General features: G+C 68.9%; 54 protein-coding genes and 2 tRNA genes (1 of these 56 only partly in view). 45 read left to right on the forward strand and 11 right to left on the reverse strand.

Annotated features, from left to right (window positions below):
• Window positions 1–694 precede the first annotated feature (694 nt).
• From ACQCX5_RS00005 to recN, 6 genes are read left to right on the forward strand one after another with little or no spacing between them, the layout of a single operon-like run.
• Window positions 695–2,368 (forward strand): hypothetical protein, encoded by a 1,674-nt coding sequence (locus ACQCX5_RS00005; RefSeq protein ID WP_434539983.1) that lies wholly within the window; start codon window positions 695–697, stop codon window positions 2,366–2,368.
• Window positions 2,365–3,351 carry an HAD-IIA family hydrolase gene (locus ACQCX5_RS00010; protein WP_434539984.1) on the forward strand — a complete coding sequence of 329 codons (987 nt, stop codon included), beginning with the start codon at window positions 2,365–2,367 and terminating at the stop codon, window positions 3,349–3,351. The genes ACQCX5_RS00005 and ACQCX5_RS00010 overlap by 4 nt, the downstream gene beginning before the upstream one ends.
• Window positions 3,348–3,584, forward strand: a complete 237-nt coding sequence (locus ACQCX5_RS00015; RefSeq protein WP_434539985.1) for a hypothetical protein — start codon at window positions 3,348–3,350, stop codon at window positions 3,582–3,584. The genes ACQCX5_RS00010 and ACQCX5_RS00015 overlap by 4 nt, the downstream gene beginning before the upstream one ends.
• 5 nt (window positions 3,585–3,589) lie before the next feature.
• Window positions 3,590–4,321, forward strand: a complete 732-nt coding sequence (locus ACQCX5_RS00020) for a TlyA family RNA methyltransferase (protein ID WP_434540684.1) — start codon at window positions 3,590–3,592, stop codon at window positions 4,319–4,321.
• Between the two features lie 46 nt (window positions 4,322–4,367).
• Window positions 4,368–5,312 (forward strand): NAD kinase, encoded by a 945-nt coding sequence (locus ACQCX5_RS00025; RefSeq protein ID WP_434539986.1) that lies wholly within the window; start codon window positions 4,368–4,370, stop codon window positions 5,310–5,312.
• A 3-nt stretch (window positions 5,313–5,315) separates the two neighbouring features.
• Window positions 5,316–7,013 (forward strand): DNA repair protein RecN, encoded by a 1,698-nt coding sequence (gene recN / locus ACQCX5_RS00030; RefSeq protein ID WP_434539987.1) that lies wholly within the window; start codon window positions 5,316–5,318, stop codon window positions 7,011–7,013.
• Here recN and ACQCX5_RS00035 read toward each other — a convergent pair.
• Window positions 6,986–8,032: an ATP-dependent DNA ligase gene (locus tag ACQCX5_RS00035; RefSeq protein WP_434539988.1), complete on the reverse strand. Its 1,047-nt coding sequence runs from the start codon at window positions 8,030–8,032 to the stop codon at window positions 6,986–6,988. The two genes, recN and ACQCX5_RS00035, sit on opposite strands and share 28 nt — an antisense overlap.
• 108 nt (window positions 8,033–8,140) lie before the next feature.
• Between ACQCX5_RS00035 and ACQCX5_RS00040 the strand changes: the two genes are divergently transcribed.
• The 10 genes from ACQCX5_RS00040 (at window position 8,141) to ACQCX5_RS00085 (ending at window position 17,880) form a co-directional block, all read left to right on the forward strand.
• Complete coding sequence (locus ACQCX5_RS00040) at window positions 8,141–9,865, forward strand: CTP synthase (RefSeq protein WP_434539989.1); 1,725 nt, start codon at window positions 8,141–8,143, stop codon at window positions 9,863–9,865.
• Window positions 9,862–10,524: an NUDIX domain-containing protein gene (locus tag ACQCX5_RS00045; protein ID WP_434539990.1), complete on the forward strand. Its 663-nt coding sequence runs from the start codon at window positions 9,862–9,864 to the stop codon at window positions 10,522–10,524. Before ACQCX5_RS00040 ends, ACQCX5_RS00045 begins: the two co-directional genes overlap by 4 nt.
• Window positions 10,490–11,461, forward strand: coding sequence for a site-specific tyrosine recombinase XerD (locus tag ACQCX5_RS00050; protein ID WP_434539991.1), 972 nt, complete (start codon window positions 10,490–10,492; stop codon window positions 11,459–11,461). Before ACQCX5_RS00045 ends, ACQCX5_RS00050 begins: the two co-directional genes overlap by 35 nt.
• Window positions 11,462–11,665: 204 nt before the next feature.
• Window positions 11,666–12,505, forward strand: a complete 840-nt coding sequence (locus tag ACQCX5_RS00055; RefSeq protein ID WP_434540685.1) for a ParA family protein — start codon at window positions 11,666–11,668, stop codon at window positions 12,503–12,505.
• Window positions 12,490–12,867, forward strand: a complete 378-nt coding sequence (locus ACQCX5_RS00060) for a hypothetical protein (RefSeq protein ID WP_434539992.1) — start codon at window positions 12,490–12,492, stop codon at window positions 12,865–12,867. The genes ACQCX5_RS00055 and ACQCX5_RS00060 overlap by 16 nt, the downstream gene beginning before the upstream one ends.
• Window positions 12,864–13,760, forward strand: a complete 897-nt coding sequence (locus tag ACQCX5_RS00065) for a segregation and condensation protein A (RefSeq protein WP_434539993.1) — start codon at window positions 12,864–12,866, stop codon at window positions 13,758–13,760. The genes ACQCX5_RS00060 and ACQCX5_RS00065 overlap by 4 nt, the downstream gene beginning before the upstream one ends.
• Window positions 13,760–14,407: an SMC-Scp complex subunit ScpB gene (scpB, locus tag ACQCX5_RS00070; RefSeq protein ID WP_434539994.1), complete on the forward strand. Its 648-nt coding sequence runs from the start codon at window positions 13,760–13,762 to the stop codon at window positions 14,405–14,407. The genes ACQCX5_RS00065 and scpB overlap by 1 nt, the downstream gene beginning before the upstream one ends.
• A complete protein-coding gene (locus tag ACQCX5_RS00075) occupies window positions 14,397–15,278 on the forward strand; it encodes a pseudouridine synthase (protein WP_434539995.1) in 882 nt (293 codons plus the stop codon). Before scpB ends, ACQCX5_RS00075 begins: the two co-directional genes overlap by 11 nt.
• A gap of 7 nt (window positions 15,279–15,285) precedes the next feature.
• Window positions 15,286–16,761, forward strand: a complete 1,476-nt coding sequence (locus ACQCX5_RS00080) for a proteasome accessory factor PafA2 family protein (RefSeq protein ID WP_434539996.1) — start codon at window positions 15,286–15,288, stop codon at window positions 16,759–16,761.
• A 54-nt stretch (window positions 16,762–16,815) separates the two neighbouring features.
• Window positions 16,816–17,880, forward strand: a complete 1,065-nt coding sequence (locus ACQCX5_RS00085; protein WP_434540686.1) for an FKBP-type peptidyl-prolyl cis-trans isomerase — start codon at window positions 16,816–16,818, stop codon at window positions 17,878–17,880.
• Between the two features lie 99 nt (window positions 17,881–17,979).
• Here the strand turns inward: ACQCX5_RS00085 and gluQRS are convergent, their stop codons facing one another.
• Window positions 17,980–18,900 (reverse strand): tRNA glutamyl-Q(34) synthetase GluQRS, encoded by a 921-nt coding sequence (gene gluQRS, locus ACQCX5_RS00090; RefSeq protein WP_434539997.1) that lies wholly within the window; start codon window positions 18,898–18,900, stop codon window positions 17,980–17,982.
• Window positions 18,901–19,015: 115 nt separating this feature from the next.
• On the opposite strand from gluQRS, the gene ACQCX5_RS00095 reads away from it, so the two are divergent.
• The 7 genes from ACQCX5_RS00095 (at window position 19,016) to ACQCX5_RS00125 (ending at window position 26,438) form a co-directional block, all read left to right on the forward strand.
• Window positions 19,016–20,029 (forward strand): helix-turn-helix transcriptional regulator, encoded by a 1,014-nt coding sequence (locus tag ACQCX5_RS00095; protein ID WP_434539998.1) that lies wholly within the window; start codon window positions 19,016–19,018, stop codon window positions 20,027–20,029.
• Window positions 20,026–20,994, forward strand: a complete 969-nt coding sequence (locus tag ACQCX5_RS00100) for a helix-turn-helix transcriptional regulator (RefSeq protein ID WP_434539999.1) — start codon at window positions 20,026–20,028, stop codon at window positions 20,992–20,994. Before ACQCX5_RS00095 ends, ACQCX5_RS00100 begins: the two co-directional genes overlap by 4 nt.
• 10 nt (window positions 20,995–21,004) lie before the next feature.
• A complete protein-coding gene (locus ACQCX5_RS00105) occupies window positions 21,005–21,253 on the forward strand; it encodes a hypothetical protein (protein WP_434540000.1) in 249 nt (82 codons plus the stop codon).
• 84 nt (window positions 21,254–21,337) lie between these two features.
• Complete coding sequence (gene tatA / locus ACQCX5_RS00110) at window positions 21,338–21,613, forward strand: twin-arginine translocase TatA/TatE family subunit (RefSeq protein ID WP_434540687.1); 276 nt, start codon at window positions 21,338–21,340, stop codon at window positions 21,611–21,613.
• A 29-nt stretch (window positions 21,614–21,642) separates the two neighbouring features.
• Complete coding sequence (gene tatC, locus ACQCX5_RS00115; protein WP_434540001.1) at window positions 21,643–22,527, forward strand: twin-arginine translocase subunit TatC; 885 nt, start codon at window positions 21,643–21,645, stop codon at window positions 22,525–22,527.
• Window positions 22,528–22,540: 13 nt separating this feature from the next.
• The gene (locus tag ACQCX5_RS00120) at window positions 22,541–23,521 is read left to right on the forward strand and encodes a diacylglycerol/lipid kinase family protein (protein WP_434540002.1); all 981 of its coding nucleotides are present in this window, start codon (window positions 22,541–22,543) and stop codon (window positions 23,519–23,521) included.
• A gap of 31 nt (window positions 23,522–23,552) precedes the next feature.
• Window positions 23,553–26,438 carry a DEAD/DEAH box helicase gene (locus ACQCX5_RS00125; RefSeq protein ID WP_434540688.1) on the forward strand — a complete coding sequence of 962 codons (2,886 nt, stop codon included), beginning with the start codon at window positions 23,553–23,555 and terminating at the stop codon, window positions 26,436–26,438.
• A gap of 7 nt (window positions 26,439–26,445) precedes the next feature.
• On the opposite strand, the gene ACQCX5_RS00130 is transcribed toward ACQCX5_RS00125, so the two are convergent.
• Window positions 26,446–26,994: a DUF4112 domain-containing protein gene (locus ACQCX5_RS00130; RefSeq protein WP_434540003.1), complete on the reverse strand. Its 549-nt coding sequence runs from the start codon at window positions 26,992–26,994 to the stop codon at window positions 26,446–26,448.
• A gap of 92 nt (window positions 26,995–27,086) precedes the next feature.
• On the opposite strand from ACQCX5_RS00130, the gene hisF reads away from it, so the two are divergent.
• The 8 genes from hisF to ilvC all read left to right on the forward strand — a co-directional run bounded on the left by hisF (window position 27,087) and on the right by ilvC (window position 34,807).
• Window positions 27,087–27,884, forward strand: coding sequence for an imidazole glycerol phosphate synthase subunit HisF (gene hisF, locus ACQCX5_RS00135; protein WP_434540004.1), 798 nt, complete (start codon window positions 27,087–27,089; stop codon window positions 27,882–27,884).
• Window positions 27,885–27,936: 52 nt separating this feature from the next.
• Window positions 27,937–28,896 (forward strand): NAD(P)-dependent oxidoreductase, encoded by a 960-nt coding sequence (locus ACQCX5_RS00140; RefSeq protein WP_434540005.1) that lies wholly within the window; start codon window positions 27,937–27,939, stop codon window positions 28,894–28,896.
• A gap of 5 nt (window positions 28,897–28,901) precedes the next feature.
• Window positions 28,902–29,273, forward strand: coding sequence for an HIT family protein (locus tag ACQCX5_RS00145; protein ID WP_434540006.1), 372 nt, complete (start codon window positions 28,902–28,904; stop codon window positions 29,271–29,273).
• Between the two features lie 89 nt (window positions 29,274–29,362).
• A complete protein-coding gene (locus tag ACQCX5_RS00150; RefSeq protein ID WP_434540007.1) occupies window positions 29,363–30,490 on the forward strand; it encodes a glycosyltransferase family 87 protein in 1,128 nt (375 codons plus the stop codon).
• A 128-nt stretch (window positions 30,491–30,618) separates the two neighbouring features.
• Window positions 30,619–31,134, forward strand: a complete 516-nt coding sequence (locus tag ACQCX5_RS00155; protein WP_434540008.1) for an aromatic ring-opening dioxygenase LigA — start codon at window positions 30,619–30,621, stop codon at window positions 31,132–31,134.
• Between the two features lie 295 nt (window positions 31,135–31,429).
• On the forward strand, window positions 31,430–33,178 hold the full coding sequence (locus tag ACQCX5_RS00160) for an acetolactate synthase large subunit (RefSeq protein WP_434540009.1): 1,749 nt from the start codon (window positions 31,430–31,432) through the stop codon (window positions 33,176–33,178).
• Window positions 33,175–33,705, forward strand: coding sequence for an acetolactate synthase small subunit (gene ilvN / locus ACQCX5_RS00165; RefSeq protein ID WP_434540010.1), 531 nt, complete (start codon window positions 33,175–33,177; stop codon window positions 33,703–33,705). The genes ACQCX5_RS00160 and ilvN overlap by 4 nt, the downstream gene beginning before the upstream one ends.
• 73 nt (window positions 33,706–33,778) lie before the next feature.
• Window positions 33,779–34,807, forward strand: coding sequence for a ketol-acid reductoisomerase (gene ilvC / locus ACQCX5_RS00170; protein WP_434540011.1), 1,029 nt, complete (start codon window positions 33,779–33,781; stop codon window positions 34,805–34,807).
• A gap of 111 nt (window positions 34,808–34,918) precedes the next feature.
• Here the strand turns inward: ilvC and ACQCX5_RS00175 are convergent, their stop codons facing one another.
• Window positions 34,919–35,122: a cold-shock protein gene (locus ACQCX5_RS00175; RefSeq protein ID WP_434540012.1), complete on the reverse strand. Its 204-nt coding sequence runs from the start codon at window positions 35,120–35,122 to the stop codon at window positions 34,919–34,921.
• Between the two features lie 264 nt (window positions 35,123–35,386).
• Here ACQCX5_RS00175 and ACQCX5_RS00180 point away from each other — a divergent pair, with 264 nt between their 5' ends.
• On the forward strand, window positions 35,387–35,932 hold the full coding sequence (locus ACQCX5_RS00180) for an NfeD family protein (protein ID WP_434540013.1): 546 nt from the start codon (window positions 35,387–35,389) through the stop codon (window positions 35,930–35,932).
• Window positions 35,933–35,992: 60 nt separating this feature from the next.
• Window positions 35,993–37,507 carry a flotillin family protein gene (locus ACQCX5_RS00185; protein WP_434540014.1) on the forward strand — a complete coding sequence of 505 codons (1,515 nt, stop codon included), beginning with the start codon at window positions 35,993–35,995 and terminating at the stop codon, window positions 37,505–37,507.
• A gap of 81 nt (window positions 37,508–37,588) precedes the next feature.
• On the opposite strand, the gene ACQCX5_RS00190 is transcribed toward ACQCX5_RS00185, so the two are convergent.
• The 3 genes from ACQCX5_RS00190 to ACQCX5_RS00200 all read right to left on the reverse strand — a co-directional run bounded on the left by ACQCX5_RS00190 (window position 37,589) and on the right by ACQCX5_RS00200 (window position 41,236).
• Window positions 37,589–38,290, reverse strand: a complete 702-nt coding sequence (locus tag ACQCX5_RS00190; protein ID WP_434540015.1) for an L-ribulose-5-phosphate 4-epimerase — start codon at window positions 38,288–38,290, stop codon at window positions 37,589–37,591.
• Window positions 38,290–39,939, reverse strand: coding sequence for a ribulokinase (locus ACQCX5_RS00195; protein ID WP_434540016.1), 1,650 nt, complete (start codon window positions 39,937–39,939; stop codon window positions 38,290–38,292). Before ACQCX5_RS00195 ends, ACQCX5_RS00190 begins: the two co-directional genes overlap by 1 nt.
• Before the next feature lie 244 nt (window positions 39,940–40,183).
• A complete protein-coding gene (locus ACQCX5_RS00200; protein WP_434540017.1) occupies window positions 40,184–41,236 on the reverse strand; it encodes a 3-isopropylmalate dehydrogenase in 1,053 nt (350 codons plus the stop codon).
• 234 nt (window positions 41,237–41,470) lie between these two features.
• Between ACQCX5_RS00200 and cimA the strand changes: the two genes are divergently transcribed.
• Window positions 41,471–43,042, forward strand: a complete 1,572-nt coding sequence (gene cimA, locus ACQCX5_RS00205) for a citramalate synthase (RefSeq protein ID WP_434540018.1) — start codon at window positions 41,471–41,473, stop codon at window positions 43,040–43,042.
• Between the two features lie 5 nt (window positions 43,043–43,047).
• On the opposite strand, the gene ACQCX5_RS00210 is transcribed toward cimA, so the two are convergent.
• The gene (locus ACQCX5_RS00210) at window positions 43,048–44,325 is read right to left on the reverse strand and encodes a thymidine phosphorylase (RefSeq protein WP_434540019.1); all 1,278 of its coding nucleotides are present in this window, start codon (window positions 44,323–44,325) and stop codon (window positions 43,048–43,050) included.
• Window positions 44,326–44,356: 31 nt separating this feature from the next.
• Here ACQCX5_RS00210 and ACQCX5_RS00215 point away from each other — a divergent pair, with 31 nt between their 5' ends.
• From ACQCX5_RS00215 to ACQCX5_RS00230, 4 genes are all read left to right on the forward strand, one after another.
• Window positions 44,357–45,163, forward strand: coding sequence for a fumarylacetoacetate hydrolase family protein (locus ACQCX5_RS00215; RefSeq protein ID WP_434540020.1), 807 nt, complete (start codon window positions 44,357–44,359; stop codon window positions 45,161–45,163).
• Window positions 45,160–46,128 (forward strand): lysostaphin resistance A-like protein, encoded by a 969-nt coding sequence (locus tag ACQCX5_RS00220; protein WP_434540021.1) that lies wholly within the window; start codon window positions 45,160–45,162, stop codon window positions 46,126–46,128. Before ACQCX5_RS00215 ends, ACQCX5_RS00220 begins: the two co-directional genes overlap by 4 nt.
• A 106-nt stretch (window positions 46,129–46,234) precedes the next feature.
• Window positions 46,235–46,306 (forward strand) — tRNA-Gln (locus ACQCX5_RS00225).
• Window positions 46,307–46,360: 54 nt separating this feature from the next.
• A tRNA-Glu gene (locus ACQCX5_RS00230) sits at window positions 46,361–46,436 on the forward strand.
• A gap of 63 nt (window positions 46,437–46,499) precedes the next feature.
• Here the strand turns inward: ACQCX5_RS00230 and ACQCX5_RS00235 are convergent.
• Window positions 46,500–47,225 carry an IclR family transcriptional regulator gene (locus tag ACQCX5_RS00235; protein WP_434540022.1) on the reverse strand — a complete coding sequence of 242 codons (726 nt, stop codon included), beginning with the start codon at window positions 47,223–47,225 and terminating at the stop codon, window positions 46,500–46,502.
• A 110-nt stretch (window positions 47,226–47,335) separates the two neighbouring features.
• Here ACQCX5_RS00235 and leuC point away from each other — a divergent pair, with 110 nt between their 5' ends.
• Both leuC and leuD read left to right on the forward strand, forming a co-directional pair.
• Window positions 47,336–48,739, forward strand: a complete 1,404-nt coding sequence (gene leuC, locus ACQCX5_RS00240) for a 3-isopropylmalate dehydratase large subunit (RefSeq protein ID WP_434540023.1) — start codon at window positions 47,336–47,338, stop codon at window positions 48,737–48,739.
• Between the two features lie 11 nt (window positions 48,740–48,750).
• Window positions 48,751–49,359: a 3-isopropylmalate dehydratase small subunit gene (leuD, locus tag ACQCX5_RS00245; protein WP_434540024.1), complete on the forward strand. Its 609-nt coding sequence runs from the start codon at window positions 48,751–48,753 to the stop codon at window positions 49,357–49,359.
• A 59-nt stretch (window positions 49,360–49,418) separates the two neighbouring features.
• Here leuD and ACQCX5_RS00250 read toward each other — a convergent pair whose 3' ends face one another.
• Window positions 49,419–49,643 carry a hypothetical protein gene (locus tag ACQCX5_RS00250; RefSeq protein WP_434540025.1) on the reverse strand — a complete coding sequence of 75 codons (225 nt, stop codon included), beginning with the start codon at window positions 49,641–49,643 and terminating at the stop codon, window positions 49,419–49,421.
• Window positions 49,644–49,737: 94 nt separating this feature from the next.
• On the opposite strand from ACQCX5_RS00250, the gene ACQCX5_RS00255 reads away from it, so the two are divergent.
• Entirely contained in the window at window positions 49,738–50,565 is an 828-nt protein-coding gene (locus tag ACQCX5_RS00255; protein ID WP_434540026.1) for a lysophospholipid acyltransferase family protein, read from the forward strand.
• A gap of 40 nt (window positions 50,566–50,605) precedes the next feature.
• Window positions 50,606–51,715, forward strand: coding sequence for a D-alanine--D-alanine ligase family protein (locus ACQCX5_RS00260; RefSeq protein ID WP_434540027.1), 1,110 nt, complete (start codon window positions 50,606–50,608; stop codon window positions 51,713–51,715).
• 4 nt (window positions 51,716–51,719) lie between these two features.
• Here ACQCX5_RS00260 and ACQCX5_RS00265 read toward each other — a convergent pair whose 3' ends face one another.
• Window positions 51,720–52,211, reverse strand: a complete 492-nt coding sequence (locus ACQCX5_RS00265) for a DUF3515 domain-containing protein (protein ID WP_434540028.1) — start codon at window positions 52,209–52,211, stop codon at window positions 51,720–51,722.
• A gap of 81 nt (window positions 52,212–52,292) precedes the next feature.
• On the opposite strand from ACQCX5_RS00265, the gene ACQCX5_RS00270 reads away from it, so the two are divergent.
• From ACQCX5_RS00270 to ACQCX5_RS00280, 3 genes are all read left to right on the forward strand, one after another.
• Window positions 52,293–53,276, forward strand: a complete 984-nt coding sequence (locus ACQCX5_RS00270) for a thiamine-phosphate kinase (RefSeq protein ID WP_434540029.1) — start codon at window positions 52,293–52,295, stop codon at window positions 53,274–53,276.
• An 88-nt stretch (window positions 53,277–53,364) separates the two neighbouring features.
• A complete protein-coding gene (locus ACQCX5_RS00275; RefSeq protein WP_434540030.1) occupies window positions 53,365–55,935 on the forward strand; it encodes a DNA translocase FtsK 4TM domain-containing protein in 2,571 nt (856 codons plus the stop codon).
• A 73-nt stretch (window positions 55,936–56,008) separates the two neighbouring features.
• Window positions 56,009–56,736 carry the 5' portion of a hypothetical protein gene (locus tag ACQCX5_RS00280; protein WP_434540031.1) on the forward strand. The gene runs 571 nt beyond the window's last position, so only the first 728 of its 1,299 coding nucleotides appear in the window; its start codon is at window positions 56,009–56,011; its stop codon lies beyond the right edge, outside the window.

Here is a 56,736-nt window from a genome sequence, read left to right on the forward strand (position 1 = left end):
AACAGCTCCCGCCGCAGCTTCCGAGCCTCCGGCTCAACCCCGGAATCCTTCTTCGGATTGGTCATGGTCACAGTCAATCTCCTTCAAGTAGGGAGACCCTCACTTACACAGACCATCTGACACGTCCCGGCCCCACACCCCGGCACCCCCAGTGGACCAGCACGGGCTCGTCCACCCGGTCTGCCTGAGGTGGCGGAACCTGCACTCGTGACACCAGCGTCACCACCGCAACCCGAACCCGCGCCGCCGGCTGCAGAACTGGCACCAGTGCCAGTTCCGCAACATCACCCCCCACCCGTTGTTCGGCCCAGCGCTGGACGAGGCATCCGCGCGGCCCCACACCCCGGCACCCCCAGTGCACCAGCACGGGCTCGTCCACCCGGTCTGCCTGAGGTGGCGGAACCTGCACTCGTGACACCAGCGTCACCACCGCAACCCCAACCGGCGCCGCCGGCTGCACAACTGGCACCAGCACCAGTTGTACAACATCACCCCCCACCCGTTGTCCGGCCCAGCACTGGACGAGGCGGGGGCATCGAGAGGTCACCATCTGCAGAACCCCGGCCCGGGTAGTGCAGACACCAGCGCCAGTTCTGCAGCACCGGCGGCGTCCATGCCGGCCGATCGCTGACCTCGGCGCACCGGCACGGCGGCGAGTCGCCACGACATCATCAACTACGGCAGGATAGGAAGCATGATCAATTCGACTGACGGCTCCTCAGACGCGCGCGGCAATCGCCCCCCATCAGGCGGCGGTGGCGGTGCGCGTCGGCCGGGTCGTCCCTCCGGTGGGGGTTCTTCCGGGCGGGGTGGTGGCTTCGGGGGCCGATCGGGAGGACGTTCCGGCGGCGGCTTTGACGAGCGTCGCGGTGGGCGCGACGACGATCGCCGCGGCGGCCGTGACGACCGTCGCGACGGCCGTGACTCGGGGGAGCGTCGCTGGTCGAGCGATCGGCGTGACGACCGCCCGAGTGGTCGCGCGGGTTCGGGCGGTGCCGGTGATCGGCGCTGGTCAAACGATCGCCGCGATGACCGCGGCGCAAGTCGTGATGACCGCGGGGGCAGCCGCTCCGGTGGATGGTCACGTGACCGTGATGGCGCCGGTGGCCAGGGGGAGCGTCGCGAGTGGCGTCCCCGCGGCGAGCGCGCCGAGGGTGGCGACCGTCCGCAGGGCCGCGGTCGCTTCGTCGGTCGCCGCGACGACCGGCGCGACGACCGCAGCGGTGAGCGCCGCTACAACGACCGCCCGGGTGACCGCGGGGACGATCGGCGCGATGACCGCCCCCGCCGTGAGGGTGACGACTTCCGCTCGAGGGATGGTTACCGCAGCCGTGGCGGCAGCGGCAATGCCTCCACCGGCGGGTTCAACCGGAACCGCACCGCAGGACCTCGGGGTGAACGCACCGGCGACCGTCCCTATGGCGACCGTCCCCGCAGCGACCGTCCCTATGGCGATCGTCCCCGTGGTGGCCGTCCCGACCGGGGCCGCACTGGCACCTACCGCGACGAGCCCCGCCTGAGCCGCGAGCAGGAACGTGAGCTCGAGCGCGCCAAGCGCCCCGGTCTGGAACGGAAGGCTGACGAACCTGCGACACCGACCGATTTCGACGAGAAGACGTTGCCGCGGTCGGTACGCGCCGAACTTCGCGCACTGCCCAAGGACCTGGCTGCGATCGTCGGGGCGCACCTGGCCATGGCAGGCGAACTCGTCGACGATGATCCCCAGCTGGCGCTGGCACATGCCCAGGCCGCGCGTCGTCGGGCCGCCCGTCTGCCCGTCGTGCGCGAAGCCACCGCCGAGGCCGCCTACGCCGCCGGTGACTGGCAAACCGCCCTGACCGAGTACCGCGCGCTGCACCGCATGTCGGGCAGCGGCGACTACCTGCCGGTGATGGCCGACTGCGAACGTGCACTGGGCAAGCCGCGCGAGGCCCTGCGGATCGCCCGCGAGGCCGAGGACGTTGCCCTCGACCCCGCGATGCGCATCGAGATGCTGATCGTCGAGGCCGGGGCACGTGCCGACCTTGGCCAGGTGGACGAGGCGCTGCGCGTGCTGCAGGCGGCCTCACAGGCCCGTCGCGCACCGAAGCAGGCGCTCGCGCGCATCCACTACGCTGCCGCCGACCTGCTCGAGCAGGCCGGTCGGGTACCGGCCGCCATCGACCAGTTCACCCGCGCCGCCGCACTCGATACCGAGGACGACCTGGACGCCAACATTCGGCTGGCCCGACTGGGCGCCGCAGCGCCGGGCGACGAGGACGCCGACCTCGATATCATCGCAATGGTCGATGACGAGGAAGACGACGAGGACCTCGCCGACGACGAACCCATCGACGACGAACCCACCAATGACAAGGACGCAGAATGAGTCTGATCGACACCTATGACGCGGCGCTGTTCGACCTGGACGGCGTGGTCTACCTCGGACCAGAGGTCATTCCCGGCGCCGCGGAGTCGATCGCCGAACTGCGTCGTCGCCAGGTGCGGGTCGGCTTCGTCACCAACAACGCGGCCCGGGCCCCCATCACCGTTGCAGAACACCTGACCGAGCTCGGTGTCGAGGCCTCCGCTGATGACGTCGTGGCCAGTTCGCAGGCGGTCGCCCGCCTGATGGCCTCGCAGCTGCCCGTCGGCTCCCCAGTGCTGGTCGTCGGCACCCGTGCACTCGCCGAGCAGGTGACGGCAGTGGGCCTGGCGGTCGTGAATTCCAGCGCGGACAACCCCGTCGCAGTGGTGCAGGGTTACGACCCGCAGATGACCTGGCCCCGTCTCGACGACGCCTGCTACGCCATCCAGGCCGGGGCCACCTGGTACGTCACCAACACCGACGCCACCCGCCCCACCAACAAGGGACTGGTGCCCGGTGCCGGGTCGATGATGGACGTCGTGGCCAGCGCTGTCGATGTCACCCCCACCATCGCCGGCAAGCCCTATGCCCCCCTGATGGAAGAGACGGTGCTGCGACTGAAGGCGTCGCATCCGCTGTTCGTGGGTGACCGCATTGACACCGACATCATGGGCGCGGTGGGCGTGGGCATGGACTCCCTGTTCGTGTTCACCGGTGCCCACGGCAAGCAGGACCTGCTCGACGCCCCCGAGAACGGTCGCCCCACCCATCTGGGTCACGACCTGCATGCCCTCATCGAGCCGGCCCGCACCGCAGAGGTCACCGTCGCCGGGGTCACCGTCGCCGGGGTCACCGCCACCATCAACAACGGCGTCGTGCAGCTCGACCACGTGCCCGCCGACCGTGCGGGGCAGTACGACGCCCTGTGGGCCGTGCTGCTGCTGGTCTGGCACCAGGATGCCGACGGCCAGGCCGCCGTCGACCAGCTCACCCAGGTCAAGTGACCACCGACGCCGTTCCGATCGACCCCACCGGCCCCGGCCCGCAGCCCGCGCCTGTCACCGGAGACCAGCGCGTCGACGCCGCGCTGCGTCAGTTCGGCACATTGGCCGACCACGCCCCGGCCGACCACCAAGCCCGTCTCGACGAGCTCGCGAAGGTGTTGGCGCAGGTGCTCGAGAGCCCCGCACACGGGGCCGGCATGCCCGGTGGCATGCCTCGTCCGGCAGCTCGTTGAGCGTGGTGCGCCTCGATGTCGCGCTCGTCGCGCGTGCACTGGCCCGGTCGCGCACGGCCGGCCAGCGGCTGATCGCCGGGGGCCGCGTGCGGGTGAACGGCGAGACCGTCCGACGGGCGTCGAGCCCGGTCGACGACGCGGACGCGATCGACGTCACACTTGACCACCACTGGGTCAGCAGGGCGGCGCTCAAGCTGGTCGGCGTACTCGACGAGATCGACCCCGACAACCTGCTGTTCGCCGACGGCCCCACCGTGCTCGACGCCGGCGCCTCGACGGGCGGGTTCACCCAGGTGTGCCTGCAGCGTGGGGCACGCCTGGTGCACGCCGTCGATGTCGGCCACGACCAGCTCGACCCCGGGCTGAGGGCCGACCCGCGCGTGCACGTCGTCGAGGGGTTCAACCTGCGCGACCTGACCCCTGACGACCTGCCGGGACCGGTCGACCTGGTCGTCTGCGACGTCTCGTTCGTGTCGGTGCGGCTGCTGCTCGCGCCGCTGCTGTCGGTGCTGAAAGCCGACGGGGACGCCCTGGTCATGGTCAAACCACAGTTCGAGGTGGGCCGAGAGCGGCTGGGCAATGGGGGCGTGGTGACCGACCCCCGGTTGCAGCATGAAGCAGTCCAGGTCGTCCGGGACGATGCCGCCGCCCTGGGGTGGGGGAGCAGCGAGCCACGCCCCGCGACTCTCACCGGCGCCACTGGCAACCAGGAGTTCTTCGTGCACCTGCGGCGCTAGTGTGGGGCGGGACCGAACGGGCACATGACATGACGAGGGGGGACCTGTGGCAGACACGCGACGCATCGCGGTGATGATCCATCCGATCCGTGCCGATGCCCTGGACACTGCTGCCGACTTCATGACCCGCGTCAGCGAGCGTGGCGTCGACACGGTCGTGTTGCCCGAGCAGTGGGAACTGGTCGCGGATGCCCTGCCCGACCTCGTCGAGGCGCACCGCTTGCGCGCCAGCGCCACCTTGGCGGCGGGTGATGTTGAACTCGTCGTCGTCTTCGGCGGTGACGGCACCATCCTGAGGGCAGCGGAATGGGCCTACGAACCTGAGGTGCCGCTGTTGGGTGTGAACCTGGGCCACGTCGGGTTCATGGCCGAGCTCGAGGCTTCTGAGGTCGCCAACCTCGTCAACCATGTGCTGGACCGCAGCTACGTCGTCGAGGAGCGCCTGACCCTGTCGGTGAACGTGCGCGACTCGTCCGGGGACGAGGTGTGGAGTTCGTTCGCGATCAACGAGGCATCGCTTGAAAAGGCAGCCCGGGAGCGCATGCTCGAGGTGCTGGTGCACATCGACCACCGCCCGATTTCTCGCTGGGGCTGTGATGGTGTGCTCGTCAGCACCCCCACGGGCTCGACGGCCTATGCCTTCAGCGCCGGGGGCCCGGTGATGTGGCCCGACGTCGAGGCCATCGAATTGGTGCCGCTGTCGGCACACGCCCTGTTCGCCCGGTCGATGGTGCTCAGCCCCAATTCGACGGTCGACATCGACATCCTGCTGCCGAATGCCGGACGGGCCGTGCTCTGGTGCGACGGGCGCCGCAGTGTCGACATCGAGCCCGGTGCACGGGTCAGCGTGGCGCGCGGTGCCCACCCGTTGTTGCTCGCCAGGCTCACCGAGCAGCCCTTCACCACCCGTCTGGTCAAGAAGTTCAACCTGCAGATCGACGGTTGGCGGGGTGAAACCGGTCGTCAGGCCGCGGGCGAGCAGCGGGAGTGAGCTGTGCTGCGTGAACTGCGCATCAGGAACCTGGGTGTCATCACCGAGGCGACCCTGCCGTTTGCCGGTGGCATGACCGCGCTGACCGGTGAGACCGGGGCCGGCAAGACCATGGTCACCAGCGGGCTGGGCCTGCTGCTGGGCGAGCGTGCCGATGCCGGGGTGGTGCGCCACGGCGCCGACCGTGCGGTGGTCGAGGGCCGGTTCACCGGCGCCGACCAGGCCACCGTCGAGAGCATGGGGGGCGAGTTCGACGACGACGAACTTCTGGTCGCGCGCCAGGTCAGCGCCAATGGACGATCCCGCGCCTTCATCGGCGGGGCCCAGAACACGGTCGCGGCCCTGTCAGCCCTCACGGGTGAGCTCGCCACCATCCATGGGCAGTCCGAACAGTTGCGCCTGGGCAGCACCGAACGCCAGCGGGACGTGCTCGACCGATCGTGCGGCGAGCGCCACATCCTCGCCCTGGCCCGCCATCGCGAGCTGTACCACCGGCGCGCGGCGCTGACTGCTGAACTGGACGACCTGGTCACCCGCAGCCAGGAGCGGGCCCGCGAGGCGGACCTGCTGCGGCTCGGCCTGGACGAGATCGCCGCAGTCGATCCACAACCCGGTGAAGACGCCATACTCGCCACCGAAGCTGCCCGGCTCACGTCGCTCGATGAACTGCTCACCCTCTCGGAACAGGCATCCGTGCTGCTCTCGGGAAGCGACGACCCGGGCAGTGACGACCCCGGCGCCATCGGGCTGGTCGGCCTGGCCCGGCGCAGCATCTCGGCACTGGCAGACCTTGACGACACCGCCACGGGCCTGCGCGGGCGCGTGGTCGACCTGGGCCACCAGCTCAACGACCTGGCGGCCGACATCGCCTCGTACCGCGCCGACCTCGATGCCGACCCCGCCCGCCTCGACCAGGTGCTGCAGCGCCGCGCCGACCTGGCCGGGCTCAGCCGCAAGTACGGCAGCACCATCGAAGAGGTGCTGGCCTGGGCACAGCAGTCGGCGCAGCGGCTCGGCGATCTCGAGGGCTCCGACGACCGCATCGATGCCCTGCGCGCAGGGATCGCCGAGCTCACCGCGCAGCTGGACGACTCGGCGGTGGCCATCACCGCACAGCGACGCGAGGGTGCCGACCGCCTGGCCGCGGCCGTCCACGACGAACTGGGCGCGCTGGCGATGAAACATGCCCGGGTCCAGTTCGCGCTGACCCCGCTCGACCACGTTGGCCCGCACGGCGCCGAGCAGGTGCAGTTGTTGTTCGCGGCCAACGCCGGCAGCCCACCCGCCCCGCTGGCGAAGGTCGCCTCGGGTGGTGAACTGTCGCGGGTGCGGCTCGCGATCGAGGTGGTGCTTGCCGGCGACGCGAGTGGCCACACGTTTGTCTTCGACGAGGTCGACGCCGGCATCGGCGGGGCCGTGGCACTCGAGGTCGGACGACGGCTGGCGCGGCTCGCCCAGCACGCCCAGGTGCTGGTGGTGACCCACCTGGCCCAGGTCGCTGCGTTCGCGGACCAGCAATTCGTCGTCCACAAGCAGTCCCACGGCGATGTCACCTCGAGCGATGTTTCAGAGGTGACCGGCACCGAACGCGAGGCCGAGCTGGCCCGCATGATGGGCGGCATCGACCACGCCCGCAGCGCCCGTCAGCACGCCCGCGAGCTGCTCGACACGGCTCAGTCGAGCATCGTCGCCAGGTCGTAGGCCTGGGCGCTGGCCAACTGGTCCTGCTGGCACGATCGGGGGTCACGGTCGACGCGCCAGCGCCTGAACCGTGCGGGGTGGCGGAACTGGAAGCCGACGAGTTGGTCGAACTCGACCTCGGCCACCTTCGTCGGGTTCAGCGAGACCAGGCCGTGGGCCGCCGCCATGTCGGGCAGCCCATGGATGGTCGGGGCATCTGCCGCAGCGAGCTCGAGAGGGCGTAGCGACTCGGCGAGGTCGATGCGCTGCTGGGCCTCGAACTGGCTGATCACGCCGACATAGTGCAGGGCGTCGTCCCCGTGCCCGTACAGCGCCAGCAGCAACTGGCCCACACCCCGGTAGCGCGGGTTGCGACGGTAGCCCACCACCACGGCCTCGGCCGTGCGCGCGTGCTTGACCTTCTGCCAGCTGCGCCGACCGTATTCGTAGGTGCCGAGCGACTCCTTGACCATGATGCCGTCGAGCCCCGAACCGTCGAACGACTCGAACCAGCTGCGGGCCACGTCGGCGTCATGGGTCTGGGCCGTGACATGCAGGCCCACACTCTCGGGGATCGAGCCCAGCATGTCCTCGAGGCGCAGGCGCCGATCCCGGAACGGCAGGCCACGCAGGTCGCGGTCGTCCACCGCCAGCACGTCGAACGCGACCATGTGCGCGGGGTTGAGTTCAGCCATGCGGGCGACCCTGCGCAGCGACGGGTGCACGCGGGCACTCAGTACGTCCCAGTCAAGGTGCTGTGCACCGATCGCGCCGGTCGGCACGAAGATCTCGGTGTCGATGACGCACCGGCGCGGCAGTGAGTCGCGCACGTGGTCGACGATCTCGGGGAAGTACGAGGTCAGCGACTTGTTCATGCGGCTGGTGAGTTCCACCTGGTCGCCGTCCCGCAGCACGATGCACCGGAAGCCGTCCCATTTGGGCTCGTAGACGTAACCGCCGTCGACGGCATCTGCGTCGGGGATTCGGTCGACGAGGCGGGCCAACATGGGTGCGACTGGCACATCGATGGGCAAGTCCATGCCCCCAGTCTGTCACGGCCAGCCCAAATGCCCGATTCGGTGCTCCTTCGCGCAGGGCGGAGCGCCGCTGGCACGTGCGCCCGCTGTTTGGGCTTAGGATGGGAGTCCGTGGGCAACGCGAAGATCACCAAGCACCTGTTCGTCACCGGGGGAGTGGTTTCATCCCTGGGCAAGGGCCTGACGGCTTCAAGCCTCGGCAACCTGTTGGTCGCCCGCGGGCTTCGGGTCATCATGCAGAAGCTCGACCCCTACCTGAACGTCGACCCGGGCACGATGAACCCCTTCCAGCATGGTGAGGTCTTCGTCACCGAGGACGGTGCCGAGACCGACCTCGACGTCGGCCACTACGAGCGCTTCCTCGACGTCAATCTCGACGGTGCCGCCAACGTCACCACCGGCAAGGTCTATTCGACCGTCATCGCCAAGGAACGCCGCGGCGACTACCTGGGCGACACCGTCCAGGTCATCCCGCACATCACCAACGAGATCAAGGAACGGATGCTGGCCGTCGGTGGCCCGGGTACCGACCTCGTCATCCATGAGATCGGCGGCACCGTCGGCGACATCGAGTCGCTGCCCTTCCTCGAGGCGGCCCGCCAGGTGCGCCATGAGGTCGGCCGCGAGAACGTGTTCTTCCTGCATGTCTCGCTCGTGCCCTACATCGGCCCGTCCGGTGAAATGAAGACCAAGCCCACCCAGCACTCCGTCGCCGCGCTGCGCCAGGTCGGCATCCAGCCCGACGCGATCGTCTGCCGTGCCAACCGCGAACTGGGCGAGGGCATCAAGCGCAAGATCGCCATGAGCTGCGACGTGGACGAAGAAGCCGTGGTCGCCTGCATCGACGCCCCCTCGATCTACGCCATCCCCAAGGTGCTGCACGCCGAGGGCCTCGACGCCTATGTCGTGCGCAAGATGAGCCTGAAGTTCCGCGATGTCGACTGGACGAAGTGGAATGCGCTGCTCGACAGTGTCGAGAACCCCACCGAAGAGGTCACGATCGCGCTGGTCGGCAAGTACATCGACCTGCCCGATGCCTACCTGTCGGTCACCGAGGCCCTGCGCGCAGGTGGCTTCGCCAACAAGGCCAAGGTCAACATCCGCTGGGTCAAGTCCGACGACTGCGAAACCACCGAAGGGGCACTCGAGCACCTCGGTGACGTCGACGGCATCTGCGTGCCCGGCGGCTTCGGCATCCGCGGTGTCGAGGGCAAGCTGGGCGCGCTGAAGTTCGCCCGCGAGAACAAGATCCCGACGCTGGGCCTGTGCCTGGGCCTGCAGTGCATGGTCATCGAGGCCGCCCGCAACCTGGCCGGCATCGAGGATGCCGCATCGACCGAGTTCGACCCCGACACCGCCTCGCCGGTCATCGCCACCATGGTCGAGCAGCTCGAGATCGTCAGCGGTGAGGGCGACCTGGGTGGCTCGATGCGGCTGGGCTCCTACCCCGCCGAACTGGTCCGCGGCTCGGTCGTCGCCCGCGCCTACGGCAAGACCAAGGTCGAGGAGCGCCACCGCCACCGCTACGAGGTCAACAACACCTACCGTGACCAGCTGACGGCCGCCGGACTGGTGATCAGCGGCACCTCACCCGACCGCAACCTCGTCGAGTTCGTCGAACTGCCCCGCGAGGTGCACCCCTACTACGTCGCCACCCAGGCCCACCCCGAGCTGAAGTCGCGCCCCACCCGTCCGCACCCGCTGTTCAAGGCGCTGGTTACGGCCGCACTGGAGCGCTCGACCGGCAACCGCCTGCCCGTGGACGCTACCGAGGCAGCCGCGGGCGCCGCCCCGGCCGGGGGCGAGGCCAAGGTCGGCGCGAAGGACGAGTTGTGAACGACCAGCCCGCAGACTTTCCCACCGCCTGGCCGGTGGCGGCCAGTGAGGTGCTGGCCCGTGGCCGCGTGTGCAACTTCGTGCAGCAGACGGTGGTGCCGCCCGCAGGTGAGCCTTTCAGCCGCCAGTTCATCTCGCACCCCGGTGCCGTCGGCATCATCGCGCTCGACGACCAGGACCGGGTTGCCGTCGTCGACCAGTACCGCCACCCGGTGGGACTGACCCTGGTCGAACCACCGGCCGGGCTGCTCGACATCGAGGGCGAGGACTTCCTGGTCGCGGCCCAGCGTGAGCTGGCCGAAGAGGTCGAACTGGCCGCGGCCGACTGGCGGGTACTCGTCGACGTCTGCACCAGCCCCGGCGGCTCCGAGGAATCGGCCCGCGTCTATCTTGCCCGCGGGCTGAGCCCGGCACCCCACCCCGAGGGTTTCGTGCCCGAGGACGAGGAGGCCCACATGGTCGTCCGCTGGGTGGGGTTCGAAGACCTCGTCGACGGCGTGTTCGCGGGGCGCCTGCAGTCGCCGCTGCTCGTGGCGGGCATCATGGCGCTCGCCGCTGCACGCAGCACCGGACGCCTCGATTCACTGCGCACGCCCGACGCCCCCTGGCCGGTGCGCACGGTCCATGAGCAACTCGGACGAGACCGCCGCCCGGCCTGAGCCGGCGCCCGCCCTGCCGCGGGTGCTCGAGGACTACCTCGACCACCTCGGCGTCGAGCGCGGGCTGTCCGCCAACACCCTCGCGTCGTACCGGCGCGACCTCGACCGTTACCTGGTCTGGTTGGCCGGTCGCGGCATCGACCGGCTCGATGACGTCAGCCCGGCCGACGTGGGTGCCTTCGCGACGGCGCTGGCATCCGGTGAGGGGCAGCAGGCACCGTTGGCGAGGTCGTCGGTGGGCCGCAGCGTCGTCGCCGTGCGGGGGTTCCACCGGTTCACGACGTCCGAGGGCATCACCCCCACCGATGCGGCCGCCGAGGTCAGCCCGCCGCGGGTCGGCACCAGGTTGCCGAAGGCGCTGCGCCTCGAGCAGGTCACCGCGCTGCTGGCCAGCCCCGACCCCACTACCGTCGAGGGCGTGCGCGACGCCGCCCTGCTCGAACTGCTCTACGGCACCGGCGCCCGCATCAGTGAAGTGTGCGGCCTTGACGTGGACGAGGTCAGCCGTGCGCTCGACGACCCCGACGCCGGCCTGCGGCTGCTGGGAAAGGGCTCCAAGGAACGCATCGTGCCGCTGGGCCGCTACGCCCGTGATGCGGTGCGGGCCTGGCTGGTGCGCGGTCGTCCGGAATGGCAGTCGAGGGCGGCATGCCCCGGGCCCGCGCTGCTGCTGAACAGTCGCGGCAACAGGCTCTCACGCCAGAGTGCCTGGGCTGTCGTGCAGCGGGCCGCAGAGCGCGCGAACATCACCGACGAGGTCTCGCCACACAGCCTGCGCCATTCCTATGCCACCCACCTGCTGGACGGGGGCGCCGACATCCGGGTGGTGCAGGAACTGCTCGGCCATTCCTCGGTGACCACCACCCAGATCTACACCCTCGTCACGGTGGAACACCTGCGCGAGGTCTACCGCAGCGCCCATCCGCGCGCCCGCTGACGCCGTGCTGCGGTGCGGACACGGCGCACACTAGACTCGGCACGCAACACGACCGGAGGGAACGACGTGGCAGACAAGCAGTGGCAGGCAGACGCCGGTGGCCGGTGGCAGGCAGACACCGGTCTCGACGAGGGTGACGGTGCCCTTTTCGACGTCGAAACCGCCCCCACCACGCGCCACGGGGACGGCGCGGCCGCCGACGAGCTGGGACCCACGGGGCGCCCGTTCCCCGACCTGCCCGAGCCCACCCCGCCACCACCGGGGCCGAAGCGTGCCACCGTCATCGCCATGACGAACCAGAAGGGTGGTGTCGGCAAGACCACGACCACCATCAACCTGGGCGCGGCGCTGGTCGAGACCGGCCGCAAGGTGCTGCTGGTTGACTTCGACCCGCAGGGTTCGCTGTCGGTGGGCCTGGGCGTGAACCCGCACACGCTCGAGCGCAGCATCTATGACCTGCTGCTGAGCCGCCAGTACACGGCCGACGATGTCATCGTCGACACGGTTGTCGAGGGGCTCGACCTGCTGCCGTCCAACATCGACCTGTCGGCCGCCGAACTGCAACTGGTCAGCGAAGTTGCCCGCGAGCAGACCCTGAGCCGGGTGCTCGACAAGCTCAAGGATCGCTACGACCTGATCCTGATCGACTGTGCGCCCTCGCTGGGGTTGCTGACCGTCAACGCGCTGACCGCGGCCGATGAGGTGGTGATCCCGCTCGAGTGCGAGTTCTTCGCCCTGCGCGGCGTGGCACTGCTGACCGACACGATCGAGAAGGTCACCGACCGGCTCAACCCCGACCTGAACCTGATGGGCATCGTGGGCACCATGTACGACGGCCGCACACTGCATTCGCGCGAAGTGCTCGAACGGGTGGTGCAGGCATTCGGTGACCGCGTCTTCCACACCGTCATCAGGCGCACCGTGAAGTTCCCCGAGACCACGGTCGCGGGTGAGCCCATCACCACCTATGCCAGTTCGTCGCCCGGTGCCGCCGCCTACCGCTCGCTGGCCAAGGAGGTGCTCGCGCGATGCCACGCCGGGTAGGACTGCCCGGGGCGAGCGAGCTGTTCCGCAACACCCAGTCGGCGTCCGAGGTGCCGGGGCTCACCCCGGTGCCGCCACCGGCTGACCCGCGCCCGCGGGCGGGGGACAGCGATGCCCCTCGTGAGGACGAGCCCCGGGACGGCGCCGCCCATTCGGGCCGTGTGCGTCACGACGCCAAGATGACCGTCTACCTCAGCGAGGACGAACTGTTCGCCCTCGACCAGTCGCGGCTGGTGCTGCGCACACACGGACTGAAGGTCGACCGCGGCCGCATCGTCCGGGCCGCGGTGGCGCAAGCCCTGGCCGACCTTGACGCCCGCGGCGAGCGCAGCGACCTGGTCACCCGCCTGCGGGACGAATGATGGCACGCCCGGCCCGCTCGGACACGGGTGCGGCAGACATGGCTGCGGCAGATCTGGGGGCGGACGATGCCGGGCAGGGCCACGCCGGGTTCACCGTGACGCTGGACAATTTTGAGGGCCCGTTCGACCTGCTGTTGCAACTGATCAGCAAGCACAAGCTCGATGTCACCGAGGTGTCGCTGTCGAGGGTCACCGACGAGTTCATCAGCTACATCAAGGTTGGTGCCTCGGCGTGGGACCTCGAGCAGACCTCGTCGTTCCTGCTGGTGGCAGCCACGCTGCTCGACCTCAAGACTGCCCGGCTGCTGCCCTCGGGCGAGGTGGATGACCTCGAGGACCTCGCCCTGCTCGAGGCCAGGGACCTGCTGTTCGCGCGGCTGCTGCAGTACCGGGCGTTCAAGACCGTCTCGACGCTGTTCGCGGCCCGGTTGGGTGAAGAAGCCCTGCGGTTCGCCCGGCCGGGTGGTCTGGAGCCCCAGTTCGCCGCGCTCGCCCCCGAGGTGACGCTGCCACCGGGGGAGCGGCTGGCACGGATCGTGGCCCGCCTGCTGCAACCGCAGGAAGTCGCCGAAGTGGGCCTGGCCCATCTGCACGGTGGCACCGTCAACGTGAAGGACCAGGCCCGCATCGTCGTGGGCCGCCTGCGGGCCGCCGGGCAGCTGACCTTTCGCGCACTCACCGCCGACGCCGACCGGCTGACCACCGTCGCGCGGTTCCTGGCACTGCTCGAACTGTTCCGCGACGCCGCCGTCGCGTTCGAGCAGCTCACCCCGCTCGGTGAGCTCACGATCCGCTGGACCGGCAGCGAGGGCGACCACGAGATCTCTGACGAGTACGACCGACCGGCCGGTGACGACACGGCGCCCGATGCCCCCACCACCCAGGACGACTGATGAATGACACGAACGCGAATGACGCCCCAGCAGCCGCGGACCTGCACGCTGGCGTCGAGGCGCTGTTGCTGATGGCGACCGAACCGATCCCCACCCCGCAGCTCGCCGAGGCGCTGCAGGTGCCCACCCACCTGGTCGAGCAGGCCTGCCGCGACCTGGCCCGGTTCTACGACGACACGGGCCGCGGTTTCGCGCTGCGCCACGTCGGCGGTGGCTGGCGCTACTGGACCCGTGCCGAACATGCCGACCTGATCAGCCGGTGGGTGCTCGAGGGGCAGCAGTCAAAGCTGACGCAGGCCGCACTCGAGACCCTGTCGGTGATCGCCTACCTGCAGCCGATCTCGAGGGCCCGGGTCTCAGCTGTCCGCGGCGTCAATGTCGACGGCGTCGTCCGTACCCTGCTGGCCCGTGGCCTCGTCGAGGAGTCGGGCGCCGACGAGGGCTCGAACGCCACGCTGTTTGTCACCACGGACTACTTCCTGGAGCGGATGGGCCTCGAGTCGCTGCACGAGCTGCCGGCCCTGGCCCCGCACCTGCCCGACGCGAATGAGCTGGAAGCCGAGTTGGGACGTATGGTGGAGGTTGCGCCTGACGAGCCCACCGGGGCCGCGCAGGACGCGGATGAGGGAGAACGCCATGAGCATTGACGACGAGTCGACGCAGCAGACCACCGACGAGAACCTGGACGAGGTGACCCAGCCCGCAGGTGGGATCACGACCCCCGAGGAGTCGGACGACGACTACACCACGGACGCGGTGATCACCGACGAGCAGGACTACGGCAAGCCCGACGAGCCCCAGGTGCGCCTGCAGAAGGTGTTGGCCCAGGCGGGCATCGCCTCACGCCGGGCCGCCGAGATCATGATCGACGAAGGCCGGGTCGAGGTGAACGGCCAGGTGGTGATGACCCAGGGCGTGCGGGTGAACCCCACCAGGGACACCATCCGTGTCGACGGCCAGCGCATTCCCCCCGCACGCCACCACCTGTACTTCGTGCTGAACAAGCCCCGCGGCGTGGTCTCGACGATGGACGACCCGCTCGGCCGGGTCACGCTCACCCGCTACATGGACCGGCAGAAGGAACGGCTGTTCCACGTCGGGCGACTCGACACCGACACCGAGGGCTTGATCCTGCTGACCAATGACGGTGAGTTCGCCCATCGGATGGCACACCCCAGCTACGAGGTCTCGAAGACCTACCTGGCCGAGGTCGAGGGCGAGGTGAGCGACAAGGTGATCGAACGGCTGCAGAAGGGCCTGCGGCTCGAGGACGGCCCCGTACGCCCTGACAAGGTCAAGCTCGTCGAAGTCGTCAGCGGTCGCAGCCTGGTGCGCATCACCCTGCACGAAGGGCGCAACCGCATTGTGCGCCGCATGATGGAATCGGTCGGCCACCCCGTCAACAAGCTCTCGCGCATCGCCATCGGCCCGGTGCGGCTGGGCTCGATGCGTCCGGGCGAATCACGGCACCTGAGCAGGGACGAGATCGGGTCGCTGTTCGACCTCGTCGGCCTGTGAGCTGACCGTGAAGCGACGGATCCGCGGTCAGGAGACCGAGTACGGGCTGGCGATGCAGGTGCTGCGCCAGCGCGAGGTGGCGGGCGTCACCGAAGAGATGTGGCGCCCCCTCAGCCCCGACGAGGCGGCCCAGCAGTTGTTCCGGCCGCTGGTGACGCGGTCTGGCACCACCAATGTGTTCCTCAAGAACGGTGGACGGCTCTACCTCGACGTGGGTTCGCACCCTGAGTACGCCACCCCCGAATGTGACCGGATCAGCGACCTGATCGTCGCGGAACGGGCGGGGGACCGCATCATCGACGACCTGGCCGACCGTGCGCTGGCCATGCTGCAGGACGAGGGCATCACCGCCCGGGTGCAGGTCTACAAGAACAACACCGATTCGACCGGCCATTCCTATGGCAGCCACGAGAACTACCAGGTCACCCGCGAGCGCACCCTCAACGAATGGGTCGACTCGCTCACCCCCTTCCTCGTCGTGCGGCAACTGCTGTGCGGCGCGGGCAAGTGGGTGGTCGAGAACGGTGTGGGCAAGTTGTGGCTCTCGCAGCGCGCGGCGCACCTGTGGGACCCGGTGTCGTCGACGACCACCCGGGCCAGACCCCTGGTGAACTCCCGCGACGAACCGCACGCCGACCCGAAGAAGTACCGGCGGCTGCACGTGATGGCGGGTGATTCGAACCTGTCCCAGCCCACCGTGCTGCTGCGCTACGGCGCCACGGAGCTGATGCTGCGGGCGATCGAGGACGGCCACCTGTTCGAGGAGTTCGCACTGGCCGATCCGGCAGGGGCCATCCGCGAGGTGGCCAGGCATCGCGACGGCCGGGCCCGCATCGAGCAGGTCAATGGCCGCATGGTCACACCGCTCGACGTGCTCGACAAGATGCACCAGATCACCGCCGACTACGTCGACGACCAGGAACTGGCCCAGGCCCACCAGCTGTGGCAGACAGTGCTCGAGGCCGTGGCCGACCGACAGCATGCCCGCATCGAACGGACGATCGACTGGGCCATCAAGGAACACATGCTGGTGCAGTACGCCCAGCGCCACAAGCTCAGCAACCAGTCGCCACAGCTGGCCGAGATCGACCTGGCCTACCACGACATCCACCGCGGTGCCGACGCGCGGGCCCGGGGGCTGTTCGCCCACGCCGAGGTGGCCGGCCACTGCGACCACCTCGTCGAGTTGGTCGAGGTGGCCCAGGCGATGACCCACCCGCTGAGCAACACCCGGGCGCGGTTGCGGGGACGACTGATCGCCGCAGCAAAGGCAGCACAGCGCGACTTCACGGTCGACTGGATGACCTTCACGTGCCGAGACCTCAGCGACGGCACCATCGTGCTCGCCGACCCCCTCGCCAGTGAGGACCCCCGGGTGGACCGGCTGATCGAGCGGATGAACACTGAACCGCGCCGCGGGGGGTCGGTGGGGTTCCAGCCACCAGTCACCCAGCCGCCGACCGCGGGCACGCCGGTCCCGTGAGCCGTGCTGCGTTCGTGACCTGCGTCCGTCGTCGGGTAGCCTGCACGGGTGCGCATGAACAAGTCGGCCAACACTCCTGCTCGTCGCCGTGCCCTGCGTGGGCCGGTGGTGGTTTCCGCCATCCTCGCTGCCGCCCTCGGGCTCACGGCATGCACCGGGAATGGTGGTGATGACCCGACCGGCCAGTCGACCCTGTTGCCGAGCAGCACCATGACCTCTGCGGTGGCCTCACCGTCCGTTTCGGGCTCGGGCAGCGCATCGCCCTCGGTGGCTCCGAGTACCGTCAGCAACCTTGACGCCATCAGCGTCGGTGGCAACTTCGGCCAGGCCCCTGCAGTGACCGCGAAGTGGCCGCTGGCCATCGCCGCGACCCAGGCCAAGGTGCTCTCGGAGGGCACCGGGGCGGTCGTGCCGAAGAATGGCACGGTTCAGGTGAACTACACCGGGATCAATGCCCGCACAGGCCAGTCGTTCGACACCAGTTTCAAGACTGGCGGCAAGCCCGTCACGTTCCCGCTCGACCAGGTCATCACCGGTTTCCGCACCGGGCTCGAGGGCAAGAAGGTCGGCTCGCGGGTGCTGATCATGATGACCCCCAAGGACGGCTACGCCCAGGGCAACCCCCAGGCCGGCATCCTGGCGACCGACTCACTCATCTTCGTGGTCGACATCGTGCAGTCGCAGCTCACCGGCCCCGCCGGTGCCGCGGTGACCCCCGCCGCCGGATTGCCGACTGTCAAGGACAACGGCGCAGGCAAGGCCCCCACCATCACGATCGGCAGTGCCACCAAGCCGTCCGCGCTGGTGACCCAGCCGCTGATCAAGGGCACCGGCCCCGTGGTCAAGGAAACCGACACCATCGTCGCCAACTACGTTGGCGTGGCCTGGAACGGCACCCTGCTCGCCAACAACTACACCAGCGGGCCCGAGCAGGCCGTGCTGAACACGCTGATCACCGGGTGGCGCAAGGGCCTCACGGGCCAGACCGTGGGTTCGCGCGTGCTGCTGGTCGTGCCCCCGTCCGAGGGCTACCCCAAGGGCAACTCCACCCCGTCCTACCCCGCCGGCGAGACCACCGTGTACGTGATCGACCTGCTGCTGGCCACCGAGGGCGCGTAGTCCCCGACGTCCCGCATCGTCAACGCCCCTGTCACCATCCCGGTGGCGGGGGCGCATGCAGCTGCTGCGCCGGTGCAGCAAAAGCAGGTTCTGGTGCCGTCAGGGTGTGACCCACTCGTCGGCATCGACCACCCACTGCTCGTTGGCCCGCGCGAATGCCTCGTCCGGCAACCGCAGCAGCTCGTCATTGCCCAGCCACGGGTCGAGGCCGAGCGAAGCCAGCAGCCAGCCGCGCACCTCGCCGGCATCGTGGCCCAGCGCGGCCAGGTCGGCGAGGCTCACGGCCCCGTCCCGCTTGGCCAGCCGCACACCGCGGGCATTGACCGCCAGGCCGACGTGCACATAGTCGGGCACAGGGTGGCCGAGCTGCGTGGCGAGCCACGCCTGCCGGGGCGAGGAGCCCAGCAGGTCGTCGCCGCGCACCACCTGGGTGACCCCCTGGACCCCGTCGTCCACGACGGTTGCCAGGTTGTAGGCGGGGGTGCCATCGCCCCGGGCCACCACGAAGTCGTCGACGATGCCGGTGACCTCACCGGCGAACCGGTCGTGCACGGTGACCGTGGCGGCGTCGGCCCGCACCCGCAGCGCACCGGGCCGCTCCCGGCGACGCCTGGCACGTTCGGCCCCGCTGAGGTGGGCGCAGGTACCGGGGTAGGCACCCTCTGGCAGTGTGACGGCATCCGGCCGGCTCGCCTGGGGTGCCTGGGCAGCCTCGGCGACCTCGCGCCGTGTGCAGAAGCACTCATAGGTGTCCAGGCCCGCGATGACGCTGGCATAGAGCCCCAGTCGGTCGGACTGGCGCACCACCGGGGGACTCCAGTCGAGCCCGATGGCCGCGAGGTCGTCCAACTGTCGTTGCGCGACACCGCGGGCCGCGCCCACGCGTTGTTGGTCGAGGTCCTCGATGCGCACCAGCAGTCGCAGCCCCGACCGCCGGGCGAATACCCAGGCCAACAGTGCCGTGCGCAGGTTGCCCAGGTGCAGGTCAGAGGTGGGACTGGGGGCGTAGCGTCCGGCCACGGGGGTCTCCCTTCATTCGCAAGCGATCATGGCACTGCTAGCCTCGCCACAGGTAGCCGCACACACCCGGGAACGCATGCCCCCGGGACCGGTCGGCGCAAGAAGGGGTGGACCCATGGCAGGCAGGCCACGCAGCGGTGGCACGGCGAGCGCGGCCAGGACGGCCAAGAAGAACACTGAACGTGCGATGCAGTTGTTCTTCGTGCTGCAGTCGACCCACCAGCCGCTGCCGAAGTCACGCATCTATGACGCCGTCGACCGTTACCGCGACCTGCCGCGCAACGAGAACCTTGACCGCATGTTCGAACGCGACAAGGACCTGCTGCGCGACCTCGGCGTCGAGATCAGCACCGTCAGGATCGATGAGGAGGAGTGCTACCTGCTGCCATCGCGTGACCTGGCCCTGCCGGATGTGGACTTCACCGCCGAGGAACGCGCCATGCTCGCGGTCGCCGGCCAGCTGTGGAACCAGCACTCGGTCGGTGAGGAATCGCGGCAGGCGCTGACGAAGCTGGCCGCCGCCGGGGTCGAACTCGACGAGACGATCACCCAGGCCGCCCAGCCCGACCTGTGGGCACCCGAACCCGGGTTCCAGGAGTTCTGGGACGCCAACATCGCCCGCCGACGGGTCAGGTTCACCTATCGCAACAACAACGGTGAGGTGCGCGAGCGTGACCTTGAGCCGTGGGTGATGGCCCAGCGGGCAGGACGCTGGTATGTCATCGGCTTCGACCGCAGTCGCGGTGAGGCGCGCAAGTTCAAGCTGGCGCGGGTGGTGGGCGACCCGGAGCCCTACGGCGAGGCCGGCGCCTATGAGGTGCCGGGCGACCTGGACGCCCCGGCGCTGGTCGCGTCCATCAAGCCTGAACGAGACGCCGAACAGGCCGTGCTGGCCATCCGCGGCGACTATGCCCCAGGCTTGCGCCGCCGGGGGGTGGTGACCGAGCACGCCGACGTGCCCGACGGCTATGCCGCGTACTCAGTGGCCTATGCGTGGGACGCGTCGCTGGTGCGCGAAGTGGCCCGGTTCGGGGCCGATGTGCTGGTGCTCGAGCCGACGTCGCTGCGTGAGGCCGTCATCAGGCACCTGCGTGACGTGGTCTCGGCACACGGGGAGGGAGTGGCATGAAGAACGGGGACGACCTGGCCCGCTGGTTCGTGATGGTGCCGTGGCTGGCGCACCGACCCGGCATCACCGTCACCGAGGCAGCCGCGCATTTCCGGGTGCACCCGGCCCGGCTGCTCGATGAACTGCAGCGCATGTGCATGATCGGGGCCGACACCGAGGCGATCGCCGTGGGTGGCTACGGCTACCTGATCGAGTTCGACCAGGACGAGGCCGAACAGCAGGGCCGCATCACGGTCTTCCCCTCGGACATCATCGACCGGCCGCTGAAACTGACCCGCGGTGAGGCGACCAGTCTGGTGGTGGCGCTGCGCGCGCTGGTCGAGACCCTCGACGACGAGTCCGCCGCACACGGCCGTACCGCGTTGGCCAAGCTTGAGCGCGTCGCCGGCGGCCGGCAGGCCCATGTCGAGGTCGCGTTGGATTCCGGTGCCGGCGCCGTGCGTGAGGTGGTGGCTGCGGCTGTGGCCGCGGGCCGGCAACTGGCGCTGGTCTATGACGGCGCCAGCCGCGGACGCACCACCAGGCCGGTCGTCGACCCGGTGCGCACCGTCGTGCGCGGGGGAGCGGCCTACCTGCAGGGCTGGGATGTCGACCAGCAGGGCTGGCGCTGGTACAAGGTCAACCGCATCCACGAGGCATCGCCGACGGGCACCCCCGTGACCGACCGTGGCGCCGCGCCCGATGACTGGGTCGACGATGCGCCCCGCGAACGTACCGTGCTCGAACTGGCGCCGGCGGCACGCTTCCTGGTCGAGTACGACCCCGTGAGCGAGGTCGAAGAGACTGGTGACCCCGACTTCCCGGTGCGGGCGACCCTGCCGCTGGCGGCGCCCGGCTACCTGGTCGACCGGCTGCTCGGCCTGGCCGGCGACGTGCGCCTGGTCGCGCCGCACCCGGCCCAGCAACGCGCCGCTGCGACTGCGCGAGCTGCGCTGGTGGCCTACGACCAGTTGACCACCCGCTAGGCTGGCGCACATGATCTGGGTCTGGGTGTTCCTCGCCATCGCCGTGGCAGGGCTCATCACGATGATCAGCTATGCCGTCTGGCTGTTCCACAAGGCCGGCGACGTGTATGCAGAGGTCAAGATGTTGGGGCGTCGTGGTGAAGAGCTCGGCGCGCTGCTGGGGCAGTTGGACCTCGACCCGCTCACGTCGTCCACGGGTGGGCAACTGGTCACCAACCACCACGATGAGGGCGGTTTGGGGCGTTCAGCGCGGCGCTAGTATGGACGAGCACTGGCCCACCGAGGAGTCGGCGGGCTGCAGAACACGGTCGGCATGGTGTCGACCTTGAACGAGGGACACGACATGGCAGGCTTCGGCTGGCAGGAACTTCTGATCATTCTCGCGGTGGCACTGCTGCTGTTCGGTGGCAGCCGCCTCGCGGGCATCGGCAAGGCCTCGGGCCGCGCGATCCGGGAGTTCAAGGAAGAGACCCGCGACCTGAAGTCGACCCCGGCGGATTCGGCCGAGGTTGAGACCAAGCAGGCTGCGGAGGACAAGGTCATCGACGCCACTGTCGTTGACGACACCGTCGCCCACGTCGACGACGCCCACGTCGAGAACAAGCAGCAGCAGGCCTGACGGCCCGCCTGCCGAGGGCTGGGGGAACGGTGAGCGTAGTCGAACGAGAGACCCGCAAGGGTGTGCTGCCGGACTGGTTGCGCGCCCCCAAGAGCGATTCACCCGACGGCACGATGGCGCTGGTCGACCACCTGCGCGAGCTGCGCTACCGGGTGATCATCAGCTTCATTGCGTTCGTGGTCGTGCTCATCGTGGCGTTCATCATCGAGAACACCACGCACTTGCTCACCGACCTGATGACCCAGCCCATCCTGGCCGCCAAGGATGCCTACCTGCTGAAGTATCCGGACCGCGAGGTCATCCTCAGCACCGACGGCATCATGGGCGGCTTCACGCTGCAGGTCAAGGTTGCCGCCGTGGCGGGCCTCATCTTCAGCTGCCCGATCTGGATCTGGCAGCTGTGGAGTTTCATCGTGCCGGGCCTGCTGTCGAACGAGAAGAAGTACACGCTGCGGTTCATGGGTGCGGCGATCCCGCTGTTCCTCTTCGGCGTCGCCGTCGGCTACCTCGTGCTGCCCAAGGGCTTCGAGGTCATGATGGGCTTCAACCCGCCGGGCACCACGAACATCAACGAGATGAACAACTACCTCAGCTTCGAACTGCGGATGTTGCTCGTCTTCGGGCTCAGCTTCCTGCTGCCCGTGGTGCTGGTCGCACTGAACCTGCTCGGCGTGGTCAAGGCCACCCAGCTGTCGAAGAGCCGCGTGGTCGCCATCTTCGTCTGCTTCATCTTCGGCGCCATTGCGACGCCCAGCACTGACCCCATCTCGATGCTGGCCCTGGCGGTGCCCATGGCGCTGATGTACCTGATCTCCGAGGTGATCTGCCACATCCACGACAGGTCGGTGGCCAAGAAGCTTGAGGAAGGCGGCGGCGACGTCGTCGTCAAGATCGGCGAGCCTGACTTCGAATGAACCCGCGCTTCGAATGAACCTCGCCCGATTCGACGGGCCCACCATGACCGTGGTGGTCAACCCGAAGGCGGGGAACGGCCGCGCCCACCGGCTGTTGCCGCGCATCCTCGCCGAACTGGTGGCCTCGCACCCGGATGCCCACCTGCAGGTGCACCAGACCACCAGTTTTGACGATGCCCGGTTGCGCACCATCCAGGCGGTCGAGCGTGCTCGTCCGGACCTGCCCAACGGGCAGGCGGACTCGCTCGTGGTCGTCGGCGGTGACGGCATGGCGCACCTCGGGGTCAATGCCTGTTCGGGCACGCCCGTGCGACTCGGAATCATCCCCGCCGGCACCGGCAACGACTTCTGCCGCGGTGTCGGCATCCCCACGTCGGTCAAGGCGGCCACCAGGGTGGTCGCCGAGGGTGTCGTCGACCGCATCGACGTCAACGCCGCTCGGGGCAGGCTGGCTGACGGTGCCGAACAGCGCTTCGTCGGCTGTGTGGTCAGCACCGGCTATGACGCCAAGGTCAACCTGCGCACCAATGAGGCCTCCCTGCCGCTCGGTGCGCTGTCCTATGGCTGGACGGCCCTGTCGGAGCTGGTCCGCTTCGAGCCCATGGCCTACCGCATCACCATCGACGGGCGCCGCTGGCAACTGCCCGCCATGCTCATCGCCGTCGCCAGCAGCGGCTACTTCGGCGGCGGCATGAACATCGCCCCCGGGGCTGACGTCACCGACGGCCTGCTCGACATCACCGTCGTGCACCCCGTCAGCCGGGCGACGCTGCTGCGCCTGCTGCCGGCGATGTATTCCGGACGGTTCATCCGCGACCCGGCCATTGAGCAATTGCGCGCACGCGAGGTCACCATCGACGGCGACGACATGTTCGCCATGGCCGACGGGGAATACCTCGGTGACGTGCCGCTCACCGTGCGGGTCGAGCCGGCCGCGCTGAGCATCTACCGTCCCCGGGCCCATGTGCGGCGGTCCGACCACCTGCGGCAGTAGGGTCGTGAACATGGACGACCTCGACCGCGAGATGGCGCAACTGCTCGACGCCGATGGCGGGGGCACGCCGGCCGTACCGGCACCCGGACCGCTGTTCGAGCAGTTCAGCAAGCTCTACAGCTTTCGCCTCGACGACTACCAGGTCGAGGCGTGCGCCCACGTCGAGGCGGGCAGGGGGGTGCTGGTGGCCGCGCCGACCGGTGCCGGCAAGACCGTGGTGGGCGAGTTCGCCGTCTTCTGTGCGCTGCAGCAGGGCTCGAAGTGCTTCTACACCACCCCCATCAAGGCGCTGTCGAACCAGAAGTTCCACGACCTGGTCGAGCGCCACGGCGCCGAGAATGTGGGCCTGCTGACCGGCGACACCTCGGTCAATGGCGAGGCGCCGATTGTGGTGATGACCACCGAGGTGCTGCGCAACATGATCTATGCCGACTCGCGCACGCTCGACAACCTCGGCTATGTCGTCATGGACGAGGTGCACTACCTGGCCGACAAGTTCCGGGGCGCGGTGTGGGAAGAGGTGATCCTGGGGCTGGCGGAACGCGTGAGCCTGGTCAGCCTGTCGGCGACGGTCAGCAACGCCGAGGAGTTCGGTGCCTGGCTCGACGAGGTGCGTGGCGACGTAGCCGTGGTGCTGTCCGAACGGCGGCCGGTGCCGCTGTACCAGCACGTGCTGGCGGGTCGCCAGCTCTATGACGTGTTCAGTGGCGACGCGCCGACCGCGGTGGCGCTGCCCAGCCGCACCGCTCCCGATGCCAATCCCGAACTCGTCAAGCTGGCCAAGTCCGAGACCCGCGGGCAGCGCGACGACCGCCGGGCACCCCGTGGACGATCAGGGCGCGGCAAGCAGTCGACGCGCGGCTCGGGCAGGTTCGGCGGCGCCGCATCGCGGCTGGACAGTCGTGGCCGCGAGCGCGGCGAGGACGGCCCCCGGCTGGTGCCGAGCCGCTGGGGTGCAGTGATCACCCTTGAACGCGCCAACCTGCTGCCCGCCATCGTGTTCATCTTCAGCCGGGCCGGCTGCGACGGGGCGGTGCGCCAGCTCGTCGGCAGCGGGGCACGGCTGACCACGCCCGCCGAGGCGGCCAGGCTCGAGCGGATCGCGGCCCGGCACACCGAGGGCCTCAGCATCCACGACCGACAGGTGCTCGACTACGACTTCTTCCTCGACGCCCTGCAGCGTGGCGTCGCCGCGCACCACGCCGGCATCCTGCCGGCATTCAAGGCCATCGTCGAAGAGGGCTTCGCCGCCGGCCTGATCAAGGTCGTCTATGCCACCGAGACGCTCGCGCTGGGCATCAACATGCCGGCCCGCACGGTCATGATCGAGAAGCTGGTCAAGTACAACGGTGAAGCCCACGTCGACATCACGCCGGGTGAATACACCCAGCTGACCGGCCGCGCCGGGCGCCGGGGGATCGACGTCGAGGGTCACGCCGTGGTGATGTGGCAGCCGGGCATCGACCCCCGTGCCGTCGCCGGCCTGGCATCGCGGCGCACCTATCCGCTGAAGTCGTCGTTCGCGCCCACGTACAACATGGCCGTGAACCTGGTGGGGCGCATGGGCCGTGAGGCAGCGCGTGGGCTGCTCGAGCAGAGCTTCGCCCAGTTCCAGACCGACCGCAGCGTGGTGGGGCTCGCCCGCACCGCCACCCGCGACGCCGAGGCCATCGCGCAGTACCTCGAGGCCGCCCAGTGCGACCGGGGCGATTTCACCGAGTACGCCACGCTGCGCGAGCAGATCTCGGTGCTCGAGACCGAACAGGCCAAGGGACGACGACGCAACGCCGGCGCCGAGGCCATCGAGTCACTGCTTCGCCTCGAACCCGGCGACATCATCTGGGTCACCGGTGGGCGCCACCAGGGTTGGGCGGCCGTCATCGACCCGGGCCGGGGACGCGATGCCGAACCCCACCCCATGGTGATGACGGTCGAACGCGAACTGGTCCGGTTGACCCTGCGCGACTTCCCGACCCCGACCGCCAGCGTCGGCAAGGTGCGCATCCCCAAGAAGTTCGACCCCCGCAAGCCACCGCTGCGCAAGGCGCTGGCTGCGAGCCTGCACCACCGGCTGAACGAACTCGACCCGTCGGTACCCGCCGTCGCGGTGGTGCGTCCCGACGAGCAGGTGGCCGACGAGATCGCCCGGCTGCGGGCGCAATTGCGGGCCCACCCGTGCCACGCCTGCCCCGACCGCGAGAGCCACGCCCGCTTCGCAGAGCGCGCCATGCGACTCGAACGGGAATACGACCAGGCCCAGCGGGCACTCGAGCGGCGCACGAACACCATCGCCGCGACCTTCGACAAGATCTGCCTGGTGCTGACCTCGCTCGGCTACCTCGAGGTCGACGACCCCGACCAGGTCACCCCGGCGGGGCGCATGCTCGCGCGCATCTATTCCGAGCTCGACCTCGTCGCCGCCCAGGCCCTGCGCGCCGGGGTGTTCGACGAGCTTGATGTGCCGCAACTGGCGGCAGTGATGTCGTCACTGGTCTACGAGGCCCGCCGCAACGAGCTGGGCCGCATGAGCCGCATGCCCGACGACCCCTCGTCGGCAGCGCAGGCGCGGCTGCGTGAGATCTGGCGCGAAGTCGGCCTGGTTGAACGCGACCACCGGCTCGAGCGTGGCCCCGAGCCCGACATCGGATTCGCCGAGGCGGCCTATGCCTGGGCCGACGGGCAGCCATTGGCACAGGTGTTGGCGAGGGCGCAGCTGCCCGCGGGTGACTTCGTGCGGTGGGTGCGCCAGGTTGCCGACATGGCGGGCCAGCTGGCGGTCGCGGCCGGCATGCGGGCCGACGCGTTGGCCCGTGGGGGCGCCCCTGCCGGGCCCGCCGACGACCTCGCCAGACGGTGCCGCATCGTGGTCGACCAGATGCGGCGCGGCGTCGTCCAGTTCGACCCGGACGAGGACTGAACGCCGGTCAGCCGATCAACTGCATGAGCAGGGTGATCGTCATCCACAGGGCGAAGACCGCCGACCCGATCATCAGCACCAGCACACCGACCAGGATGCCGATCGCCTTGACCATGTACGCGCCGTACGACTCGTGCGTCTCGAACCTGCCCTCGGTGATGGCGGCCTTGAGCAGCTTGTAGTTCTTGCGATTCGCCCGGTGGGCGAAGTCCGCGGCATCGCCGACCAGCGGCACGTAGCCGAGCGCGGTGTCGACGAGCAGGTTCATGGCCATCTTCACCAGCACGGTGACCGGCACGCGGCGGCGGATGGCATCGACCATGATGATGCCCCCCAGCGAGGTCGTCACGCCGTCCCCCACGCCCGGGATGAGCCCGAGCAGGCCGTCCAGCCCGATGCCGAATTTCGTGCCCGGGATGGTGACCAGGTCATCAAGGATCATCGCCAGCACGTCGGAGCCCATGGCAGCCTGGGTCCCTGCGGGCTGTGCTTCGGCAGGCTTTCCGGCAGCGGGCTTCGCAGCGGTGGCGTCGGCTTCGTCATGGCGCATGGGCATGTACCCATGCTACGAAACCCGTCCATATGAAACCCCGCCGCCCGGGCCCGGACGACGCGGGGCGCCCGGCGGCCGGGGGATAGGGTGGCAGGGTGGCTGTCGCTATCCGTGTGATCCCGTGTCTTGATGTCCATGACGGTCGGGTCGTCAAGGGCGTGAACTTCGTCAACCTGCGCGATGCAGGTGATCCCGTCGAACTGGCGCGTGCCTATGACCTCGCCGGTGCAGACGAGCTGACCTTCCTGGACATTTCGGCATCGTCCGAGGCCCGCGCCACCACCCGTGACATGGTGTCGCGGTGCGCCGAACAGGTGTTCATCCCGCTGACCGTCGGCGGGGGGGTGGGCGGTGTCGAGGACGTCGACCGCCTGCTGCGCGCGGGGGCTGACAAGGTCGGCATGAACACCGGGGCGATCCGCAGACCCGAAGCGATCAGCGAGATCGCCGGGCGGTTCGGCAACCAGGTGCTGGTGCTCAGCCTGGACGCCCGCCGCGAGGCAGGCATGCCGTCGGGGTACGGCGTGACCACCCACGGAGGACGCCAGAGTGCCGGCCTCGACGCGATCGAATGGGTCACAGAGGCTGTCGACCGGGGCGTGGGTGAGGTATTGCTCAACTCCATGGATGCCGACGGCACCACGGCCGGGTTCGACCTCGAGATGCTCGAGGCGGTGCGCAAGGTCGTCGACGTGCCGCTGATCGCCTCGGGCGGGGCCGGCACGGTCGACCACTTCGTCGATGCGGCCCGGGTGGGTGCCGATGCCCTGCTGGCCGCCAGCGTCTTCCATTTCGGCACGCTGGGCGTCGCCGAGGTCAAGCAGGGCCTGGCCGCAGCCGGGTTCGAGGTGCGCACGCTGCCGGCGCCCGAGCCTGAGCGCACCGGCGCCTGAGCGCGTCGCGCACCAACAGTCCCCACCCACTGATCCCTGTCGAGGAGTCCCCATGAACCGTCCCGTCGCCTGGGTGCCGTTCGAGACCGAGCAGCAGGCCCGCGCCACCCTGGGCGACCTGCCGCTGGAGTTCGTGCCCTTCATCACCAACACCGAACCGCCCGAGAGCCTTGACCGGGTGGAATTCCTGGTACTGCCGTATGCCCAGCGCCAGGACGTGATCCTGCAACGGGCGGGCGAACTGGCGTCGCTGAAGGTGGTGCAGGGCCAGATGGCCGGCACTGACGCCATCGACCGGTTCATCCCCGAGGGCGTGACGCTGTGCAATGCCGCCGGTGTGCACGACGCCGCCACGGCAGAACTGGCGCTGAGCCTGGCACTGGCCAGGGGTCGCCGGCTCGATGAGTACGCCCGCGACCAGGTGGCCGGCGTCTGGCAGCCCCGCTGGGGCACCGGGCTGGCCGACGCACGGGTGACCATCCTGGGCTACGGTCGCATCGGCCGCGCGATCGAGCGCCGGGTGCGGGGCTTCGAGCCCCGCTCGGTCACCAGGGTCGCCACCCGTGCGCGCATCGACCAGCTCGACGGCCGCGACGTTGAGGTGCGCGCCATCGCAGACCTGCTCGACGTGCTCGCCCAGACCGATGTGTTGTTCATCATCAGCCCGCTCACCGACCAGACCCGGGGGCTGATCGGTGCCGAGGCACTGGCCGCGCTGCCCGACGGGGCACTGGTCGTCAACGCCGGACGAGGCCCGATCGTCGACACCGCCGCCCTGGTCGAGGCCTGCGCCGGTGGCCGCATCAGCGCCGCGCTTGATGTCATCGACCCCGAACCCGTGCCTGCCGACCACCCGCTGCGCACCACGGCGAACGTGCTCTTCTCACCCCACGTCGGCGGCTACTCCTCGGCGTTCTTCCCGCGGCGAAACGCCCTGCTGCGCCGCCAGCTCGAGCACTTCGCCGCCGGTGAGCCGCTCGACAACGTGGTGCGCATCGGCCCACTAGTGTGAACCGCATGACCTGCATCTTCTGCGCCATCGCCAGCGGCGAGATCCCCGCCAACCGTGTTGCCGAGGACGAGGTGGGCGTCGCCTTCCTGGATGCCAAGCCCAAGTCACCCGGCCACACCCTGGTCGTGCCGTTCGAGCATGTCAGTGACCTGGGTGACGGCAGCGAGGTTTTCGTGCGGATGGCGCCCTTCGTCACCCGCGTTGCCCAGCAGGTGGTCGACAAGCTGGGGGCTGACGGGGTGAACCTCGTGGTGAACTCCGGCGCGATTGCCGGCCAGGAGGTCTTCCACCTGCACGTGCACGTCATCCCGCGCTACGCCGACCCTGACGCCGTGCCGTCCTCGGTCGACGGGGTGCTCGAGGCGCTGCGCGCATGACAGGTGCCACCGGGCGCACAGCGCCCGTGGCCCCACGCCCTTCGTCCATGCAGACCGCGGACTGGTCGCAACGAGTCACGGGTTGGTTGGTGTCCACAGGCCCCGTGGTGTTGGTCGCGTTGGTGGTGCTGCCCCTGGTCATCGAGGGCGGCACCCTGTGGCCATGGGCGCCCCGCACGCCGCAGCTCGACGTGATGCGCTGGGTCGCGGGCGAGCTGGTCTCTGGCCGGGCACCACTCGGCGACGACCAACGTGTCGACTACCCCTGGACGCCCTTCGGCGCGCTGCTGATGGCGCCGCTGGCGCTGCTCACGCCTGTCCTGTGGCAACTGCTGCTCACGGCGTTGTCGGCCAGCGCGGTGCAGTCGCTGCTGCGGCGCCTGTTCGGGCTCACGGGGCTGCGTCTCGTGGTGGCCGGCTGCCTGGCCGTGCTGCTCATCGAGCCGGTGCGCATGGCACTGGGTGTGGGGCAGGTGAGTGTGCTGCTGGTGTGGGTCGTGGTGGTCGACCTGGTGGTGCCCCACCCGCACGCCGACATGGCGTTGCGGCGCCGGGTGCTGCCGCAGGGCACGCTCACGGGCGTGGTGGCTGCCATCGCGCTGCCGGTGCTCTGGGTGCCGCTGGCGATGCTGTCTGCCGGACGGCGCCGGGTCGCGCTCACGACCTTTGGTGCCGCGGCCGCCTGCCTGGTTGTCGGTTGGATGGTGGCCCGCGGGCAGTCGGAAGCCATGCTCGAGCCCGCCGGGGCATTGCCGTCCAATTGGCTGCAGGTCGACAACCAGTCGCTCGTCGCGGCCCTGGTGCGGGTGGGTTCACCGGCACAGCTTGCCCAGGTGTTCGCCGTCGTGGTCGCGGTGGTGGCGGCCTGGGCCGCGGCGCGCTGGTGGGGACATGACCCCGTCCTGGGGTTGGGACTTGCCCTGACCGCCGCGCTGGCCCCCCAGGACCCGGGCTGGACGTGGGGCATGACGGGCACGCTGGTGGTGGCTGCCGGCCTCTGGACGGCCAGGGCCAAGGTGCACCCGTGGGTGCTGACCACCGGTGCGACCTGGGTGCTCTGGACGTGGGTGGGACTGCCCCAGGTTTTGCTCGCCGGGGTACCGGCCGACGGTTCCGGGGCAGCGGCGCAATTGCTCAGCGGTGTCGGGGCGGTGCTGCTGGTGGCGTTCGTCGTGTGCTCAGCGGTGTTCGTCCCGACCCGTTCGACGACCCGGTGACTTCAGTCACGAATTAATGCCACCCCCTGCGGGGGTACATCACCAGACTGGTAGCGTTCTCAACGACTACAGAGCGTCGTAGTCATCCACCCAGCGGCACCAGCCGCCGTCCAGAAAGGGCTCCCCCCATGAGCTCGAAGCCCGCCAAGATCATTGGCATCCTGTCCATCGTTGCCGGCCTCGTCATGATCGTTGCTGGCATCGTCACCTGGAACGTCGTCACCAGCCAGCTCAAGGACGAGCGCATCACCGTCCCCGCCGATGCCGACAAGGTCATGGGCATGACGGTCGCCGGCAAGAAGGTTGAGGGTCCGTTCACCGCCTTCGGCCAGGCCGAGATCATCAAGAAGCACGCGCTGAAGGCCTCGGAGGGCAAGACCTACGCCGAGCTGGGCACTGATGTCAACAAGGCAAAGGCCGACCTCGAGAAGGCCACCACCGACTCTGACAAGCAGACCGCCCAGGCAGCCATCGACAAGGCCCAGGGCCAGCGCAACACCGTCATGAACGCTGCCTTCCTGCGCTCGTCGCTGTTCAGCTCGGTCATCACCTACGGTGTCGCCGCGCTGGTCGTCGGCCTGGGCCTGATGTTCGCCCTGCTCGGCTACGCCTTCGTCTCGCTGAAGGCCCGCCCGGTGGAGTGACTCCGCACCACTGCACGCTCGTGACGCCGACCGCATCCCCGCGGTCGGCGTCCGTGCGTCCTGGGCCGTCCAGAACCTGAGACCGGTGGCGTCACGCTTGACCCGGGCGATTGGATGGGGGATTGTGGTCGTGTGCAGTTCCGAATTCTCGTAGTTCCACAGCGCTGACGTCTCGACGCCGTAGACGCAGCGCTCCCTCGTGTGCCCGCCCGTGGCCTCGGGGGTTTTTTGTTGCTACGACACGTTCGCACGAAATCTGCTCACACAACCCATCGACTCGGTGAAAGGAATCGACATGGCAGCCGAAGAGGCCCCGACCGTCCTCACCGGTGCACAGGCACTGGTGACATCACTGGAGCGGTTGGGTGTAGAGGTGGTTTTCGGCATCCCCGGGGGCGCGATCCTGCCCGCCTACGACCCGCTGTACGACTCCAAGCTGCGCCACATCCTGGTGCGCCACGAACAGGGCGCCGGCCACGCCGCCGAGGGCTATGCCGCCTCGACCGGTCGCGTCGGGGTCTGCATGGCCACGTCCGGGCCCGGCGCGACCAACCTCGTCACCCCGTTGGCTGACGCCTACATGGACTCCGTGCCGATCGTGGCCATCACCGGCCAGGTCAAGTCGAACTTCATCGGCACGGATGCCTTCCAGGAGGCTGACATCCGCGGCATCACGATGCCGATCACCAAGCACAACTTCCTGATCACGGAGGCCGCTGACATCCCGCGCGCCATCAAGGAGGCCTTCCACATCGCCAGCACAGGTCGTCCCGGCCCGGTGCTCGTCGACATCTCGAAGGACGCGCTCGAGAACTCGGCCCCGTTCGTGTGGCCCGAGTCGGTCAAGCTGCCCAGCTACCGACCCAACACGCGTCCCCACGTGCGCCAGTTGAAGGCTGCGGCCCGCATGATCGCCGAGTCGCAACGCCCCGTGCTCTACGTCGGCGGTGGCGTCGTCCGTGCCGATGCCAGCGACGAGCTGGCCGAACTGGTCAAGCTCACCGGTATCCCGGTGGTGACCACGCTGACGGCACGCGGCGCGCTGCCCGACAGCAACGAGCTGAACATGGGCATGCCGGGCATGCACGGCAGTGTGGCGGCCGTCGGCGCCATCCAGCGGTCCGACCTGCTCATCGCGGTGGGCACCCGCTTCGACGACCGGGTCACCGGACGACTGGACACGTTCGCCCCCGAGGCCAAGGTCATCCACGCCGACATCGACCCGGCCGAGATCTCGAAGAACCGGGTGGCTGACCTGCCCATCGTGGGCGATGCCCAGGAAGTGCTCAACGGCCTCGTCACCGAACTGCGCCACCACGAACTGCCCGACCTGGGCGAGTGGCACGAGTTCGTCGGCAGCCTGAAGCGGCGCTACCCGACCGCGGGGGACGAGCCGGTCGAGGGTGAGCTGCTCAGCCCGCAATACGTCATTCGCCGCATCGGTGAAGTGGCCGGACCCGACGCGATCTTCGCTGCCGGCGTCGGCCAGCACCAGATGTGGGCCGCTCACTTCCTGCCGCACGAGCAGCCCCGCAAGTGGCTCAACTCCGGTGGTGCGGGCACGATGGGCTACTGCGTCCCCGCAGCCATGGGGGCCAAGGTCGCCCATCCCGACACGGTGGTGTGGGGCATCGACGGCGACGGTTGTTTCCAGATGACCAACCAGGAACTGGTCACATGCGCCGTCGAGGGCATCCCCGTCAAGATTGCCGTGATCAACAACCAGGTGCTCGGCATGGTGCGCCAGTGGCAGACCCTGTTCTACGACAAGCGCTATTCCAACACCGAACTGCATTCGGCCCGCATCCCCGACTTCCCGAAGCTGGCGGAGGCGATGGGGTGCGTGGGGTTGCGCGCCACCACCCCTGAAGAGGTTGAGGACGTGCTGGCCCAGGCGATGGCGATCAACGACCGCCCCGTCGTGGTCGAGTTCGTCGTGAACAAGGACGCCATGGTCTGGCCGATGGTCGCGGCCGGCACCAGCAACTCCGACATCAAGATCGCCAAGGACCTGGCGCCCGAGTGGGAAGAGGAAGCGTTGTGAACACCCATACCCTGAGCGTGCTGGTCTACAACCGTCCCGGTGTGCTCGCCCGGATCGCCGGCCTCTTCTCGCGCCGCGGCTTCAACATCGAGTCGCTGACCGTCGGCACGACCGAGAACCCCGAGGTCAGCCGCATGACCGTCGTCGCGGGTGTCGAGGACGAACTGGCGCTGGAGCAGATCGCCAAGCAGTTGCACAAGCTGATCGAGGTGCTCAAGGTCGTCGAGCTCGACACCAATTCGGTCGAACGCCAGCTGATGCTCGTCAAGGTGCGTTCCGGCGTCGAGAACCGCTCGAAGATCATCGACACCGTCGGTCTGTTCCGCGGCAAGGCCGTGGACGTCAGCCCGGAGTCGATCACCATCGAGGCGACCGGCAGCCGTGAGAAGCTCGATGCGCTGCTGTCGATGCTGGAGCCCTTCGGCGTCATCGAGATGGTGCGCTCGGGACACGTCGCGCTCGGCCGCGGCGGACGCGGCATCACTGACAAGACCCGTTCTGACCGCCAGCGCGAGCTGGCGGATTGAACCCAACCCACCACACACGTTCTGCGGGCCGCCCGCCCGCGGGCAGAACCCACCTGAAAGGGAACCACCACTCATGGCCAAGATGTTCTATGACGACGACGCCGACCTGCAGCTGATCCAGGACCGTCAGGTCGCCATCATCGGCTACGGCTCGCAGGGCCACGCCCATGCCCTGAACCTGCGTGACTCGGGCATCGACGTGCGCGTCGGGCTGGCCGAGGGCAGCAAGTCGCGCGCCAAGGCCGAGGCAGAAGGGCTGCGCGTGGTCAGCGTCGCCGAGGCTGCCAAGGAAGCCGACCTGATCATGATCCTCACGCCCGACCAGGTGCAGCGCAAGCTCTACGCCGACGAGATCGCCCCCTACCTCGAAGAGGGCGACGCGCTGTTCTTCGCGCACGGCTTCAACATCCGCTTCGGCTACATCACCGCCCCCGAGGGTGTCGACGTCTGCATGGTGGCGCCCAAGGGCCCCGGTCATCTCGTGCGCCGTGAGTACGCCGATGGCCGTGGTGTGCCGGTGCTCGTCGCCGTCGAGAAGGACGCGTCGGGCCACGCCTGGGACCTCGCCCTCGCCTACGCCAAGGCGATCGGTGGCCTGCGCGCCGGTGGCATCCAGACCACCTTCACCGAAGAGACCGAGACCGACCTGTTCGGTGAGCAGGCCGTGCTCTGCGGTGGCGCCTCGCAGCTGATCATGTCCGGCTTCGAGACCCTGGTCGAGGCCGGCTACCAGCCCGAGGTCGCCTATTTCGAGTGCCTGCACGAGCTGAAGCTGATCGTCGACCTGATGTACGAGGGCGGCATCGCCAAGCAGCGCTGGAGCATCTCGGACACCGCCGAGTTCGGCGACTACGTCTCGGGCCCCCGCGTGATCGACGCGCAGGTCAAGCAGAACATGAAGGCCGTGCTGACCGACATCCAGAACGGCGCGTTTGCCAAGCGCTTCATCGACGACCAGGATGCCGGCGCCCCCGAGTTCAAGCGTCTGCGCGCCGAGGGTGAGACCCACCAGATCGAGACCGTTGGTCGCGAGCTGCGCAAGCTGATGTCGTGGGTCAAGCCTGCGGATTCCGACTACGTCGAGGGCACCGCGGCCCGCTGATCCGGCGCGCACGAACCCAGCAGGTACGACAAAGCCCGCCCCCGGTTGGGGGCGGGCTTTGTGCTTGCTGCCAGTGAGCGGAACTCAACTGGTGTGTTCAGCGGGCCGTGCTCAGATGGCGCGGGCGCTCTTGGCCTGCAGGCCCTTGGGGCCCTGCTCGACCTCGAACTCGACCTTGTCGTTCTCGTTCAGGCTGCGGTAGCCGTTCGACTGGATGGCCGAGAAGTGCACGAAGACGTCGGCCGAGCCGTCGTCGGGGGAGATGAAGCCGAAGCCCTTGTCGGCGTTGAACCACTTGACAGTTCCGGTAGCCATGATGGCCTTTCCGTTGAAGTTGCGAAGCACGGATGCGCTCCTGGTGATGCTGGAGGCGAACCGGTATCGCAAACCCTGCGACGCCTGGTGGGCGTCGAGAAGCTAGACGCAGGGGTACCTCAAGACACTGCACCCCACCTTACCAGTGACCAGGGGTCAATGCGGCACCGCCCCTGTCAGGGTGTGCCCTGCCCTGCCCCCGGCGAATGCGGGGGGCGGTGATCCTGCAGACCCCTAGACTTGCCCGACAGAGGGGTGGAACGCATGGAATTCCTGGTCATCGGCACCGTGGGACTGGTCGTCCTGGTCGTCGCGGTACTGATTGGTGAGTTCTTCGACGTGCCCGGCCACGGCGGCCCCCTCGACAGTGACGTGCTGTCGCTGGCCAGCATCAGCGCATTCATCGGGGCCTTCGGCTTCGGCGGCGCGATCGCGCAGCAGGCAGCGGGCACGTTGTGGGTATCAGTGCCGGTCGGCATCGCCATGGGCCTGCTGTTCAGCTGGTTCACCATCTGGTTCACCCGCAAGATCAAGAACCTGCGCACCGACGAGGTGGTACGCACGTCGGCGCTTGTCGGCCACGAGGCGAGGGTGCTCACGGCGATCCCCGCTGACGGCTACGGCGAGATCACCCTCAGTGTGAGCGGGCACCTCGTGAAGTACTCCGCCAAGGCCGCCATCCCCGTCGAGGCGGGGCAGCGGGTCTGGATCTCGAACGTGCTGTCGGCGACGGCTGTCGAGGTGAGCCCCACTGATGCGATCGGCCCCGGTCCCAGCGAGGAATCGTCCACGCCGCCCCTGCAGCCCTGACACGAACACGACCCACGAACCTGACCACCCACGAACCCCACCGAACCCTGAGGAGAAACCGTGCCCACCACGTGGATAGCGATCGGCGCACTTGTGCTGCTGCTGATCCTGATCGTCGTCCTGGTGATCAGCCGTTACCGAGTTGCCGGCCCCAATGAGGCCTACATCGTCACCGGCCAGAAGGGTCGTGAGGTGCGCAACCCCGAGACCGGCGTCGTCTCGACCGACCTGTCCGGCCAGAAGGTCGTCATGGGCGGCGGCGTCTTCGTCGTGCCCTTCGTGCAGCGGCTGCACGTGCTCGACCTGTCGAGCCGCCGCATCATGGTGCAGATCCGTGGCGCTGTGTCGGGCCAGGGCATCAAGCTCAACCTCGATGGCGTGGCGATCGTCAAGGTCGGCGGCAATGAGGACTCCATCCGCGCTGCCGCCCAGCGATTCTTGAGCCAGCAGGACGAGATCGAGACGTTCACCCAGGAGACCCTGGCCGGCTCGCTGCGTTCGATCGTCGGCTCGCTCTCCGTCGAGCAGATCATTCGTGACCGTGCGGCGTTCGCGCAGCGTGTGGCCGACGAGTCGGAGTCGTCACTGACGGGCCAGGGCCTGGTGCTCGACACGTTCCAGATCCAGGACATCACCGATGACGGCTCCTACCTCAGCGACCTCGGGCGCCCCGAGGCCGCCAAGGTGCAGCAGGTCGCTTCGGTGGCCGAATCAGCCGCGCGGCAGGAGGCCGAGCAGGCCCGCATCGCCGCCGAGCAGCAGATCGCGATCAGCCAGCGTGAGTTGATGCTGAAGACCGCAGAGATCAAGGCCGAGACGGACGCCGCTGCCGCGACCGCGGCCGCATCGGGCCCGCTGGCGCAGGCCGACCGGGACCAGGCCATCCTCACGGAGCAGGAGAAGGTGGCCGTGCGCCAGGCGGCGCTGAAGGACCGCCAGCTCGACACCGAGGTGCGCAAGCCCGCCGACGCCGAGCGGTACCGCATCGAGACTGAGGCCGAGGGCCGCAAGAACTCCGACATCTTCCAGGCCGAGGCCGCCAAGGCCACTGCGATCGCCCGTGCACAGGCTGAGGCTGAGACCGCACGCCTGACCGGTGAGGGTGACAAGTCGCGTCGTGCCGCGCTGGCAGAGGCCGAGGCCATCGAGGGTGCCCGTCGCGGTGAGGCCGAGAAGGCACGTCGTATCGCCGAGGCCGAGGCGGTCCGTGCCGAGGGTGAGGCGCAGGCGTCGGCCATCCTGGCCACCGGCCAGGCCGAGGCCGAGGCCATGAACAAGCGCGCGCAGGCCTTCGCGGCCTACAACGAGGCCGCCGTGCTGCAGATGCTCGTCGAGGTGCTGCCGCAGGTCGCCGAAAAGGTGGCCGCACCGATGGCGTCGATCGACAAACTCACGGTTGTCTCGACCGATGGTGCGGCGGCGCTGCCCAAGCAGGTCACCGACAACGTGGTGCAGACCATGGAGCTGATCAAGAACACCACCGGTGTCGACCTGTCCAGCCTCATCAGCCGCTATTCCGGCACGGCGACCGAGAAGGCTACCGGTACCGAGGTCATCAAGGCCGACGCGCAGTAGGCCAGCCGCCTGACCGATGCACACAGCACCGGGCCCGGACGAGTGGTCGTCCTGGCTCCGTGCCGTTCGTGTCCTGTGCCGCTACTTCTGTCCGTAGACGTTCTGGTAGCGGTCGTAGAGCTGGTCGATGAACTGCTGGGGTATCGGGATCGGCTCACCCAGCTGGCGCGAGATGTGCACCGTCCGGGCGACTTCTTCGACCATGACGGCGGCCTTCACCGCATCCTTGGCGTCCGACCCGATCGTGAACGGGCCATGGTTCTGCATGAGCACTGCCCGCGACCGCGAGTCCTTCAGCGTCTCGACGATGCCGCGCCCGATCGAGTCGTCCCCGATGATGGCGAACGGCCCGACCGGGATCGGCCCACCGAACTCGTCACCCATCATGGTGAGCACGCAGGGAATCTCTTCACCGCGCGCCGCCCAGGCGGTGGCATAGGTCGAGTGCGTGTGCACCACACCGCCGACCCTGTCCATGTTGGCGTAGACGTAGGCATGCGCCGCGGTGTCGCTCGAGGGCTTCAACTCGTCCGGGGTGCCGTCGTCGATCTTCTGGCCATCCAGGGTGCAGACGACCATCGTCTCGGCGCTCAGCTCGTCATAGCTGACCCCGGACGGCTTGATCACGAACAGGTCAAGTCCCTTGACCCGCTGCGACACGTTGCCGGCGGTCCAGACCACCAGCTCGTTGCGGGGCAGCTCTGCGTGCAGGGCTGCCACCACCTCACGGGTCTGCTGGATCAGCTGCTGCTGTTCGGGCGTGTAGTCAGCGAGTGCAGTCATCACTTGCCCTCGGTCGCTTCGCGGCGAATCTGCTTCAGCGTGTGCATGACCTCGTTGCCGCCGCGGCCGAAGTAGTCGTGCAGCTTCTTGTACTCGGCGTAGAGCCGGTCGTACTTGGCGGCACGCTCCTCGTTGGGCACGTACTTGTTGTCCTCCTTGCCGCCCATCGCCTCGGACGCAGCGAACACGTCAGGGTAGATGCCTGCGGCGACCGCGGCGTAGATGGCTGCACCGAGTGCGGGGGCCTGCGACGAGGTGGCCACCGACAGCGGACGACGGGTGATGTCGGCGTAGAGCTGCATCAGGAAGGTGTTCTTCAGCAGGCCGCCGGCGCCGACGATCTCGCTGATGTGCACGCCATGTTCCTCGAAGTTCTCGATGATGACGCGCGCACCGAACACGCAGGCCTCCTGAATGGCACGGTACTGGTCCTCGGGGCGGGTGAGCAGCGTCTGGCCGAGGATCATGCCCGACAGGTTGGCGTCAGCCAGGATCGAGCGGTTGCCGTTGTGCCAGTCGATGGCGATGAGGCCGTGCTCGCCGACCTCCTGTGCGGCGCCCTTCTCGGTGAGCAGGTCGTGCAGGCTGATGCCACGTTCGTCGGCCTCGGCCTGGTACGAGCCGGGCACGCAGTTGTCGACGAACCACGCGAAGATGTCGCCGACGGCAGTCTGGCCGCCCTCGAAGCCCCAGTAGCCGGGCACGATGCCACCGTGGACGATGCCGAAGGTGCCGGGCACCTCCTTGTAGTCCTCACCCGAAACGACCCAGCACACCGAAGTGCCGAGGATGCCGGTCAGCTGGCCGGGCTCGACCGCCTTGGCTGCGGTCGCGGTGACGTGCGCGTCGATGTTGCCCGACGCGACGGTGACGTCAGTGCCCAGGCCCAGCGCATCGGCCCATTCCTGCGTCAGGGTGCCGACGGGGGCGCCCAGCGGCACGATCTGCGCGGGCATCTTCTCTTCGAAGACGTTCTCGAAATCAGGGTTCAGCGCCTTCAGGTACTCCTTGGACGGGTAGGCGCCGTCCTGGTACTGGCGCTTGTAGCCCGAGTCGCCCTCGGCGTAGGCGAGGTTGCCGGTGAGCTGCCACGGGATCCAGTCCAGCGCGTTGACGATGTGCTTGGCGGCGGCGAAGACCTCCGGGGCCTTCTCGAGGGTTTCGAGCGCCTTTGGCATCAGCAGCTCTGAGGACAGCACGCCACCGTAGCGACCCAGCCAGTCCTCGTTGCGCTCCTCGGCAAGGGCGACGATGCGGTCGGCCTGGTCCTGGCCGCCGTGGTGCTTCCACAGCTTGATCCAGGCGTGCGGGTTGTCCTTGAACTCGTCCAGCTGGTTCAGCGGCGTGCCGTCCTCGGTGGTGACCAGCACCGTGGCCGAGGTGTGGTCCAGACCGATGCCCTTGATCTCGGCCGGGTCGATGCCCGCCTGCTTGACGGCCTCGGGAATGGTGAACTTCAGCACGTCGATGTAGTCCTGCGGGTCCTGCAGGGCGAAATCGGGGGGCAGCTTCTTGCCGGCCAGCTCCCGGTCGATCACGGCACTGGGGTAGTCCATGACCGCGGTGCCGACCTCCTCGCCGTTCTCGGCGTTGACGACGATGGCGCGTCCGGACAGGGTGCCGAAGTCCATTCCAATGACGTAGCTCATGAGTGCAGCTCCTTTGTCAGCGACTGAGTATGTGCGCCATGACTGCCACGTGGGGCCGGTCACAGGTCGGATGTCCGCGGGCTCTGCGGACCCTGTGACCGGCCCCACGTCGCGCTGTGTCGAGGACGCAAGCGTGTGGGATCACACTAGCCGCGTGATCTTCGCCGTGTGTCGCTGGGGTGGCTCTTGCACATAAGAGCTACCCGGGTGCTGGTAGTGCAGGAATTTTGTGCGGTGGTGCTGTTCAGACAGCTGCGGCGATGGCATCACCGACGGCGCTGGTCGAGCGCTTCGTGGTGCCGCGCGAGGCGATGTCGGCGTGCACGGCGGCCTCGATGCGGGTGGCATCCTCGCGCCGACCGAGGTGGTCGAGCAGCAAGGCCATCGAGCTGATGGCTGCGGTCGGGTCGGCGATCTGCTGGCCGGCGATGTCGGGGGCAGAACCGTGCACGGGCTCGAACATCGAGGGGAACTCGCGGCTCGGATTGATGTTGGCCGACGCGGCCAGGCCGATGCCACCGGTGACGGCAGCGGCCAGGTCGGTGACGATGTCGCCGAACAGGTTGTCGGTGACGATCACGTCGAAGTGTGCGGGGTCGACCACCATCTTGATCATGGCGGCGTCGATGTGCAGGTAGTCGGTCTGCACGCCCGGGTACTCGGCGCCGATCTCGGTGAAGACGCGGTTCCAGAGGCCACCGGCGTTGACCAGCACGTTGTGCTTGTGCAGCAGGGTCAGCTTGTTGCGGCGGCGTGTCGCCCGCTCGTACGCGTCGCGGACGACCCGTTCGACGCCGTAGGCGGTGTTGACGCTGACCTCGGTGGCCAGCTCGTGCGGGGTACCGACGCGCACGGCGCCGCCATTGCCGCAGTAGAGGCCCTCGGTGCCTTCACGAACGACGACGAAGTCGATGGTCCTGCCCTCGACCACGGACGGGGCCAGGGGGGTGGCCACGCCGGGGTAGAGCACGCTGGGCCGCAGGTTGATGGCGTGGTCGAGGGCGAACCGCAGCTTGAGCAGCAGGCCGCGCTCGAGCAGGCCGCTGGGGATGTCCTTCGACCCGGGGGCGGCGCCGACGGCGCCGAGGATGATCGCGTCGACGCCCTTCAGTTCTTCGAGCACCGCATCGGGCAGCACCTCGCCGGTGCGCTGCCAGTAGCTGGCGCCCAGGTCGTAGTCGACGAAGTTGAAGGTCTGCTCACCGACGGTGGCCTTGAGCACCTTGAGCGCCTCGGTGGTCACCTCGGGGCCGATGCCGTCGCCGCCGATGACTGCGATGGTGGGGGTCTGGTTCATGGGGGCAAGCCTAGGACCCGCGGCGGGGCAGCGCCGTCGGCATCTCAACCGGCCGCCGGGCCGCAAGGCCGTCCCACGTGGGACGTCGCAAGGACGTCCCACGTGACGGACGTCGCAAGGACGTCCCACGTGACGGACGTCACGTCGCAACTGCCCACGGCGGGGACACACTGAATGATCAGTGGTTTGCGACGAACCATGTTTGCGAAGAACAAGCCCAGACCTGGAGACTCGATGACGACCAGCCCAGTGGCGCCTGAACGGGTGCACATCTATGACACCACCTTGCGCGACGGTGCCCAGCAAGAGGGCCTGCGCCTGTCGGTCGCCGACAAACTGCGCATCACCACGCTGCTCGACGAGCTCGGCGTGAGCCACATCGAGGGTGGCTGGCCGGGGGCCAACCCCAATGACACCGCGTTCTTCCAGGCCGCCGCCGACGAACTGACGCTGCGCAATGCCCAGCTGGTGGCGTTCGGGTCGACCCGCAAGGCCGGTGGCAGGGCCGCCGATGACGCCCAGGTGGCGGCGCTGCGGGATGCCCGCACCGACGTGATCTGCCTCGTGGCCAAGTCGCACGACGGCCACGTCGAGCAGGCGCTGCGCACCACCCTGGACGAGAACCTTGCGATGGTGAGCGACACCGTGCGCCACCTGGTCAGCGAGGGCAAGTCGGTCTTCCTGGACTGCGAGCACTTCTTCGACGGGTTCGTCCGCAACCGCCACTATGCCCTCGAGGTCGTGCGCACCGCTGCCGAGGCGGGGGCCGAGGTGGTCGTGCTCTGCGACACGAACGGCGGCATGCTGCCCAGCCAGATGGGCGACATCGTCTCTGCTGCCGCAGCCATCGGCGTCGACCTGGGCATCCACTGCCACAACGACACTGGCTGTGCCGTCGCCAACTCGATGGCCGCGCTCGAGGCCGGTGTGATGCACGTGCAGGGCACCATCAACGGCTATGGCGAGCGCACCGGGAATGCCGACCTGTCGACCGTGGTGGCCAACCTGCAGCTGAAGTACGGCTGGGACGTGCTGGGCGGAAGCGGCCTGGAGTCGCTCACCCGGATCAGCCACGCGATCGCCGAGATCGCGAACCAGTCGCCGCAGCCGCGCCAGCCGTACGTGGGTCGCTCGTCGTTCGCCCACAAGGCTGGCCTGCATGCCAGCGCCATCCGCGTCGACCCGAACCTGTACCAGCATGTCGACCCCGCGCTGGTGGGCAATGACATGCGCATGCTGATCTCGGACATGTCCGGGCGCGCGAATGTGCAGATCAAGGCCGAGCAGTTGGGCATCGAGCTGGACGACCGTGAGGCCGCCGCCAGGGTCGCCGACCGGATCAAGCAGCGCGAGGCCGAGGGCTATTCCTACGAGGCCGCCGATGCCAGCTTCGAGCTGCTGCTGCGCGATGAGCTCGGCCTGCTCGACAAGCCCTACGAGGTCGACACCTGGACCGTCTCGACGACCCACGACGCCTCTGGTGCGGGCGACTCGGTCGCCACCATCCACCTGGGCGGCCAGACGTTCGCCGGGCACGGCAATGGCGCGCTCGCGGCCCTCGACGTGGCCCTGCGCCGGGCGCTGCACCCCGAGCACCCGTCGGTCGAGCACTACCAGCTCGTCGACTACCGGGTGCGCATCATCGACCAGGGGCAGGGCACCGACTCACTCGTGCGGGTGCTCATCGACACCGTGAACGAGGACGAGACCTGGACCACGGTGGGGCTGGGCACCAACGTGGTCGAGGCCTCGTGGGAGGCGCTGTCGGACGCCTACCTCTATGGGCTGGTCAAGCACTACGCCTGACGGGGTCAGCTGACCTTCTCGATGACCAGCGGCGCCGTCACGGGGGCGGTGGCGCTGATGGTCCAACCACCCTGCAGCGCCTCGACCGCCCGGGGTACGGCGGCCTCGGTGTCGGTGTGCAGTTCGAACAGCGGCTCGCCGGCACGCACCCGGTCACCCGGCTTGGCCCTGAGGACGACGCCTGCTGCGGCCTGCACGGGGTCCTCCTTGCGCGCGCGGCCGGCACCGAGCCGCCACGCGGCGATGCCCACGGCCATCGCGTCCAGGCTCGCCAGCACACCGTCGGCGCCCGCGGTGACCACCTCGACATGCTTCGCCGTCGGCAGCGGGGCGTCGGGGTCGCCACCCTGGGCGGCGACCATCCGGCGCCAGTGGTCCATGGCAGAGCCATCGGCGAGCTTGTCGGCAGGGTCGACGTCGACCCCGGCCGCGGTCACCATCTCGCGGGCAAGCGCAAGGGTCAGCTCGATGATGTCGGCGGGGCCGCCACCGGCCAGCACCTCGACCGATTCGGCGACCTCCAGTCCGTTGCCGGCGGTCAGGCCGAGTGGGGTGTCCATGCGGGTCAGCAGCGCGGTGGTCTTCACCCCGGCGGCCTTGCCGAGGGCCACCATGCGCCGCGCCAGTTCGGCGGCGTCCTCGTGGGTCTTCATGAACGCGCCCGAGCCGACCTTCACGTCGAGCACCAGTGCGCCGGTGCCCTCGGCGATCTTCTTGCTCATGATCGAGCTGGCGATGAGCGGGATCGATTCGACGGTGCCGGTGACATCGCGCAGTGCATAGAGCTTCTTGTCTGCCGGTGCGAGCCCCGAGCCGGCCGCGCAGATCACGGCGCCGACGTCCTCGAGCTGGTCGAGCATCTGTTGGTTGGTCAGGTTGGCCCGCCAACCCGGGATGGCCTCGAGCTTGTCGAGGGTGCCGCCGGTGTGGCCCAGCCCTCGTCCACTCAACTGGGGGACGGCCACCCCACAGGCGGCCACCAGGGGGGCCAGCGGAAGCGTGATCTTGTCACCGACACCACCGGTGGAATGCTTGTCGGCGGTCGGGCGCGAGAGGCCCGAGAAGTCAAGGCGCTCGCCGGTGTTGATCATGGCATTGGTCCAGGTGGACAGTTCCCGGTCGTCAAGGCCCCGGAAGAACAGAGCCATGGCCATCGACGACATCTGCTCATCGGCCACGATGCCGTCGGTGTAGGCGCGGATGAGCCAGTCAATCTGCTCCTCGGTGAGCTGGGCCCCATCACGCTTGGCGCGGATGAGGTCGACCACGTCGAATGAAGTCATGTGTGGAAGTATGCCCGGATAGGCTGCGGCCATGCGCATTGCCCGATACTCCCTGCCCGGCCAGGACCCTGCGTTCGGCATCGTCGAACTCGCCGAGGACGGTGCCGAGCACCCCGACACCGTGGCCACACTGACCGGCGACCCGCTCGCCGGCCCCGTCAACTACACCGGGGCGAGGCACTCCCTGGCCGACGCGCGGCTGTTGGCGCCGGTCATCCCACGGTCGAAGGTCGTCGGGGTGGGGCGCAACTATGCCGCGCATGCCGCCGAACTGGGCAACGAGGTGCCGCAGGCGCCGCTGATCTTCTTCAAGCCCAACACCACGGTCATCGGGCCGGGGGACTCGATCGTGCGGCCGGCGGACAGCGAGGCGCTGCACTTCGAGGGCGAACTGGCCGTCGTCATCGGACGTATCGGCAAGCAGGTGCCCGTCGAGCGTGCCGCCGAACTCATCTTCGGCTACACGATTGCCAATGACGTCACCGCCCGCGACCTGCAGCAGGCGGAACCGCAGTGGGCCCGGGCCAAGGGCTCGGACACCTTCTGCCCCCTGGGCCCATGGATCGTCACCCACCTTGACCTGGCAGAGGCCTCGGCGCTGTCGGTGCGCACCACGCTCGACGGTGAGCTCAAGCAGGACGGCAACACCGACCAGATGGTGCACGGCATCGCCCAGTTGATCAGCTGGATCTCCGGCTTCACCACGCTGCTGCCCGGCGACGTGATCCTGACCGGGACGCCGGCCGGTGTGGCGGCCATGGTGCCGGGCCAGCAGGTCAGCATCACGATTGAGGGCATCGGCACCCTGACCAACGGCGTCGTGGCGGAGGACGAGTGACCCAGGACCACCCCGCCCCGGCGTCCCGTCAGCTGGCGGCGCACGACCCCGTGCTGCCGTTCGGTGGCCCGACCCAGCCCATCAGTGCGCCCGATTCGGGGGTGCCCTACACCCAGGTGCTCCGTGGTCGCGGGTTCTGGCCGGTGCGCAGCTGGTTCGGGCTGGCCTTCGCCCTGTTCGGGTATGCGTTGATCGTGCCGCTGGTGAACCAGGGGCTGGTCTGGCTGTTCTGGTTGTTCCAGGGACGCCCGGGCAGCTACACCGAGTACTTCGGGCGGGCGCGCGGCTATGAGATGCCGTTGGGGCTGGTGGCGGGACACGTCGCGCTGGCAATGCTGATCCCGATCTCGCTGGCAATGGTGGCGCTGTGGCACCGTCGCCCGGGGTCATTCCTGGGCAGTGTGCAGCCGGGCATGCGGTGGCGCTACCTGCTGCTGGCGCTCCCGGTGGCGGCGCTGATCCTGAACGTCGTCCTCTGGGTCGATGCCGGCAGCGTGCCGCAGTTCAGCGTGCCGGACGGCTGGTGGTGGTGGGTGCTGGCCATCGTGGTCTTCTCGCCGCTACAGGCGGCCGGCGAGGAGTTCTTCTTCCGCGGTTACCTGCTGCAGGGGATCGGGTCACTGTCGCGGCACAAGTGGGTCGGCATCGTCGCGTCGGCATTTGTGTTCGCCATGTTCCATGGTGTGCAGAACGTGTGGCTGTTCGTCGACCGGTTCGCCTTCGGGCTGTTGGCCGCATTGCTGGTCGTGCTGACCGGCGGACTCGAGGCGGCCATTGCCGCCCACGTCGCGAACAACGTGTTCGCCTTCGGCTATGCGGTCTTCAGTGGTTCGGTCGCCAGCACCCGTGCGGTGCAGTCGATCGGCCCGAAAGAGGCGCTGGTCGATGTGCTCGGCTTCGCGCTCGTGGCCCTGGCCACCTGGTGGCTTGGCAGGCGGCTCAAGGTGGCCACGACCACGCCCTGAGCACTCGATTTGAATCCTCGGGCGACCATCCTCTAGAGTTAGTCGTCGTTGCGAACGGTGCGGCACCTGCCCCGAAGGGGCTGGTCAGCGGGCCAATCGCAGCCGCTGGGGTATGGTGTAATTGGCAACACGGATGATTCTGGTTCATTTGTTCTAGGTTCGAGTCCTAGTACCCCAACGCAGCAGAGTGATTTGGCCGGATGCGCAGGCATCCGCTACGATTCTCTAGCTCGCCCCCGTTGTATAGCGGCCTAGTACGCTGCCCTCTCACGGCAGTAGCGCCGGTTCGAATCCGGTCGGGGGTACCACACCACAGCGGCCCGTCCCAGATCTGGGACGGGCCGCTGTGTGTTCAGCTCACTGTCTTCAGCTCACTCTGTGACGGCAGCGCGGCGCAGCACATCCGACAGTCGCTCGGCGGCCGACATGACAGCAGCGGCGTGCAGGCGTCCCGGCTGGCGGGTCAGGCGCTCGATGGGGCCCGAGACCGAGACGGCGGCGATGACCTTGCCGGAGGGGGCCCGCACCGGCGCGGAGACCGAGGCCACACCCGGTTCGCGTTCGGCCACCGACTGCGCCCAGCCGCGACGACGCACGCCGGCCAGCGCCACTGCCGAGAAGTTCGACTGGTTCAGCCCGCGCTGCATGCGCTCGGCGTCCTCCCAGGCCAGCAGCACCTGGGCGGCAGAACCTGCGGTCATCGTCAGCGACGATCCCACGGGAACGGTGTCGCGCAGCCCCGAGGGACGCTCGGCCGCGGCGGCGCAGATGCGCACATCGCCCTGGCGGCGGAACAGTTGGGCCGATTCACCGGTGATGTCGCGCAAACGCGCAAGAATGGGACCAGCGGTCGCGAGCAGCCGGTCCTCGCCGGCGGCGGCGGCCAGTTCGGCCAGACGTGGGCCAAGCACGAAGCGACCCTGCAGGTCGCGCCCCACCAGGCGGTGGTGTTCGAGGGCCACGGCCAGACGGTGGGCCGTCGGGCGGGCCAGGCCCGTCGAGGTCACCAGACCGGCCAGGGTCGTCGGACCCGCTTCGAGGGCGCTGAGCACCAGGGCTGCTTTGTCGAGTACGCCGACACCAGAGCTTTCGTCCATGTAGTGAGACTACGGTCTCACCAATTGAAATGGCAACCTAGGCTGTATGCATTGAAATCCAAGCATGCTGTCTGCCGCACGGCGGCACCGGCACCGACTACGGAGTGGTGATGGGCAAGACGCTGAGCGAGAAGCTCTGGGACGCACATGTCGTCCGTCAGGCCGAGGGTGAACCCGACCTGCTGTACATCGACCTGCACCTGGTGCATGAAGTCACCAGCCCGCAGGCTTTCGACGGACTCCGGCTCGCCGGGCGCCAGGTCCGTCGTCCTGAGAACACGCTGTGCACCGAGGACCACAACACCCCGACGCTCAACATCCTCGCCCCCATCGCCGACCCGGTCAGCCGGGCCCAGGTCGACACCCTGCGCAAGAACGCCGAGGAATTCGGCCTGCGAATCCACTCGCTGGGTGACAAGGACCAGGGCGTCGTGCACATCATCGGCCCCCAGCTGGGCATCACCCAGCCGGGCATGACGATCGTGTGCGGCGATTCCCACACCTCGACCCACGGTGCGTTCGGTGCGCTGGCCTTCGGCATCGGCACCTCTGAGGTCGAGCACGTGCTGGCCACCCAGACGCTGCCGCAGGCCAAGCCGAAGACCATGGCGGTCACCGTCAATGGTGACCTGCCCGACGGCGTCACCGCCAAGGACCTGGTGCTGACGCTGATCAGCAAGGTCGGCACCGGCGGCGGCCAGGGCTACATGGTCGAGTACCGCGGCACCACCATCGAGTCGCTGTCGATGGAAGGTCGCATGACCATCTGCAACATGTCGATCGAGTGGGGCGCCAAGGCCGGCATGATCGCCCCCGACCAGAAGACCTTCGACTACCTGCAGGGGCGCCCGCATGCTCCCGAGGGTGCCGACTGGGACGCCGCCGTCGAGTACTGGCAGACGCTGCGCACCGACGAGGACGCCACGTTCGACCGCGAGGTCGTGATCGACGCCGCCGAACTGACGCCGTTCGTGACCTGGGGCACCAACCCGGGCCAGGGCGTGCCGCTGGCCGGCAATGTGCCCAGCCCCGACCAGTTCAGCGACCCCGTCGACCGCGCGGCCGCCGAGCGTGCGCTGGACTACATGGATCTGGCTGCCGGCACCCCGATGCGCGACATCAAGGTCGACACCGTCTTCCTGGGCTCGTGCACCAACGGCCGCATCGAAGACCTGCGGCTGGCCGCCAGCGTGCTGAAGGGCCACAAGATCGCCGACAGCCTGCGCATGCTCGTCGTGCCCGGCTCGGCGCGCGTGCGTGTCGAGGCCGAGGCCGAGGGCCTCGACAAGGTCTTCCTGGACGCGGGTGCCGAATGGCGCGCCGCCGGCTGCTCGATGTGCCTGGGCATGAACCCCGACCAGCTGACCCCCGGCGAGCGTTCCGCCTCGACGTCCAACCGCAACTTCGAGGGCCGCCAGGGCAAGGGTGGTCGCACCCACCTGGTCTCGCCCGCCGTCGCTGCCGCCACCGCCATCACCGGACACCTGAGCGCTCCGGCCGACCTGAAGGCCTGAAGGAACCCACCATGGACAAGTTTTCGCACCATTCCGGCGTGGCAGTCCCGCTGCGCCGCAGCAATGTCGACACCGACCAGATCATTCCGGCGGTCTACCTGAAGCGGATCACCCGCACCGGTTTTGAGGACGGACTGTTCGCCGCCTGGCGCAACGACCCCGAGTTCGTGCTGAACCAGGAGGCCTACAAGTTCGGTTCGGTGCTGATCGCCGGGCCCGACTTCGGCACCGGTTCGTCGCGTGAGCACGCCGTGTGGGCGCTGCAGAACTACGGCTTCAAGGTCGTGATCGGCAGCCGTTTCGGCGACATCTTCCGCAACAACTCCGGCAAGGCGGGCCTGCTCGTGGCCGTCGTCGGCCAGGACGTTGTCGAAAAGCTGTGGGCGTACACCGAGGCCAACCCCGGCAGCGAAATCACGGTCAATCTCGAGACCCGTGAGATCACGCTGGCCGATGGCACCAGCTTCGGCTTCCAGATCGATGACTTCACCCGTCACCGCCTGCTCGAGGGCCTGGACGACATCTCGATGACGCTGACCCACGAGGCCGACATCGCGTCGTATGAGGCGACCCGTCCGAGCTTCAAGCCGAAGACGCTGCCTGTGAAGACCGCCGGCTGAGCCCGTAGCGCGCCATGACAACGGCCGCCCTCCCGATGGGGAGGGCGGCCGGTTGCGATTCAGTCAGGCAGCGCCGCGCTGGTGCCGCCGATGGTGATGCGCCGCACCGTGGGCCGGCCGTCAGAGGGTGACTCGTCCAGTTCTGCCAGTACGCGCTGCCCGGTCACCGGACGAAGCCCGGCCGCGGCAGTGGCCGGCACCACGAGGCGTTCGCCCCGGTCGGTGACGGCGGACCAGCCGCCCCCGGGCTGGGGAGGACCGAGGGTGAGCGCCAGTCGTGCCATGCGGGCAGTCTAGTGGCCGCGTCGCGGCGGGCGTTGCCGTGCCGTGCCCGGTACCCTCGGAGTGATCACCAGCCGACGAACCCGAGGAGCGCGCGTGAGTGGCAAGGCCGTGGCGGCGCTGGCGTCCCTGGACAGCAGCGATCGGCAGCGACTCCCATTGTCCGAGGCGAACCACGAACCGGCCGAACCCGTCTACCGGGGCCTCGGCAGGTTCGCCCACGGGCTGGCGCGGCTGCTGTTCACGCGCACCTGGTACGCGTCCGGGCGACTGCCGAGCACTGGTGGCATCGTCATCGTCAGCAACCACCTGTCCTACATGGACGCCATCATCCTGGGCGAGTACCTGATCTGGTCGGGACGCTGGCCACGCTTCCTGGGCAAGGCTGAACTGTGGAAGGTGCCGGTGGTGGGCTGGTTGGCGCGCAGCACCGGCCAGATCCCCGTGTTCAGGCGTACGACCCGCGCCGGTGAAGCCCTGGTGGCTGCGCAGCACGCACTCGAGCAGGGCAGGGCCGTGACCATCTTCCCCGAGGGTACCGAGACCCGCGACCCCGACTGGTGGCCCATGAGCGCCCAGCCCGGGGCGGCGCGACTGGCGTTGCAGGGCGGCTGGCCGCTCATCCCCGTGGCGACCTGGGGAGGGCACGAGATCATGCCGGGGCACAAGGCCACCTGGCCGCGACTGGTGCCGCGCAAGCACTGCTCAGTGATCACCGGCGAGCCCGTGGACGTCGACGACCTGCGCACCCATGTCGGCACCCCGTTCGAGGACGAGGCAGTCCGTGCGGCCACCGACCGCATCCAGGACGCCCTCACCGAACTGGTCGCGACCTTGCGTGGCGGTGAACAGCCGCCGGCCGCGGGCCGATGGCAGTACAAAACCAGCCAGCGGGTGCCCAGCAGGCCCGACATCACCCACTGACGACCCCGCCGCCTTCCTGACCCACCCGAACGGAGTTGCCATGACCGACACCACCGCACACGACCGCACCACCGTGCTGCTCGTCTATGGCGGCAAGAGTTCGGAGCATCCCGTCTCGTGCCTGACCGCCGCCGGGGTGCTCGCAGCCATCGACCATGACCGGTATGAGGTGCTGCCCGTCGGCATCACCTCAGCGGGCCGTTGGACCCTCGTGCCGATCGATGTCGCAGCGGCCATGAAGACCGTCGACGGGCAGCTACCCACCGTCGATGACTCCTTTCCCGAGGTCGTGCTGGGCAACGGGGGAGTGCTGCACCGCGTCGGTGCCACCACCCCCGTCGCCACGGTGGACGTTGCCCTGAGCCTGATGCACGGCCCCTACGGCGAGGACGGCACCATCCAGGGGCTGTTCGAGATGGCCGGCATCCGCTACGTGGGTTCCGGTGTCGCCGCGAGCGCCAACGGCATGGACAAGGCACTCATGAAGACCACCTTCGCCCGCTTCGAGCTGCCCCAGGGCCCGTGGCAGCTGGTGACCGACAGCGACTGGACGCACCACCGCGACGAGACCCTGGCCGGGCTGCAGCCACTGGGGCTGCCCCTGTTCGTGAAGCCGGCCCGCGCTGGCTCGTCCATCGGCATCACGAAGGTGACCGATCCCGCCGACCTGCCAGCCGCCATCGAGGCGGCCCGTGAGCACGACCCCCGGGTCGTCGTCGAGCAGGGGCTGTCGGGCGTGCGCGAGATCGAATGTGCCGTGCTGCAGGGACGCGATGGCGCCGCGCCGCGGGCGTCACTGCTGGGTGAGGTGCGCATGCTCACCGACGGGTTCTATGACTTTGACGCCAAGTACCTGCCCGGTGAGCAGGTGGCGCTCGACATCCCCGCCACGGTGGACGACGAGTTGCAGGCGGCTGCACAGGCCGTGGCGGTCAGGACGTTCGAGGCCATGGGTGCTGAGGGTCTGGCCCGGGTGGACATGTTCGTCACCCCCGAGCGGGCGGTGCTGGTCAACGAGATCAACACCATGCCCGGATTCACGCAGTACTCGATGTACCCGCAGCTGTGGCAGGCGACCGGGTTGGCCTATCCCGACCTGGTCGATGAGCTGCTGCAGTTGGCCCTGGCCAGGCCGCTGGGCCTGCGCTGAGCCCTCACTGGCAGGGGGACACCACAGCCATCTTCTTCACGGCGGCACCCAGGTCCATCAGGGCATCGCCGGCGGGCTCGTACTGCTCGGGCACGATGACCTCGATGTAGCCGGTGCGCCCGATGGTGGTGAAGCGCCAGGCCTTCTTCACGGCCGTCCCGGGCTCTTCGGTGAACCAGCCCACGCCGTTGAGCTCGTCGCAGTGGCTGGTCTGGGTGAGCGACGCGGGCTTGTCGACACCGCAGCGCACGCTGATCGCCGGGTCGCCCCATGTGGCGAGGTTGCCCTCGAGGCCGACCCGCCCCTGGCCCAGCAGCTGCCCCGGCAGTGCGGCCATCACCGCAGCGCATTCGGTGGCAACCGCGCCGGTGGGCGAGGGCTGTGCCAGTTCGGGGCTGCCCGAGCAGGCCGCGAGCACACTGCAGGCCAGCAGCACCGCCGCTGCCCTGCCCGCGATCGCCCTGCCCACGATTGCCGATGCCGTGCGTTCGCCCATCATGTCCCTTGTCGCCGTCGTCGCCGGATGTTTCCCGCCCCCACGGTAGCGTGGCAGCGACCCCGAACCACTGGAGGACAGATGACCCCGACCGACGGCACCACAGCGGCTGGAGCGACCCTGGGCGAGGTGGGCGAGTTCGGCCTGCTCGATGACCTGCTGGCCCGGGTGCCGGCCACCCCCGCGGTCTCGATCGGTCCCGGCGACGACGGTGCGGTCTTCCTCGTCAGCGGGTCAGCCGTGGTCAGCACCGACATGCTCGTCGAGGGTGTCCATTTCAAGCGCGACTGGTCCGAGGCCATCGACATCGGCCGCAAGTCGATCGCGGTGAATGCCTCGGACATCGAGGCGATGGGGGCACGTCCCGTCGCCGTCGTGATCGGCCTGGGCGCACCGGCGCAGACACCGGTGCAGTGGATGCGGGGGTTCATGGACGGCGTGCTCGACGAGGCCGAACGGGCCGGGCTCGCGCTGGTCGGCGGTGACACCACCGCGGCGCGCGACATCACCATCTGCGTCACCGTGATCGGTGAGACCGACGGCCTCGCCCCCGTGCGTCGTGCGGGCGCGCAGCCGGGCCAGCTCGTGGCGTTCGCCGGACGGCTCGGCTGGGCCGCCGCGGGGCTCACGACCCTGCAGCGCGGTTTCCGGTCGCCGCGCGCTGCCGTGGCGGCGCAGCGCTCGCCCGAGGTGCCCTACGGCCAGGGCCGCCTCGCCGCCGAGTCCGGCGCCAGCGCCATGATTGACGTCTCGGACGGGCTGCGCGCCGACCTCGGCCACATCGCCGCCGCCTCGGGTGTGGTCATCGACATCGATTCGTCCCTGGTGCCCGTCGACGAACCGCTGCGGGTGGTCGGCCAGGCCACGGGCATCGACCCGTTGCGTTTTGCCCTCAGCGGCGGCGAGGACCAGGCATTGGCCGCCACGTTCGACGAGGGCTTCGTCCCCGCCGGCTGGACCGTCATCGGGCGCGTGCTGCCCCTGGGCGAGGACGGCGCGGCGCACGTGCTGGTCGACGGCGAGGTGCCCGAGGACCCCGAGGGCTGGGTGCATTTCCGGGGCTGAGTCGCCGCGGCTGCCGCAGACCCGGGGTGCCCACCCGGACGGCGTGGCAGCTCGCCCGCCCCCCAGTCCGCGGCGTATCCTGCGGAACATGGCGACCCGCGTGTCTTCCCCACCGCGGGCCAAGAGCAGTGCAAGCCGCTCCACCGGTTCGCGGTCGTCCGGAAAGAAAACCCCCACCCCTCGTTCCCGCACGGCGGCATCGCCGGTGCGGCAGGGCACCAACCCCATCGCCGCCGGCCTCGGCGCCCTGTGGCGCGGGCTCGCGCACCTGGTGGGCAATGCCTTCCGCAGCCTGGGTGACGGGGTCGATGACATCGACCCGGGTGTGCGCCGCGACGGCCAGGGCCTGTTCTGGCTGGGGACGGCCATCATCACGGCCGCCGAGTTCTGGTACGGGCTGCCGCAGCCGGTGGGCACCTGGATCCACGTCGGCTTCACCACCGTGTTCGGTGCCCTCGGCTATGCGCTGCCACTGGTCTTTCTGGCCACCGCCTACCGCACCCTGCGCCACCCCGAACGCAGCGGCACCACCGGACGCCAGCTCATCGGCTGGCTGTGCGCCCTGTTCGGGCTGCTCGGCCTGGTCAACATCTACCAGGGCCTGCCCGGTCCCGCCGACGGCCCCGCGCTGCGTGCCGCGGGCGGCGCACTCGGCTACCTGTCATCGAGCCTGCTGACTGAACTGCTGACCACCTGGGTCGCGGTGCCGCTGCTGGTGTTGCTGGCCCTGTTCGGCGTCATTGTCATCATCGGCATGCCGTTGTCCGAGATGGGGGAGCGGGTCCATGCCTTCCGCGTGCGCGCCGAGGAGCGCCGCGCGGAACGCCCCACCCGCGAGAAGCTCAGGCTCGGGGTCGACGAGGCCTACGATTCGCCGCTGCTGGCCGACCCGCCCGAGGACGACGAGGGCCTCGACCTGTTCGAGCAGACCGACGAGTTCGAGCCCGTCACCCCCACGCCGCGCCAGCCCGTCGCTGCGCAGGCAGCCCCTGCCCCCGAGGTCGAGGAAGTCTTCGACCTGGATGCGTTCAACAGCGCTCCCGAACCCACTGCCGGCGCCGAGCCCGATCCGATGCCGAAGGAGCGCACCACGGCGGGGTTGTCACCAGCAGCCGCTTCGTCCGCAGCCCTCGGCGCACCCGAGCACAGCCCGGCACCCGCAGGTCGCGCCGAGCAGCTCACGCTCACCGGTGACGTGCAGTACATGCTGCCCGAACCGGCGCTGCTCAAGCCCGGCACGACGCCGAAGTCACGCTCGGCAGCCTCGGACGCGGTGGTGGGGCGCCTCACCGAGGTGCTGAACCAGTTCGGCATCGATGCGGCGGTCACCGGCTACACCCGCGGCCCGACGGTCACCCGCTACGAGGTCGAACTCGGCCCCGCGGTGAAGGTCGAGAAGGTCACCGCACTCAGCAAGAACATCGCGTATGCGGTGGCCTCGCCCGACGTGCGCATCCTGTCGCCGATCCCCGGCAAGTCCGCGATCGGCATTGAGATCCCGAACCAGGACAAAGAGGTGGTCTCGCTCGGCGACGTGCTGCGTTCGTCGAAGGCCGTCAATGACCACCACCCCATGACCGTGGGACTGGGCAAGAACGTCGAGGGCGGCTTCATGGTGGCCAACATGGCCAAGATGCCGCACCTGCTGGTGGCCGGTGCCACCGGTTCGGGCAAATCGAGCTTCATCAACTCGCTGATCACCTCGATCATGATGCGTGCCACACCCGACGAGGTGCGCATGATCCTGGTCGACCCCAAGCGTGTCGAACTGACCCACTACGAGGGCATCCCGCACCTGGTCACCCCGATCATCACGAACCCGAAGAAGGCGGCCGATGCGCTGCAATGGGTCGTGCGCGAGATGGACATGCGCTACGACGACCTCGCCAACTTCGGCTTCCGCCACGTCGACGACTTCAACAAGGCCGTCCGTGCGGGCCAGGTGAAGCTGCCCGAGGGTTCGGAACGCGATCTGGCGCCCTACCCGTACCTGCTCGTGGTCGTCGACGAGCTCGCCGACCTGATGATGGTCGCCCCCCGCGATGTCGAGGACTCGATCGTCCGCATCACCCAGCTGGCACGCGCCGCGGGCATCCACCTGGTGCTGGCCACACAGCGTCCGTCGACCGACGTGGTCACGGGCCTGATCAAGGCCAACGTGCCGTCGCGGTTGGCGTTCGCGACCAGTTCGATGACCGACTCGCGCGTCATCCTCGACCAGCCGGGTGCCGAGAAGCTGGTGGGCCAGGGCGACGGGCTCTTCCTGCCGATGGGCGCCGGCAAACCGGTGCGCGTGCAGGGCGCCTGGGTCACCGAGCACGAGATCCGCGAGGTCGCCGACCGCATCAAGACCCAGGTGAAGCCCCAGTACCGCGAGGATGTCGTGGCGCCCGCCGGTGGGTCGGCGAAGCCGGCCGAGGACATCGGGGACGACCTCGAACTGGTCATTGATGCCGCCCGCCTGGTGGTCGAGCTGAACCTGGGTTCGACGTCGATGCTGCAGCGCAAGCTGCGGGTCGGGTTCGCGAAGGCAGGCCGGCTCATGGACATCCTGGAGACCCGCGGTGTCGTCGGCCCCTCGGAGGGGTCGAAGCCACGCGAGGTGCTGGTGAAGCTGGACGACCTGGACGAGGTCATCGCCAACCTGCAGCAGGGATGAGCCCGGCGGGCGTCGGCGGCTGTGGGGCAGTCGTGGGTAGGCACGGATTGTGACGAGAATTACACTGTGATGCATGGGTGCCTACCGGGGTACCGGCCTGGGGATGTGGCCGTCGGACGATGAATTCGCCGAGGACGAGCTTGACGAGCTTGCCCCGGGGAACATCGCCGAGGACGCGGATGGTTTCGGCAAGGACGTCGATGCGGACTTCAAGGAGTTCGTGGCGCGGACGGCGGACGAGACCTCGCGGCTGGCCTTCCTGCTGACGGGCGACGCCGGCCGGGCCGCGTCGCTGGTCGAACATGCCTACGCCGACATGCGCCCCGGCTTCCGCCCGTCCGACGAGGACGGCGCACGGCGCCAGGTGCGCACGAAACTGGTCGCCCGGTGGAGCCGGCAGCGCGACGCCACGCTGGCCGACCTCGACGTGATCAAGGACAAGGGCTGGCCGAGCGTGCGGGTCTCGCAGGACGCAGTGGCCGACGAGTTCACCCACCGGCGGACTCGGCGCGGGGTGATCGTGGGGGCGCTCGCGCTGGCCGGGCTGGGCCTGGGTGCCTGGGGCACGCGCGAACTGATCCTGGGGGCCGGGGCCGAACCCGGTGACGCGGCGACCTCGCCGACCCCGACGCCCACCGTGTGGCGGGGGCGCCGGGCTGAACGGGTGGTCGAAGCCTGGACGGTGCAGCTGACGGCACGCGCGGCCGTGACCATCGAGGTGGTCCGGGCATTCCCCCACGACCACGCACGGGTGGTCTGGGGCAGTCGGGTGCTGGCCCAGCTGCCGCTGGGTGCTGGGGA

This window comes from Aestuariimicrobium sp. G57 (assembly GCF_050110855.1).
Lineage (GTDB): Bacteria > Actinomycetota > Actinomycetes > Propionibacteriales > Propionibacteriaceae > Aestuariimicrobium.

Coding starts and splice junctions, on each gene's coding strand:
- ACQCX5_RS00005 (WP_434539983.1), top strand. CDS start 695: ATGATCAATTCGACTGACGGCTCCTCAGACGCGCGCGGCAATCGCCCC.
- ACQCX5_RS00010 (WP_434539984.1), top strand. CDS start 2,365: ATGAGTCTGATCGACACCTATGACGCGGCGCTGTTCGACCTGGACGGC.
- ACQCX5_RS00035 (WP_434539988.1), bottom strand. CDS start 8,032: ATGGACTTGCCCATCGATGTGCCAGTCGCACCCATGTTGGCCCGCCTC.
- ACQCX5_RS00050 (WP_434539991.1), top strand. CDS start 10,490: ATGAGCAACTCGGACGAGACCGCCGCCCGGCCTGAGCCGGCGCCCGCC.
- ACQCX5_RS00060 (WP_434539992.1), top strand. CDS start 12,490: ATGCCACGCCGGGTAGGACTGCCCGGGGCGAGCGAGCTGTTCCGCAAC.
- ACQCX5_RS00065 (WP_434539993.1), top strand. CDS start 12,864: ATGATGGCACGCCCGGCCCGCTCGGACACGGGTGCGGCAGACATGGCT.
- scpB (WP_434539994.1), top strand. CDS start 13,760: ATGAATGACACGAACGCGAATGACGCCCCAGCAGCCGCGGACCTGCAC.
- ACQCX5_RS00075 (WP_434539995.1), top strand. CDS start 14,397: ATGAGCATTGACGACGAGTCGACGCAGCAGACCACCGACGAGAACCTG.
- ACQCX5_RS00085 (WP_434540686.1), top strand. CDS start 16,816: ATGAACAAGTCGGCCAACACTCCTGCTCGTCGCCGTGCCCTGCGTGGG.
- ACQCX5_RS00095 (WP_434539998.1), top strand. CDS start 19,016: ATGGCAGGCAGGCCACGCAGCGGTGGCACGGCGAGCGCGGCCAGGACG.
- ACQCX5_RS00100 (WP_434539999.1), top strand. CDS start 20,026: ATGAAGAACGGGGACGACCTGGCCCGCTGGTTCGTGATGGTGCCGTGG.
- ACQCX5_RS00105 (WP_434540000.1), top strand. CDS start 21,005: ATGATCTGGGTCTGGGTGTTCCTCGCCATCGCCGTGGCAGGGCTCATC.
- tatA (WP_434540687.1), top strand. CDS start 21,338: ATGGCAGGCTTCGGCTGGCAGGAACTTCTGATCATTCTCGCGGTGGCA.
- ACQCX5_RS00120 (WP_434540002.1), top strand. CDS start 22,541: ATGAACCTCGCCCGATTCGACGGGCCCACCATGACCGTGGTGGTCAAC.
- ACQCX5_RS00125 (WP_434540688.1), top strand. CDS start 23,553: ATGGCGCAACTGCTCGACGCCGATGGCGGGGGCACGCCGGCCGTACCG.
- ACQCX5_RS00130 (WP_434540003.1), bottom strand. CDS start 26,994: ATGCCCATGCGCCATGACGAAGCCGACGCCACCGCTGCGAAGCCCGCT.
- ACQCX5_RS00140 (WP_434540005.1), top strand. CDS start 27,937: ATGAACCGTCCCGTCGCCTGGGTGCCGTTCGAGACCGAGCAGCAGGCC.
- ACQCX5_RS00145 (WP_434540006.1), top strand. CDS start 28,902: ATGACCTGCATCTTCTGCGCCATCGCCAGCGGCGAGATCCCCGCCAAC.
- ACQCX5_RS00155 (WP_434540008.1), top strand. CDS start 30,619: ATGAGCTCGAAGCCCGCCAAGATCATTGGCATCCTGTCCATCGTTGCC.
- ACQCX5_RS00160 (WP_434540009.1), top strand. CDS start 31,430: ATGGCAGCCGAAGAGGCCCCGACCGTCCTCACCGGTGCACAGGCACTG.
- ilvC (WP_434540011.1), top strand. CDS start 33,779: ATGGCCAAGATGTTCTATGACGACGACGCCGACCTGCAGCTGATCCAG.
- ACQCX5_RS00175 (WP_434540012.1), bottom strand. CDS start 35,122: ATGGCTACCGGAACTGTCAAGTGGTTCAACGCCGACAAGGGCTTCGGC.
- ACQCX5_RS00180 (WP_434540013.1), top strand. CDS start 35,387: ATGGAATTCCTGGTCATCGGCACCGTGGGACTGGTCGTCCTGGTCGTC.
- ACQCX5_RS00190 (WP_434540015.1), bottom strand. CDS start 38,290: ATGACTGCACTCGCTGACTACACGCCCGAACAGCAGCAGCTGATCCAG.
- ACQCX5_RS00195 (WP_434540016.1), bottom strand. CDS start 39,939: ATGAGCTACGTCATTGGAATGGACTTCGGCACCCTGTCCGGACGCGCC.
- ACQCX5_RS00200 (WP_434540017.1), bottom strand. CDS start 41,236: ATGAACCAGACCCCCACCATCGCAGTCATCGGCGGCGACGGCATCGGC.
- cimA (WP_434540018.1), top strand. CDS start 41,471: ATGACGACCAGCCCAGTGGCGCCTGAACGGGTGCACATCTATGACACC.
- ACQCX5_RS00210 (WP_434540019.1), bottom strand. CDS start 44,325: ATGACTTCATTCGACGTGGTCGACCTCATCCGCGCCAAGCGTGATGGG.
- ACQCX5_RS00215 (WP_434540020.1), top strand. CDS start 44,357: ATGCGCATTGCCCGATACTCCCTGCCCGGCCAGGACCCTGCGTTCGGC.
- ACQCX5_RS00235 (WP_434540022.1), bottom strand. CDS start 47,225: ATGGACGAAAGCTCTGGTGTCGGCGTACTCGACAAAGCAGCCCTGGTG.
- leuC (WP_434540023.1), top strand. CDS start 47,336: ATGGGCAAGACGCTGAGCGAGAAGCTCTGGGACGCACATGTCGTCCGT.
- leuD (WP_434540024.1), top strand. CDS start 48,751: ATGGACAAGTTTTCGCACCATTCCGGCGTGGCAGTCCCGCTGCGCCGC.
- ACQCX5_RS00250 (WP_434540025.1), bottom strand. CDS start 49,643: ATGGCACGACTGGCGCTCACCCTCGGTCCTCCCCAGCCCGGGGGCGGC.
- ACQCX5_RS00260 (WP_434540027.1), top strand. CDS start 50,606: ATGACCGACACCACCGCACACGACCGCACCACCGTGCTGCTCGTCTAT.
- ACQCX5_RS00265 (WP_434540028.1), bottom strand. CDS start 52,211: ATGGGCGAACGCACGGCATCGGCAATCGTGGGCAGGGCGATCGCGGGC.
- ACQCX5_RS00270 (WP_434540029.1), top strand. CDS start 52,293: ATGACCCCGACCGACGGCACCACAGCGGCTGGAGCGACCCTGGGCGAG.
- ACQCX5_RS00275 (WP_434540030.1), top strand. CDS start 53,365: ATGGCGACCCGCGTGTCTTCCCCACCGCGGGCCAAGAGCAGTGCAAGC.